Source organism: Streptococcus sp. sy018, assembly GCF_007859185.1.
GTDB lineage: Bacteria > Bacillota > Bacilli > Lactobacillales > Streptococcaceae > Streptococcus.
Genome location: NZ_VOHN01000001.1, coordinates 1 through 57,671, shown reverse-complemented (window position 1 = coordinate 57,671; position 57,671 = coordinate 1). Strand labels below are relative to the sequence as shown.

Here is a 57,671-nt window from a genome sequence, read left to right as displayed (position 1 = left end):
AAACCTGGTGTCACAGCAGGCGAAATTGATGCAGCCGCTCGCTCAGTCATTGAAAAAGCTGGTTATGGCCCGTATTTTAATCACCGTTTAGGACATGGACTTGGGATGGAAGTTCATGAGTTTCCTTCCATTATGACTGGTAATGACCTTATTATTCAAGAAGGCATGTGTTTCTCTGTAGAACCTGGGATCTATATACCTGATAAGGTAGGCGTACGTATTGAGGATTGTGGCTATGTAACAAAAAATGGTTTTGAACTCTTTACACAAACCAAAAAAGACCTACTTTATTTTTAAGCTAAACCTGTAGTGGCTAACTACAGGTTTTTTCTTTCTTTTATCAGACAAAAAGACCATGAAGATTGACGTTCATGGTCTTAATTGATTGTATCAAGTTTGATTGTTAATAAAATTTAGGTCCTATCTCTTGTTAACAGCTTTCATGACACGAGCAATTTCACGGTTTTGATCACGACGCTTAATACTCTCACGTTTATCATAATCATGTTTACCCTTGGCTAAACCAAGTAACACCTTGGCAAAACCATCTTTCAGATAAACCTTCAATGGAACAAGGGTCATACCTGTTCCTTTTAGCTCCTGAGCTAATTTTTCAATCTCACGTTTTTTCAAGAGCAACTTGCGTGTTCGCTCTGGTTCTTGGTTCCAGATATTGCCTTGCTCATAAGGAGTAATGTGAACATTGACCAGCCAAGCTTCACCATTTTTGATTTGAGCATAACCATCTTTCAATGTTATCCTAGCTGCACGGACACTTTTGATTTCTGTCCCTGTCAGCACCAAGCCCGCTTCAATAGTATCAACAATGCTATAATCGTGTCTTGCCTTCTTATTTTGTGCGACGACCTTTCCCTCGCCCTTTGCCATTTGAACCTCCTTTTTTTGTCACGCCCTTATAAAACGGCTTTTTCTCTTTCTGAGTTGATTTGGTTCTACCTTGTGATTTTGGTTTAGCTTTTTTCTTTTGCTTAGTCGCTACCTTTTCAACCACATCATAATCACTCGGTAAATACTCAAAGTCAATCGCCCCAGCTTCCTTATCAGCTTTAACTAACTTCACACGGATTTTTTGACCAGCCTTAAAGACTTTCCCAGATTTTTCACCTTGTAGGCTCATGGTTCTTTCATTGTAATGATAATACTCTGGCAAGGTCGTTACATGAATCAAACCCTCAATCGTGTTTGGCAGAGCTACAAATAAACCAAATTTCACCACGGTAGCAATGACTGCATCAAATTCCTGCCCAACATAACTTTCCATGTACTCTGCTTTTTTCATGGCTTCAACCAGACGCTCTGCATCAATGGCACGACGTTCCAAACTTGACGCTTGAGTGGCAATTTCTGGAATCACCTGATTGAAATGTTCTAGCTGTTCTGAAGTAATTTGTTGATAATCACGAATCAAACGATGAACCAATAAGTCTGGATAACGTCGAATCGGACTAGTAAAGTGAGTATAATAAGTCGCTGCCAAGCCATAATGACCATGATTATGTTCAGAATAACGAGCCTGCTGCATGGAACGTAGTAACATCATAGACAAGACATCACTACCTGGCTGATTTTCTACCTTCTTCATAAAATCTTGCAAGGCTGACTGAGTGATTTTATTGGCAGTTCCTTGAACTTGGACACCAAAGACACTCGCATAATCAATAAAGGTTTGTAATTTTTCAGCCTTGGGCTCTTCATGAATCCGATAGATAAACGGTAATTTAGCCTTGGCAAAATGCTCAGCGACGCATTCATTTGCTGCTAGCATAAAGGACTCAATCATTCGCTCAGCTAGACCTCGCTCACGCAAGACCACATCAACTGGCATGCCTTTGTCATCGACGATGATTTTAGCTTCTGCCGTATCAAAGTTAAGGGCTCCTCGACGATAACGCATTTCTTCTAAGAGATGATGTAAACTAACCATTTGATGCACACTATCAACGATTGGAGCATAACGAGTGAGTAACTCTTTATCGCCGTTAATCATTTGATTGACATCACTATAAGTCATACGAAAAGCTGACTTAATCACACTTTGGGTAATTTGATAAGAACGGACCTTACCCTGACGGTCAATCTCCATAATGGCTGACTGGGTTAGACGCTCAACATTTGGATTAAGCGAACAAATGCCATTAGACAGACGCTCAGGTAACATGGGCACTACACGGTCGGTTACATAGACAGATGTCCCACGAGCCAAAGCTTCACGATTAAGTGCTGAATTTTCTTTAACATAATAAGACACATCAGCAATGTGAACACCTAGCTCAAAATGACCATTTTCTAGTAGCTTGATATGAACCGCATCATCCAAATCCTTGGCATCTGCACCATCAATGGTAAAGGTCAGCTCTTGGCGTAAATCTACTCGACCTAATAAATCCGTCTTAGTTGGTGCATCTGGAACTGCTTTTGCCTCTGCCAGAACATCATCAGGAAAACTTGAAACAATATCCATGGATTCTAAGACTTCTAGGACATCAATCCCCACATCATCTTGATGGCCAATAATATCAACCAAACTTGCCACAAAATAGTCATGATGGCGACTTGGGTATTTCTCAATATCAACCTTGAGCACTTCTGTTCCTGTTAACAACAAGGGCGTCTTTTTGATATAGATTCGTTGGGTAATTTTTTGATTTTTACTTTGGATATAACCCACATAGTTGGGTTTATCATCAGACAGTATCAATTTACCAACTAGACTGGTTAAACTACGCTTAACAATATTGACGACACGCGCCTCGGCAGCCGTTCCTTTTAGACGATTGGCTACCTTTTTAATGACTACTTCAACCGTATCTCCATCAATGGCATGTCCGACATCATTACGGCCAATAAAGAGATCGTCTTCTGCATCATCAACGGCTAAAAAACCAAAACCAGCCTTATTCGCTCGAAAAACACCTGTAATTCGGATGTCATCTACTTTTTTTTCTTTTTTTCTTAAGGCTAGCTGGCCTGTATCATCAAAACGTAACAGACCTTGACTTTCCATTTGAGAAATTTCTTTGATTAGGCTTGGAAATCTCTTGGCTCCTGCCATCTCTAAGGCTTCTGCCAAGTGATTGACATCGCTCTTACCATTTTCTTCTAAATAACTAATAATTTTTTCTTTCATTGATTTCTTTCTATTGGGATAACTTGTACTGATTTCTTATAGAAAAAGGGGTCAGACCAGATGTCTTGACCCTCTTTATTGACTTGATAAAATAGCAAGTGCCAAAGCAATCGCTAACCAGAAAAAGACAAGGATTCCAGTAAGACGCTGCATAAAGGCCTCAAAACCACGCGCTTTTCTTCGCTCAAAAAGTGCCTCTGACCCACTACTATCAAAAACATTACTACTTGGATTTTTTTGGGGTTGCATAAAAATCGCAATCACCAACAAGGCTGATAATACAAGTAGCAGGGTGAGTAACAAGTTATACATTCATTTTTCCTCCACTATGGTCTTGATTATTCTACCACACTTTCACTCAAGATTCAAGGTGAAGGGTTACTTTTCTCTCTTTGGGACAATACTTGAGCACTTGAATCTTGTCTGGGTGATTATTTTTATTCTTGCTAGTCAGATAGTTTTTACTACCACAAACACTACATATCAATGTGATTTTTATTCGCACGTCAGCTCTCCTGATTTACTTTTTAAGACCACCAAATAAGCCTCGAACCAATTCGCGAGTCACTGTGCGTACGGCTGTATTGATAAAGGAATCTCTTGCCTTATCCAAGGTAGATTTTTGACGGCGACCGCTTGTTGCTTGTCGCTTAACTTGTTGGCTAGCTGCTTTTTCTGATTTTTGTCGTTCTTCAATAGCTTTGTCTTCTTCTACTTTTTTAGCCAAAAGTTCATAAGCTGATTCACGATCGAGTGCTTGGCTATACTTAGCATCAAATGGTGATTGGTTAATTAAACCTTGCATATCCAAAGCTGACAAAGGTTCAAAACTAGATTTTGGTGGTAAAATATAGGCTCTTTCAACCATATTGGGTTGGGCTTGATCATTTAGAAATGACACCAATGCCTCACCTACTTGTAATTCTGTAATCACCTTCGCCACATCCAAGTCAGGATTTTGTCGGAAGGTTTCAGCGGCTGTCTTAACTGCTTTTAATTCTTTTGGTGTATAAGCCCTCAAAGCATGCTGCACACGATTACCCAACTGAGCCAAGACCGATTCTGGCAAGTCTAGGGGATTTTGTGTAATGAAAAAAATACCAACACCTTTAGAGCGAATCAAACGAACAATCTGCTCGATTTTATCGACAAATGATTTCGGAGCATCTTTGAACAGGAGATGAGCTTCGTCAAAGAAGAACACCAACTTGGGTTGCTCTAAATCTCCAACTTCTGGCAGAGTTTCATAGAGTTCAGCTAAAAGCCAAAACAAAAAGGTTGTGTATAAGCTAGGTGCATTGAAGAGCTTAGTGGCATTTAGAATGTTAATCACCCCTTGCCCTAACTGGTCAGTTTGCAGAAAATCCTGTAAGTCCAAGGCTGGCTCACCAAAGAAAAAGTCACCGCCTTCTTGTTCTAACGCTAGTAAACTACGCTGAATGGCCGCAATAGACTGTTTGGCCATGTTTCCGTACTGGCTAGAATAATGACTAGCATTGTCTGCCACTTCACGCAAAAGAGCCTGTAGATCTTTCAAATCAATCAACAGCCAACCCTTATCATCTGCAATCTTAAACACCATGCTCAAAATACCTGACTGAGTCTCATTAAGATTGAGCAAACGGGCTAGCATGATAGGTCCCATTTCAGAAATAGTCGCCCGAACAGGATGCCCTTCTTGGCCAAAAACGTCCCAAAGACGAACTGGAAAGGCTTGGGGAGTGTAGTCACTTAGGCCCAACATCTCCAATCGACTGGCTAGTTTATCCGTTAAGCTACCTTCTTTTGCTAAATTTGCCAAATCTCCTTTGATATCCGCCAAAAAGACTGGTACACCAGCTTGACTGAGAGATTCTGCAATGACTTTTAAAGTAACGGTTTTACCGGTCCCTGTCGCTCCTGCAATTAAGCCATGGCGATTAAGCATACTTAAATTGAGTGATACAGGTTGTGTTCCTTTTGCAATAACAATTTCTTTCATTCTTCTACCTTTCTAATGTTTCTAAAGCGAGATCAACTTGGGCATAGGTATTCGCTAAACTGCCATCATTGTCGATAAGAATCTGACTTTTTTCTCTTTTTTCATCTAGGGAAAGCTGAGCTGCCAATCTACTTTTTGCTTCTTCTAACGACAAAGCATTTCTTGCCATCAAGCGTTTTAACTGGGTAGGTTCTTGTACCATTACCAACCAAATCTGATGACACCAACTGTCATAACCTTTCTCAAATAACAAGGGAATGTCTAGAAAGATTATCTGCTGCCTTTGTGATAACTTGTTTAGTCGAGTGGATAATTCTTGACGAATCACTTGATCTTGTAAGCTGTTAGATACAGCCAGCATCTCAGGATTAGAAAAGATCAACTGACCTAATTTCGCTCGGTTCAGCGACTGGTCTGGCAATACTATCTCCTGACCAAAGTAATCCACCAGGATTTGATACAGACGGCCTCCTCTAGCCTGTAACTCGTGAACCACCTGATCGGCATCTAAAACGGCATATCCCTTTTCTTTCAGATAAGTACTGACCGTTGATTTCCCCGAAGCAATGCCTCCTGTCAATCCAATTATCTTAACCATTACGACTCCTTTTGACATTGTGGACAAAAATGAGTTCCACGCCCACGAACTTTGATTTTTTCAATCAGATGACCACACCGTGAACAAGGCTGTTCTTGTTTACCATAGACTTGTAAATAGTTCTGCATGCGACCAGCCATTCCCAGAGCATTTTTATAGGTTCTGATACTAGAACCACCCTGTTCAATGCCTAGTTGCAAAATACGGATAATCTCTTTGTGTAAAACCTTGATTTCTGAATCGGTCAAACTAGCACTGGCACGCTCTGGATGTAATCTTGCTGCCCACAACACTTCATCAACATAGATATTGCCCAATCCCACAACCAAGGTCTGATCCAACAAATGTGGCTTGATAATTTTTTTTGACTTCTGTAAACCTTGACTAAAGTCTGCCAACTTAAAATCTTCTGGAGTTGGCTCAGGGCCTAAACCTTTCTTGTGAAAATAAGCTGCCTCGTCTGATTTGTCCAAATACTCCATCGTGCCAAACTTACGCACGTCATGATAAACCAAAATAGAACCGTCAGAAAGATAGAAGTAAACATGGCAGTGTTTTTGATCTTGGGCGACCTGTTCAAAACGCAGATACTTACCTTCCATTCGTAAATGGGAAATCAACAGCCCCTGACTAAACTCAATAATCAGATACTTTCCCCTACGACGAACAGCCTCAACTTTTTGATGAACTAACATGGTTTCGAGATTTTTCGCCCCTGTCAAGACCATTTTAGGAAAAGAGACACACAAACGCTCAACGGTCTTACCTACAAGCATAGGCTCTAGGCTTTGTCTGACACTTTCCACTTCTGGTAATTCTGGCATAAGATACCCCTTTCTGATGGAGTTATTATCCTTATTTTACCACATTTTTAGCATAATAAGATAGAACAAGCTAGTCTTTGTTAAAAGATATAACAGAAAATCAAGCAATAGAAAAAGCCCCAATATGAGCTTTTTTATTTATTAACTTGTCTATTTATCAAAACCAAACCAAAAGCCACCAGTGAAAAACCAGTAAATACCAACCAAGTTAACCATAATTGATATAGGGCCAAGGCTGAAAAGACAAAGATTCCTAGGGGTAATGATAGGGTGAACATCAAGCCAAGAAAATTACTAGCTTGTGCCAAAGTCTCTGAAGGAATATTAGCCATAAGCAAGGCATCCAATTTTGGATTAGCTTTCCCTAAGAGATAAGACGCAAAGGCCAACAATAATAGAGCTAGGATTGGGGGTAAATTCAACAGATTTGATAACCCCATTAAGATAAACAAACCACTGTTAAGGACTAATAAAAAAGATAAGGATTGTTTAGCAAAGTAGTCTTTAGGGGTCAAACTCCCCAAGATAGCACCCGCTAGAAAAATAATTTGCACTAAAATCAAAGCCTGTCCATAAGGCAAACCAAAGAGCGACACCTTGAGCAGATAGAAGTTATAAATGCTCCCAAGACCACCACCCAGGGCATTTAGAACAAGAATTGACAGTAGCAAACTAGCAAAAGATGTCTGTTCTGAATTTTGGAAAATCTGCTCCATCATCTGATATAAGTCCTTAAGGCGTTGTCTTAACGGTATTTTTTCTCTTATCGCTGATACTGGTTGATGAGTGAGATTGTGTCGGTGACTATAAAGAACTAGAGCTGATAGCAAATAAAAAACGGCATTGACCCCAGCAACTAAAGCATAAGATTGGTTTGATATCGTTAAAAGCCAAACACCTAAAAATTGACCTGCGATTTGACAAATATACGACAGAAATTGATTAAAAGAATAGGCCTCCATCAAATCATCTGTCGCTACATGCTCTTGTAAAATAGGCAAACGTAAACCAGACGCAAAATCACTCAAACAATCACTGATAACATTAAGCAGGCAAATAATTGAAAACACCAAATAAGTTCCTTGATTGATGATTAGGGCAATAATGGTGAACAGAAGTGCCTGAACAAAACCAATCACAATCATCTTTCGCCCTTTGTTATCAGTCCTATCTGCCTTAACCCCCAACCAAAAGGTGAATAAAATAGGAATCATAGGCACCATATTGGCGAGAAAAATAGCAAGATTGGGCCTTGGTAAACTAGCTGCGTAGATAACAAAAACCAAATTATAAATATAAGCTCCCAAGGTACTAAAGACACGGGACAAACTCAACGCACGATATAAGGAATGAGATAAAAATAAATTCATGATAAACTCCTTTATTGACAATCATGATGACTTGTTACTTTCTTGTAATATGAAAGTACATAAATAAATTCTTTTCTTAAACTTTCATTTTGTTCTGATAAAATTCCACTATTAATAAGTAACTCTTTGGCTTTATTCAAATATGTCACATTATGTGTCTTATCAAATAAATATAATAAAGTATAAGCAATACCTAACATACCGTTCCATAAATCAGGAAATTGTGCATATTCAATTAGCAATCCTTCTGCTAATTGAATAATTATCTCTCTATACTTATTAAAATCAACTAATCTTAGCATCTGAATTATTCCTGCTGTACCATTAGCTAGATAAGGCGACACAGCTACTTTGCTAATCTTAACTCCTTTTACTCCATCTACTTCAACTAAAGCATCTAATATATAGTCAATTCCTGCTTCTATAACTGATTTATCATAAGCAATATAATTTAAATAAACAATTATTCCTGCCACTCCATCTAAACCTAGTTTTGGTTCTTCTTTCAAAATTTTTATAAGAGAAGATGTATCTTCTAAAAGAGGGATATATTTTTCTATTAAATTCTTTTGCCAAGAAATTACTTCTACAATATTTAAATATTCCAAATCATCAATACAATCCATATCAAAATTATATTCTATAGAATTATTAACTTCTATTTCTATATTTTCAAATAATTCTATAGTTTTTGTTATCGTTACCGATTGACTAAATAAAAAATCAATTATTTCAGCTAAGTTAGTTTTAATATTTTTTTGTAATAATAGCTTTTTTAAAATATCTGGTTTATAAGTATTATTACTACGTATATGTAATCGACCTAGCAAATATAACATCAAATTACCAATTTTGTGACAATCAGCTACTTTACCATCTAAACTATTCCATTCGATAAGAGAAATTTCAGAATAAACACCAACTAAGGGACTTTTATCATAAATATAAGAATTTTCTAAATCAATAAATGTTACTTTTAAATTTTTATCTACAATAAAATTATTTGGATGAATATCATTTATAATAATATTTTGTTTATGAAAATATTCTACACATTTCAATAAGTTATAGAAACAATTGATTAACTTAATAAATTTTTGATAATTTATATCACTAGTCTCTTTTTTATATGCAAACAAAGAATATTTATTGCTAAATTCTAATAAATCTGTTCCAAAAATATATTCATATATATGATAGTTATTAATCCATTCTTTCGTTTGTTCAATACTCTTCGGAATAAACTTATCAATTTTTTTGGATAATAACCATTCATGTTCTCTAAGATTTTGCTTTGTAATTTTACCATTAGACAAAATATGTGGTCTGCTTTCTTTAATAATAACTTGATTAAAAGAAAATTTATTAGTTGCTAGATAAACATTTCCACCTGCACTTTGTTTCAAAATAGAGCTAACCTGATAATGCTCCCCTAGATAGGATGATTGGAACATCTGTTTACATTGTATATCTTCAATCCATGTTGGCAAATCGAAATAATTTTTTTGATAATCTTGCCATTTTTGATTATTTGGTCCCGTTAATGTTGGTAAACCATTTTCAAAATTTGCATTATCTAAAAGAATTGAGCCAAACCTATAAAAAATAACCTGTGAATTTTTATAAGGACGGTCACTGACTATGTATATCCCTTCCATTTTTTGAGGTATAAGATTATACAATTCTTCTAAAATTTGCTCACAATGTCTTTTATTTTTAGGATATATTGTGATATATTTTCCAGATTCAGAGTAACTTTCTCTTTCGGAAAAATTTTCCTCAATTGCTTCAAAAGTATTAAGATACTTAAAAATAATACCCTGGTTAATTAAATAGGGGGATACTAAAGAAAATAATTCATAATAATTATTTATTGTTCCAGAAAGATGAATTTTAAAACCAAAAGTTGGTAAATCATAACTAAACTCATTATGGTAATTAAAATCTTTTATCTTGACCATTTGTATCTCCATCTATCACTTTAATAAAAGGATAATTTTGTGGATTATTTATAATTTTTTTTACTTTTTTCTCGATATAAGATTCAAATTTCTTCTCAAAAGAACTTGATTTTGTCTTTTTTCCAATTTCAGATAAACAGTATTTAGTTAAAATTAATTTTTTCATACCAATTCCTCCATTAAATTTTTAGTCTGATATTACTCTAATACCAGACTAAATTTAACTATTAGTTATCCTTTTACTCTACATTTCCATGTTAGTATAATTTCCTGAGTAGGTGTAGGTAATTTACTTGCTTCTAGTGCAAACTGAGTCATAATTTTCCTCCTTTCTTTTGATACATCTAGTATAAGAGAAAATGATTAAAGACACACAAAGTTTTCATATTTTAATTGAGGATTTTTAATAAAAAAGAGACTTTCCTTTCTTAGCAAAGCTTTTGATCGTACTCCTTTTTTATTTTTAATTTGGATGATTTTCATTTATTCAAACTCAATTAGCCAATGTTGATAAATTTTTTGGTAATAATCCGCACTACCATGGCAGTCCAAGAAGCGAAAGGTTTCAATGGCACGCTTGATTTGGACAGAACCTTTTTCTTTTTGACCACGCAGGTAAAAATGGTGTCCGTCTGCAATACGATAAACAATTCTTAAATAAGTTTCATTTTCTTCAAAAAAACGAGCTTGAATCTGCTTATCAAAATAAGACGCCTTAGTCAAATCATTTTCTTCTAAAGCCTTGAATAAACCATTAAGTAAAATGGTGTGAATCATATTACGATGTGATGCTAACTCGTCGAAAAAATCAATCCTTTGCAACATCTCACGCGTATAACGAAAATAAGTCTCCAAGGATAAAAGAGGAGAAATATCCGAAAATATTTTCAACTCATACTCTCCCCAAATATCAATTCTAAAGAGATAATCATATAAAAGTTCTTGTTCGTCTTCATTGAAATCAACAGGCCTACCACTAGCTACCAGATAGTTTTTGAAGATTAAGGCTTTTAAAAAACTCTCTTCACGCTTGTTTTTTTGATAATTTTCTTTTTCTTTTTCATAACCTGTTTCCAAATAAGCAATATCTTCCTTGTCCAAGGCCTGCCAAATTTCCTTTTTTAATAAGCTAAATTCAGAAGGGTTAAAGCCTCGAACCAGATAGACAAATTCGTCCAGTTCCGTTCGAATATTCTCCAAAGCAGGAATCAATTTTGAAATCGTTATATCTGAATCCCCATTTTCAAATTTACTCAACATTGAATAAGACAGGGCTGTTCCTGCTGCTTCTTTGAGAGAAATCTTACGAGCTGTTCGTAATTCCTTGAAAATCTGCCCCATTTCTACCATATCACCACTCCTTTTTGAGAAAAAAGCCGCTAAGTAGCGACTAATTTTTCTCTAATATTCTTTAGCATTGTAGCCAAAATCTGCCAAATCTAATTTCTTATCTCGCCAGTTCTTCTTGACCTTAACCCAAGTTTCAAGGAAAACCTTATCACCCAACATGAGTTCGATATCACGACGAGCCAGTGAGCCAATCTTTTTAAGCATGGCACCACCTTTACCGATAATAATCCCCTTTTGACTATCTCGCTCAATCATAATGGTTGCTCTCACATGAACCTTATCCGTTTCCAAATCACGCTTCATCGATTCGATAACCACGGCCACTGAATGCGGCACTTCTTGTTGCGTCAAATGAAGGACTTTTTCACGAATCATCTCTGATACCAAAAAGCGTTCTGGATGATCGGTAATCTGATCAGCTGGAAAATACTGGAAACCTTCTTCGAGATTATCCACCAAAATTTCCATCAGACGATTAACATTATTGCCTTGTGTCGCTGAAATTGGAACAATTTCTTTGAAGTCCATCTGACTTCTGAAATCTTCAATCTGCTCTAAAAGTTGGTCTGGATGAACCTTATCAATCTTATTGATGACTAGGATAACTGGTACCTTGGCTGATTTAAGGCGTTCAATAATCATATCATCGCCCTTGCCACGCTTTTCATCTGCTGGCACCATAAAGAGAACGGTTTCCACCTCACGCAAAGTGCTATAGGCAGATTCTACCATAAAATCACCCAATGCTGTTTTAGGCTTATGAATCCCTGGGGTATCAATAAAAACAATCTGCTCTTGTTCGGTCGTGTAAATCCCCATAATCTTATTACGAGTAGTCTGTGCTTTATCACTCATAATGGCAATCTTTTGCCCCATCACATAGTTCAAAAAAGTTGATTTTCCAACGTTGGGACGTCCTAAAATTGCAACAAATCCTGACTTAAAACTCATGTTCTCTCCTTAATTTCCAAAAAACAAGTGCCAAATTCTCGGCAAAAAAATCATACAACCTGTGATAAGGGCATAAGCTGAAATAACTAAGACTGCTCCTGCTGCCATATCCTTAGCATTTTTTGCCAACATTGAAAAATGATAATCACTGGCTAAATCAACGACATTTTCAATCGCCGAATTTAAAATTTCAAAGGCAATGACCAAAAAAATACTTAGCAGTAGAAAAAGCCACTCCACTCGAGAAATACCAAAAACAGCTCCTGCCACAACTGCTAAAATAGCTGACAGGGCATGCTTTTTCATATTACGCTCTTCAACAAAAGCTGTTCCAATACCGGTAAGGGCAAATTCCAAACTAGCGATTAAATCGCGATTCTTCCATTTTTTAGGGGATTTATTCTCGTGTAAGACCATAAGCTGTTAATATTTCTTCCTGTAAACCAAACATTTCTGCTTCTTCTTCTGGACTATAGTGGTCATAACCATTGATATGTAAAAAACCATGAACAGCTAGAAAGCCCATTTCACGTTCAAAAGAGTGACCATACTCCTCTGCCTGCTCCTTTGCCTTATCAATAGAAATAAACAACTCACCCAAATAAACATCAAACTCAGCCATCATTTCTGTCAATTCAGGATTATCTGCCAAATCGTCTTCATCAAAAATAATCTCATCAGTCGGTTTATACTCCAAACTAATGACATCGGTCGGTCGATCCGTGTCACGATAAAGTAGATTTAATTCATGGCTACGCTCATTGGTCACAAAAGTGACTGCCATCTCCTTATCTGACTTACCCAACTTGTCTGCTGCAAAATCTAATAATTCTTGAGTTTGTTGTTTTATTTTATCCGAAATCTGACCCGTTTCGTCAATCATTTCAATATACATCTTCTTACTTCTTTCGTCATCTTTCCCTTATTATACCATATTTCAAGATTTCTTGAAAAAAAGAAAGCGTTTGATAGTTAGAAGTGCTCTTATTTCTTAAAGAAATTGAAAACTTTCCTTTACAAATCATTTTAAGCTCTAAATTTTTAGATAAAATATCTTTTAATTCTATTTGTTCTTCAAAACCTAATAATTTTAATAATGTTTTCTCATCCATTTATCACACACCTCATACTTATTTTTATAAAGGAAATAAAACAGGCTTTCCGACAAGTCGGAAAGCCTGTTATTAAACTATTTCTAGCTTTATTTAGCGATTGGGTAAACTGATACTTGTTTTTTATCGCGACCTTTACGCTCGAAACGAACAACACCTTCAACTTTAGCGAAAAGTGTATCATCTCCACCACGACCAACGTTTACACCTGGATAGATGTGTGTACCACGTTGACGGTAAAGGATTGATCCACCTGTTACTGTTTGACCATCAGCAGCTTTAGCACCTAGGCGTTTAGCTTGTGAGTCACGTCCGTTTGATGTTGAACCTCCACCTTTTTTGTGGGCGAAAAGTTGCAAGTTAGCAAGATTCATTTTTAACATAATGATAGTCCTCTCTTTAAGTTAATCTTGAGTTATAATCTTTGTTTGGACAAATTCTGGAGAATCAATCCCTAACTGATTAACTCCTAATTGAAATGATTCGTATAAGATACGAGCCGTTTCTTGTTGAGGGGCTTTCTCAAAATCTGAAAAATCAATTTGGAGATAGCCGCCTTCTTTTTGATTTAAGTGATAGCTTGGTTGATAATCAGCCAACACCTCTAAACCGTTCAATAAATTCAAACTAAGGGTGCTAACTGAAGCACACATGACATCATAACCGTATTCACCAGAACCAGCATGACCAGTCAAAACCACTTTTAAGGGTTGACCAGAAGCTTTTTTGATGATTTCTATCTTAATCATGTGTACACCAATGATTAAGCGTTAATCGCTTTGATAACCACTTTAGTGTATGGTTGACGGTGACCTTGTTTACGGTGGCTACCTTTTTTAGGTTTGTATTTGAAAGTAACAACTTTCTTTTGTTTACCTTGTTTTTCAACCGTTCCGACAACAGTTGCACCTGCAACTAATGGTGTTCCAACAACAGTTTTGTCACCACCAACAAGGACAACCTCGTCAAATGTTACCTCTGCGCCTGCTTCAACGTCAAGTTTTTCAACATAAATCGCTTGATCAACTTCAACTTTAACTTGTTTACCACCAGTTTTGATGATTGCGTATGTGCTCATGATGCACCTCCTATAAAATTTTTGATGAGGTTTCCCTCTGTGAAGACTCGCCTTGCATCGTGAGTGCAAAACTACTTGAAACGATGGTCGTGCGGTTGCACAGGACGTGCATTTAGTCAACATTTTCATTATAACATAACTTCATTTTTTTACAAGTATTTTATCTGGATTTTTGATACAATAAACACATGGAAACAATTGAACACATTAAACAAATGGAAAAAACACTCAATCAAGGGGAGAAAAGCCTTTCTCAAACATTGGACAATTTAGAAGAAATCCAACAAAACCTTGACCATTATCAAACACTCTTTGCTTATTATCAAAGTCCGGAATGGTTTGAGCACTTCGCATTAGATGAACAAGGGAAATTACCTGTTGATTTGCCTCGTGGAGTGCTTTCAGAAGATGGTATTTACAACTTCTTAGCCACTTATGTTTCCTTGGCAGATAAACTCAAGGAAGTCAGTGACAAGATGAGCCAAAAATTAGACGAACTACGACCAAAAGATTGAAGTAGCAACTTCAATCTTTTTTATTAGGCAACAATGGCCTTGGCGACTTCTTCTACCGTCATTCCTGCAAAGTATTCGGCTAAATCTAGTGTTTTCAAGCATGCTAACACATCTTCATACTCATAACGGACACCAACTAGAGCTTCTTCAACGTCAACAACATCCTTGATTCCAAAGAAATCCCCATAAAGTTTGACTGATTGAATGATGGACTTATCCACATTGGCATAGGTCGAAATCTTACCGGCAGGGTAGCGAACATCTCGTGAGATGGTATATTCTGGCGCTTGACCGTAGGTCCAATCCCATGTGGCAAATTTATCTTCTGCCAACTGTTTGATTTTGGCTAACTCATCATCTGATAGGACATATTCCGTCATCTCAGGATGCGTGTCTTTCATTTTTTGTAACAACAGGTCTGAAAATTCATTAACTGTAATTTTTTTTGGTAATTGCTCAAGAATATTGGTCACTCGAGAACGGACTGATTTAACCCCTTTAGACTCAATCTTATCCTTACTCACCTTGAGGGCTTGGCTCAAAACACTCATATCCACATCAAAAAGTAGGCAACCGTGGTGCATCATTCGTCCCTTATAGTAAGCTTGGGCATTGCCACAGAATTTTTTACCATCAATCTCTAAATCATTACGACCTGTAAACTCAGCCTTAACACCAAGGTCAGCCAAGGTTTCAATCACAGGAGCTGAAAAGGTCTTAAAATCAAAAGCACCTTCTTTGCTCTTGTTTGAAATGATAGTATAGTTCAGATTGTTCAAATCATGGTAAACTGCTCCGCCACCTGACAAACGACGAACCACACGAATGTCATTGGCATCTGTAAATTCTTTATTGATTTCTTCAATAGTGTTTTGATGGCGACCGATAATAATCGATGGTCGGTTAATCCAAAGAATAAAGAGTTCTTCCTCTTCCATCAATTCACGAAAAGCATAGGCTTCAAGGGCAATATTGTAAGCTGTTTCATTACTAGTGTTTACGATATATTTCATAGTTCAACTCCTTTAAATAGATAATCTAAATTAACTTATAGTTAATTTTTCTTAATGATAACAAATTTTAAACCGATCCAACCAGCCATTACAACATATTATTTGGCTTGTTGATTAGTGACAGTGTTAGCTTCTAAACCATAAACTTCCCCATAAGCTATCATCAACTCCAAAATCGGAAAAAGATCTCGCCCCTTTTGACTTAATTGATAATCCACTCTTGGCGGCACTTGAGGATAGACTGTTTTGATCACCAAACCATCTGCTTCCATTTCTCGTAATTGCTTGGTTAAAGAGCCTTGGGACAAATTACCCAGATATTTTTGAATTTGGCTAAAGCGCTTTGGACCATCTATTAAAAAATCAACAATCAGCCATTTCCAACGACCACTCATCAAATCTTGTGTGTATAACAGATAAAATAAGGGGCTGGGCTGACTTAAATCGATATTTTGAAATCCTTTTGGACATATTTTAGCCATATTTAACCTCTTTTTCTTCTTAGCCTAGCAACAAAAAAATGTACTAAGGTCAATTTTTTTGCCGTCTTCTCAGCAATCATAAAGTTTGTTATACTACATTTTATCATAACATAAGAGGAAGTAGAAATGATAAACAAACCGAAAAAACAAATGAAAATTGTACTACAAATGGTGGCTGGCTATGGGGGAGAGTTTAAGACTTGGCGATTACCTGAAGCCAAAGCTGACGCTTATACTGACATGGATCTTTATGTCGAATTGGCTCAGCTTGCTGAAAAAGGGAAAATTCATGCCTTATTTATGGCAGACACACCTGCTCTTGTTAATGACATTGAAGGAAATACACCCATGCACTCGATGGATCCTCTAATTGCCATGACATCTGTTGCTCGTGCTACCGAAAAAATCGGCTTGGTGGGCACTTTTTCAACGACCTTTAACGAACCCTATAACCTAGCTCGTCATCTGAAAGCCTTGGATGTGGTGAGTCATGGACGAGTTGGTTGGAATGCTGTCACAACCTCTACTCAGGGGACAGGGGCTAATTTTGGGCAAGCAATTCCAACCTATCAAGAGCGTTATGGACGAGCTCATGAATTTATCGAAGCAGTTCAAGGTTTATGGGGGTCTTGGGGACAAACAGCCTATCGTCACGATAAATCAACTGGTCAATTTGCCGATACCACACAAATAAAACCGATTCACTATCAAGGCGAATACATCAAGACTATGGGCCCTCTACCCATTCCACCGTCAGAACAAGGGCAACCTCCTATTTTTCAAGCTGGTCCTAGCCCAGAAGGGATTCGATTGGCTGGACGATTCGCCTCTGGTGTCTATGCTAATCCTTTTACCATAGAAGAAGCTAAAGCTTACCGTCAAATGTTACAAGCTGAAGCTGAAAAAAATGGACGTGCTGCAACAGAGATCAATAGCTTTACTGGGTTTATGTTTACTATTGCGGATAGTAAGGAAGAAGCCCTGGCACGCAGACGACAAATCCTAGCATTTGATCAAGAAGAATTAACACAACGACTGGCTTATCTAAGCGCCATGGTTGGTTTAAACCTTCAAGCACTTGACCCTTATCAACCCTTACCTAAAAACTGGCTCAATTTGGCTCAAGCTAACCCTGGTGATCCTCGTTCGCCAAAAGCTTTGGAAATACTCAAACAAGGCTATTCTCCTATCGACACACTGGCTCATGGTGTGATTAACTATCATCCAGTCGTAGTTGGTACGGCAAAAGATGTCGCTGATTTCTTACAAGAATGGTTTGAAGCTGGTGCTTGTGATGGCTTTTCAATTGTACCAGATTTGGCACATGATGGTATCAAATCTTTTGTAGAAAAAGTAGTTCCAATTTTACAAGAACGTGGCATTTTCCACGAAGATTATGAAGGCAGTACCTTAAGGGAACATTTAGGTGTGCCTTACCAATACGGCAAATGATATTAAAAATCCTTTAGACTTATCTAAAGGATTTTTATGTTTATTTACGTTTTGGTGGGTTATGAATCGCTTCGCCAAGCACATCTAGGAATGCTTCATACATCACTTCTGAGAAGGTTGGATGCCCATGAATTGATTGAGCCACATCATCAACTGTTAATTCTGCTTCCATGATAGTTGCTGCTTCGTTAATCAATTCAGCTGCAACTGGCCCTACAATGTGAACACCAAGGATTTCATGGTATTTAGCCTCAGCAATGACCTTAACAAAACCATGTGCCTCGTTAGACGCAATAGCACGTCCATTACCAGTAAAGCTACATTTACCAATAAGGATGTCATTACCGTATTGCTCACGAGCTTGTTCTTCTGTCAAGCCACACATCGCCACTTCTGGATGCGTGTAAACGGCTGCTGGTGTAAAATCAAGGTGTGCTTTACGGACATTACCACGCATTGCATTTTCAGCAGCAACCTCACCCATACGGTAGGCTGCGTGAGCTAGCATTTTAGTTCCGTTCACATCTCCTGGGGCATAAATACCTGGAATTGATGTTTCTTGATACTCGTTAACTTTGATACGACCACGATCCATGTCAAGATCAAGATTTTCTAAACCAGCTAATTGTGGCACACGACCAATTGATAAGAGAGCACGATCTGCCACTACTTCTGAACCGTCATTCAATTTCAGAGTAAGTTGATTGTTATTTTCAACGATTTCAGCAACACCAACAGATGTCTTGATGTTCATGCCTTTTTTAGACAAGATTTTTTGTAATTCCAAAGAAATTTCCTTGTCCATTGCCGGAATGATACGGTCTGCCATTTCAATAACGGTCACTTCTGTACCATAGGCTGCATATACCAAACCTAACTCGATACCAACGACACCACCACCCATAACAGCTAATGATTTCGGAATTTCACGCAAGTCAAGGATATCATCTGACGTCATGACTAATGATGACTCAATTCCTGGAATATTGATGCGTGAAACTTTTGAACCAGTCGCAAGAATGATATTACGTCCCTTAATCGTTTCACTGCCAATCGTAACTGTCTTATCTGGATTAACTTGACCAAGACCATTAAAAATGGTCACTTTATTGGCTTTCAACAAGCCTTGAACACCACTTGTCAAGGTTTTAACTACTGAATTTTTGAAGTCAACGGTCTTATCCATATCAATCGTGTAGTTGGTTGACGCTAAATTGATACCTCGACCTGCTGCAATCTTCAATCCATCAAGAATTTCAGCATTTTTCAAGTAGGTTTTAGTTGGGATACACCCCTTATTCAAGCAAGTACCACCAAATTCTGATTTCTCAACAATGGCAATCTTACCACCTAATTGAGCACCACGAATGGCTGCATAGTACCCTGCTGGACCACCACCAACAACGACAATATCATATTCATCATCTGCAAGTGATGCCTTGTCAGCAACAACTACGGTTTCTTGTACAGGAGCTTTTGGCACTTCCAGACCAGCAGCTTCTAGCTCTGCTGGTGATGCACTTTTAGCTCCAGCATCAACCACTTCTCCAGCCGCACCAATGTAACCAATAATTTCTGTAACTGGAACGGTTTCACCTGCACCACGGACGATTTTCAAGAGAACACCTGAATCTTCTGCTTCAAGTTCCATATTGGTCTTGTCTGACATAATCTCAAGAAGAATGTCGCCTTCTTTGACTTCATCACCTTCTTGTTTTTTCCACTCGATGATTTCGCCTTCTTGCATGTCAACACCGAGTTTTGGCATGATAATTTCTACAGCCATTATTTTCTCACTTTCTATTTTTCAACTAACATTTTACCTTGGTTTCCCATCTTTAGATGAGCAATTCCATTGGATTTTCCAAAAGATTTTTCAAATCAACCATAAATTTAGCTCCATTCATACCGTCAATGATACGATGGTCAATCGTCAAGCACATAGCCATAATTGGACGAATCACAACTTCTCCATCTAGGGCAACTGGTGTCGGTACTGTCGCTGCTACACCAAGGATTGCTGAGTTTGGTTGATTAATAATTGGGTTGAAGCTCTTTGTACCAAACATACCCAGGTTGGTAATCGAGAAGGTTGATCCTGACATTTCAGCTGCTTTTAATTTACCCGTTTGAGCTTTTTTAATCACATCTTTTGACGCAACCACAAATTCAGACAAGCTCATCTTATCTGCACCATGAACAACTGGAACGACCAAACCATCATCAAGACCAACGGCAATACCAAGATTGACATACTTATGAATTTCAATTTCATTGGCATCGTTAATCAAAGACGCATTCATGTAACGATGTTCTGGTTTCATCAAGGTTTTAACAACTGCAAGACCGATTAAATCAGTAAAGGTTACCTTATTGCCAGTCTTTGCCATAATTGGTTCAAGGACTTGCTTGCGTAGAGCCATTAAGTTAGTCATGTCGATGTCGTAGTTAAGCGTAAAGGTTGGAGCAGTCAAGTATGAATTAACCATTCCTTTTGAAATTGCCTTACGCATTGGACTCATCTTGATAATTTCAATATCAGATGGCACCTCTTCTTTAACCGTTTCAACAACTGGGCTTACTTGGCTTTCAGCAGCGACTTCTTGACTTGGTGCAATGGCAGCTAAAATATCTTGTTTCATGATCTTACCACGTACACCGCTACCAACTAAGCTACTAATATCAACACCCTTGTCTTCGGCAATCTTGCGTGCCAATGGTGAAATACGGCCAATCGCTTGTTTAACTTTTTCAACATCTTCTTTGTGAATACGGCCACGAAGTCCAGTTCCTACAACAAGATGAAGGTTAATGCCCAAATCTTTCGCTAATTTACGAGCTGCTGGTGTCGCACGAACTTTCTCACCTTCTGCCACAGGAGCTACTTCTTTACTTGTTTCAAGAACCTGAGCAGGCGACTCAACCTTTTCTACAGGATTGTCAGCCACCTTCGCTGGTTTTTCTGACTGATTAGCTTCGACCACTTCTCCAGCTGCACCGATGTAACCAATGATTTCTGTAACAGGAACAGTTTCACCTGCACCACGGACGATTTTCAAGAGAACACCTGAATCTTCTGCTTCCAATTCCATATTGGTCTTGTCTGACATGATTTCAAGGAGAATTTCGCCTTCTTTGACCTCATCGCCTTCTTGTTTTTTCCACTCGATGATTTCGCCTTCTTGCATATCAACACCGAGCTTAGGCATAATAATTTCTATTGCCATTCTCTTTTCCCTTCTTTGTTATCTCACTTGTCTTTAACAAGCCTACTGCTTGTTAGCAATCTTATAGATAGCATCTTTAATCTTGGCAACATCTGGTAGGACTGCTTGTTCCAGAACACGAGCATAAGGTACTGGCACGTCTTCACTAGCTAGACGAACAATTGGATGATCAAGATAATCAAAAGCTTCACTTTCTGTCACCATAGCTGCAATTTCACCAATGAAACCACCTGTCTTATAGGCATCGTTAACTAGCATCAATTTACCCGTTTTCTTCACTGACTCAATAATCAATTCCTTATCCAAAGGCACAAGTGTGCGTGGGTCAACAACTTCAACATTGATGCCATCAACAGCCACTTCTTCAGCAGCCTGCAAGACACGCTCTAACATGCGACCGTAAGACACAATGGTCAAATCTGTTCCTTCACGCTTGATTTCACCCTTACCAAGTGGAATGTAGAAGTCAGGATCTTGGGTCACTTCTTCTTTTTTACCATAAAGTGCCTTTGGCTCCATGAACAAAACAATATTGTTATCACGAATAGCCGATTTCAACAAGCCCTTGGCGTCATTGGCATTTCCTGGAGCAACAACCTTAATTCCTGGGATATGAGCCAACCATGCTTCCAAAGACTGAGAATGTTGAGCTGCTGAACCGATACCTGAACCAGACGCCACACGGAAGGTTACAGGTGTTTTCAAACCACCACCAAACATGTAGTTGTTTTTCGCCCCATTATTCACAATCGCATCAAGAGCAATCGTGATGAAGTCCATGAAGGTCAAATCAATAATTGGACGCAAGCCTGTAATTGCCGCACCAACTGCTGCACCAGCGATAGCTGCTTCAGAAATTGGTGTGTCACGAACACGCTTTTTCCCAAATTCAGCTAGCATTCCAACTGAAGTACCAAAATCACCACCATAAATGCCGACATCTTCTCCCATCAAGAAAATATCTTCATCTTTACGCATTTCCTCACTCATGGCAAGGTTAATTGCTTCACGCAAAGCCATCAATTTAGTTTCTGACATGTTATTTCTCCTAATTTTTTACTGTTAGTTTACTTACCTTAGTGTGTGTCTTAATCAACCCAAACGTCTTCAAACGCAACTGACAATTCTGGATCTGGACTATTCACGGCAAATTCATAAGCATCGTCAACTTCTTTGACCACTTGTGCATCAATCGCATCTAATTCTTGATCAGTGGCAAATTTATTTTCAGTCAAATAAGCACGGTATTTGAGCATTGGGTCTTTTTTCTTCCACTCATCGACTTCTTCTTTGGTACGATAAACTCCAGCATCAGCTGTTGAGTGACCAAACCAACGATAAGAAACCACTTCAACAATAGCAGGTCCATTGCCACCACGCACATGTTCGACGGCTTTTTCCATTGTTTCATAAACTGCCAAGACGTCATTACCGTCTTCACAATAGAATCCTGGAATACCATAGGCTTCTGCACGCGTATAAAGGTGAGGGGTATTGGTCGCATTTTTAATATCCATTGAGATACCGTAACCATTATTGATGATGAAGAAAATCACTGGTAATTTCCAAGTTGCTGCCATGTTGATAGACTCATGGAATGAGCCTTCATTGGTTGCACCATCTCCTGAGAAAGCGACCGCAATATTATTTGTTCCCTTGTATTGTTGCGTCAGGGCAGCACCAACTGCTAGAGCGTAGCCACCACCAACAATACCATTGGTTCCATAGTTACCTTTTTCAAAATCAGCCAAGTGCATAGAGCCACCACGTCCCTTAGACACACCTGTCACTTTACCAGCTAATTCTGCCATCATTGCATTCAGATCCATATCCTGAGCAATACAGTGACCGTGTCCACGGTGGTTTGAGAAGAAGACATCATCATAGGTCAAATGAGCCATCGCACCAACGTTGGCTGCTTCTTCACCAACTGAGAAGTGAGTCATCCCTTGAACGAAACCTCGACGAACAAGTTTGTTAATTCGCATATCAAATTCTCTGATACGTTGCATTTTCAAATACATTTCCAAATGCTTCTCTTTAGAAATCGTTACCATATTGGCCTCCATAAATTATTTTTACACTCTTATCATACCTTAAAAATTCACAAGACGCAATTATTTTTAATAGCTAAATCATCATCATGTAAAGGTTTACCAAGAAAACAAAAATAAGTTTTTCACAAACTTTTTTGATGACTTAGATTTTCGTAAATGATTCCCCAATAAAAAAGATTCAAGTGGTTAAAAAATCACTTGAATCTGCTTTTTGATAGTTTCTGAAACCGTTACAAAATCATTTCATCATCAGTCAGTTGTTGGCCACTGTTTTTATGAAAGAGAGCCATTAAATCTTGAACCGTTAAATGCTGCTTTTCTTCACCTTGGACATCCACCACAATTTGACCACGATGGAGCATGACCAGACGATTACCGTATTGGATAGCATTTTCCATATTATGCGTAATCATCAGTGCTGTTAACTGATGACTTGTCACAATTTTTTGGGTTAAATCCATCACCATGTCACTGGTTTTTGGATCTAGGGCAGCCGTATGTTCATCCAAGAGTAACAGTTTTGGTTTCACCAAGGAAGCCATCATCAAGGTCAAGGCCTGTCTTTGCCCACCAGATAAAAATTGGGTGTCAACCTTCATCCGATTTTCAAGCCCTAAACCGAGTTCCATTAAGGCTTCTTTGAAAATCTTGCGATCACTGTCTTTAACACCCCAAAAAAGGCCACGAGAAAGACCACGTCGATAAGCAATCGCCATATTTTCCTCAATAGTCAAGCGTGAGGCTGTTCCCATTTTTGGATCTTGAAAAACACGACTGATATCTTTTGAACGTTTCGAAGCTGGCAGGTGTTTAATAGACCTGCCTTCTAGCAAAATATCGCCCGAATCAGGAAAAAGTGCCCCTGCCAAAAGATTCATAAAGGTTGATTTACCAGCACCATTACCACCAATAATGGAAATGAAATCTCCCTCTTTAACCTCAAGATTTAAGCCACGCAAGACATGGTTTTCATTGACTGTTCCTGCTTCAAAGGTCTTGTGAAGATTTTGAATCGATAAAAGTGTCGTCATAAGGTCCTCCTAAGCTTGTCCATTTATTTTTGGACGACGAATATTAAGTTTTTTCTGCAACTCTGGCACATAAAGCACAGTCGCTAGCAAAATAGCAGAGCAGAGCTTCACTAAATCAGCGTCCATACCAGGAATTTCCAAGATAGCTAAGATAATCAAACGATAAATCACCGCTCCTAGAACCACAGACAGCAAACGCCAACCAAGGCTGAGATTACGCAAAATCACTTCAGCAATAATCACAGATGCCAAGCCAATAACAATTGTTCCTGTTCCTGAATTGAGATCAGCATAGCCATTGTTTTGAGTCAATAAAGCACCACAAAGAGCAATCAAACCATTTGATATCATATAACCATAGATTTTCATGGTATTGACTTGAATGCCATTGGATTCGCTCATTGGAATATTGTCCCCTGTTGAACGGATAGCCAAACCAATTTGAGTATTCATAAAAAGGGTTAAAATAGCAACAACCAATAAAATCGCGACCACACCAATCACTAAAACGGCATTGGTTTTAGTCAGACCTAACCCTTGAAGTTGAGTGACTAAGGTTTCTTGTCTAAGCAGGGCGACATTGGCCTTGCCTAAGATTTTCAAATTGATTGAATAAAGACCTGTCAAGGTCACAATCCCCGTCAAAAGCGGCGGAATTTTTAGTTTGGTATGTAGCAAGCCAGACAGCAAGCCAGCTCCCATTCCTGCTAAGATAGACAAGAAAGTTGCTAACAAAGGATTAACACCATTGACAATAGTTGTCGCACAAACCGCAGCTCCCAAGGGATAAGCACCCTCAGCCGTCATGTCTGCAATTTCTAAAATACGAAAGGTTAGATAAACACCGATCGCCATGACCGACCAAAGTAAGCCTTGCGAGATGCTTGATAAAATAATATCCACACTTTTCTCCTTTTAATGTTGACAGTTAAGTAGGCACTGGTACCTACTTTGCTGTCTTATTCTTTTAATAGATGACTTATTTTGAAATAGATAGATTAGAAGTATCAATCCCTAACTGCTTAGCAATGTCTTGATTGCTATTTTAACTATTTGACGACCCAATGCCTCATAGTTAGTACTATAAGTCAATAGACCACCTTGATTCACCATGTCGGTCGATCCACCAATGACTAGCACCTTATTTGCAACTGATAAGTCACCAATCATGGTCCTGGTTGACGCAATGGTATTATCTGTTGATACAAAAATGGCACCTACATCCTTCATCAAGCTAGATGTTATGTCTTGAACATCATTTGAAGAAGTAATTCCTTTAAGCATGACTTGATAACTTGCCTTTTCTAGCAGTTTTTTAGCTTGCTTGACTTGCACTTCAACATTACGTTCACTTGTTGTATAGAGAATACCAACCGTTTTAGTAGTTGGTAAGGCTTGCCCCAATAATTCGATTTGTTTATCAATAGGGGCTTGATCACCTTGGGCATTTTGATAATTCAAAGTGATTTTTTCGCCCTCTTTGTAGCCATTGGCTGCCAATTCATCCACAAAACCCTTACGTGCTACGGTCAAGGAATCATGTTCCATGTATTGCAAAATCCCAATTTTAACAGAATCTGTAGAATTTGACTGCTTACCTGTTGCAGAACAAGCTCCTAAGCCAAGTAGAGCCAAGCCTGCTAATGACATAACTGCCAATTTTTTTACTGTTTGATACCCTATAGCTATCTTCTTTTATTGTTCTAAAGCTTCAATACTTGCTGGATCAATGCCAATCGCCTTAGTCATCTCATCATTGATGGTAATGGCTGCCGTATTTGGTTTTTGAACGGCTAAGTCAGCTGGTTTTTCCCCTTCAAGAATCTTCACAGCCAACTCACCAGCTTGTACCCCGATTGCCTTGTAATCAACACCGTAAGTAAAGAGTGCCGCATCAATCACTGCCGCATCACTAGCCATAGCTGGTACTTTTTTCTCTTTCAAAATCTCACCAATCGTTGAGGCTGTTGAAGCAACGACATTGTCGGTTGGTAAGTAAATAGCATCAACCTTGTCAGCCAATGAGGTCATCACTTGTTGCACATCATTACTAGAGGTCACTGTAGCTGTTTCAACGCTAAGCCCTTTAGCTTCAAGAGCTTTTTTAGCCTGTTCAGCCTGAACTTCAGAATTGACCTCACTTGAATTGTAGAAAATGCCCACCGTCTTGGCAGTTGGTACGACCTTGACCAACATGTCAATTTGTTTTGACACATCTGTCGCATCAATAGAACCTGTCATGCTGCTCTCAGGTTTTTCTAAAGATTTCACCAGTCCTGCTTCCACTGGATCAGTCACTGCTGTAAATACAGATGGTGTTTCTGAATCAGCATTCAGTAGGGCTTGGGCTGCAGGTGTTGCGATAGCAAAGTTCAAATCATTTTCGCCAGCTAATTTGGCAACCATGGTTTGAAGATTGGCTTGATCACCTTGGGCATTTTGTACATCAAGAGTTAAATTGTCCCCCTCCTTGTAACCTGCCTTCTCCAAGGCTTCAACGAAACCTTGTCGTGCAGCTGTTAAGGCCTCATGCTCAGCGTACTGAATAACGCCTACCTTAACAGCGTCAGACGAAGACGATTGGCTATTGCCACAAGCGGCTAAAGCAAGTACTGATAAAAATGTAACAGAACCAAAAATAAGTTTTTTAAAGATCATGATTATTCTCCTATAAAATAAATAAATGAATGAGTGATGGAACAAAAAGGGACCGCCTAGCATGCTATCTAGACGGTCCCTACACTTTTCTTGTATAGTAAAACAGATAAAATACTCTTTCTGTGCCATCTAGATTTAACATCTATGAGGCACACGTCAAAACAACCACAGCCACATAGATACAAACTTACGTTCCCGTGTTTGTATCCATGTTGTTATACATGCCTACAAACACTATCTAATAATAGCTGTAGAAATAAGTATTGACTGCTTGATTTTGACTAGTCAGTAACATATCTGTTCTCCTTTCCCTTGTTTAAGATATAGCTATCATACCTATTTTTTTCTCGCTTGTCAATAGAAAAATCTTGTTTTTTTCATTTTTTACTGATTTTAGAGCAAAAAACAACACTTATTTGAGATATTATTCGTTTTTTAGCTTAATTCCTCCACCAAAAACTCCCATTGCATCATCAATTCTTCTTGCTCAACGGTCAACTGATTGACTTGTTCTTGTAGGTCAATCAAGAGTTGAGCGTCGTTGGTTGCCAACATGTCTTGATTGAGCAGGTCCAAATCAGACTCTAATTGTTCTAGACGGTCTTCTACTTGGGCTAATTGACGTTCTTTTTTACGCTTTTCTTTTTGCTCTAATTTTTGTTGCTGATAGTCCTGACTGGCTGCTACAACCTTGACTTGGTTGCTTTCTTCTTGAACTTCCTGCTCTGCCTTTTTTTCTAAATAATAATCATAATCGCCTAAATAAAGTGTTGTTCCTGTCGAAGAGAGCTCGACGACCTTCGTTGCTACACGATTGATAAAATAGCGATCATGACTGACAAAAAGTAGAGTGCCTTGGTAGTTAATCAAGGCGTCCTCCAAGACTTCCTTGCTATCAATGTCTAGATGGTTGGTTGGTTCATCAAGAATGAGAAAATTATTATTTTCCATGGAAAGTTTAGCCAATAAAACACGCGCTTTTTCACCACCTGAAAGCATGCCTACTGTTTTTTTCACCTCATCTCCAGAAAAGAGAAAAGCACCCAGACGATTGCGAATGTCTAGTTCTGGTGTTGTAGGAAATGCTGACCAAAGTTCTTCTAAAACTGTATTAGAAGGCGTTAGTGCTGTTTGATTTTGATCATAGTAGCCCACCTCAAGATTGGCACCAAAATGAGCCTGCCCCTTCAAGAAATCAATCTGACCTAATAAAGACTTAAGCAGCGTTGATTTTCCAACCCCATTTGGACCAACTAGAGCAATGGCATCGTGTTTACGCACATCTAGACTAATCTCTTGCGCCAAAATCTCTTGATCATAACCGATGACAACTTGATCTAGATTCAAGACTTGATTTCCCGACACCTTGTCAATCTGAAAGGTCATACTGGCTGATTCTTGATGATTTTCTGGCTTATCCAAGCGTTCCATTTTCTCCAGTTGCTTGCGACGAGATTGGGCGCGCTTGGTTGTTGAGGCTCTTGCAATATTGCGTTTGACAAAATCTTCTAATTTGGCAATTTCCTTATTCTGCTTATCAAAATTCTTTTGCTCAGTGGCTAGTTTTTCAGCTTTCAAATCCATGAATTTTGAATAATTACCAACATACATATCCAAGCCATTTGGTCTTAAATCTGCCGTCTTAGTGGCCACCTTGTCAAGAAAATAACGGTCATGACTGACAATCAAAAGTGCCCCTTGGTAGTTGGTAAGATAATTTTCTAACCAAGCCACTGTTTCAATATCCAAGTGATTGGTTGGCTCATCTAGCACCAGAAGTTCTGGTTTTTCAAGCAACATTCTCGCCAGAGCCAGTCGTGTTTTTTGCCCACCAGAAAGATCTGATACTGGCATATCCCACATGCTTTGATCAAACTTGAAACCATTGAGCATAGCTTTCAAATCACTTTCATAGGTAAAGCCACCCTTGACCCTAAAGTCTTCTGCCAAACTATCATAGGACGTCATCAAGTCTTGTAAGGCTTGACCAGTCAACTCACTCATTTGCTCTTCCATGTGACGTAGGCTTTTTTCCTGTTGACGCAGGTCAGCAAAAACAGCCAACATTTCTTCAAAGATGGTACCTTTGGCATTAAATTGGCTATTTTGAGCTAGATAAGACAGTGACAAATCTCGTTTACAACTAATCTCTCCTGAGGTAGCACTTTCTTGTCCGACTAAAATTTTTAATAAGGTTGATTTACCTGCACCATTGCGACCAACTAGGGCAATGCGATCACGTTCATCAATTTGCAGATTGATATTTTGAAAAAGAACCTCCCCTGCAAAAGAGCGTTCCACCTTGTTTGCTTGTAAAATAATCATAGCTTTATTATAACAAAAAAGCCTAGAAAAGATGGGAAATTTATCATCCTTCTAGACTGAATTGATTAAGATTGGTATAACTCAACCAAGCTATTAACATCCGTTGCTTGAATACTGTAATTGGAACTCGATGACTGCATGACAGAAACTTCAGCATCGTTATGAGATAAACCAATCGCATGACCCAATTCATGCTCAGCAGTATTGACCACACGTTCAAAGGTATAACCATAAGTATCATTCAACAGATAATAAGCATTCAGTCGAATATCTGCATAAACAATACGCTTGGTTAAGGCATTGAGTTTCGTTTCTGCTACTCCTGCTGCTTGAGTATTGGCATTCATCTCATCTCTAGCGATAATATCTGCTGTTTGCTCATCGTTGGTTAGCGTAAAGGTAAAGGCTCCTGTACTGTTCCAATTAGCAATAGCTGTCTGATAGGCTGATACTAGCGTTGGATCCGTTGATTGAATATAAATGGTGGCTTGAGGTTTTGACCACCTCACTCCTTCTTGACTTTGATAAAAATCTGTCGAGAGATTTTGTAAATTTTCACGTAAATTAGTAGTATCTGTGGGGAAAATCTGTGAAATACCACTAACAACATTAGACAACTGATTAGCAAAGTCAGAGGTGCTATTATTGATATACCACCAGAAGCCCCATAAAATCAAAGCCAGTAAGACCGCCGTCTGAATCAATCGCCAGATTAAATTCCAAACCAAACGTATGATAAACCTAGGCAACCACAGTAAAGATTTTAGCAAATAAACCATTAGTTAACTCTTTTCCAGTGAAATTTCCTAAAACATGAGATTGATTATAGCAAGATTGACCAGCAATTTCAACGAAAAAAATAACCTTTACAAATTTGTCATCATTATGACAAACGTTCTTCTTTAACGTAATCAATTGGTAACATTTCTAAAAAGATCTCCAATTGTTTTTCCCAGTAGTACCAATCATGCGTGCCATGACCGACCTGATAATCTAGGTCTATTCCTGCTGCTTGCAAAGCCTTAGCTCCTATCTGATTGGCGTCAAAAAGAAAATCTTCTTGCCCACACCAAGCATAGAATTTGGTTTGGATATCATGGTTTTTGACCATATTGACCAAGAAATGTTCTGATGTGTCATCTTGATTTTCCCCAAAAATCCCTTGCCAGTAAGCTAAATCTGATCTGGTTTGATCCTGCAGACTGTCTAAATCAAAAGACAAGGCTCCTGAAAATGAACCCGCATAAGCAAAACGATTGCTTAAAAGAGCTAATTTAAAAGCACCGTAACCTCCCATAGACAGACCTGCGATAAAGGTTTTAGCACGAGATTGACTCATATTAGGGAAAAAGCGGTGCAGAACTTGAGGCAACTCCTTGGCTAGCGCATCATAATAAGCTAGACCATACTGAGTATTGGTGTACCAAGCCAAATCTGTTGACGGCATGACCACGATTAAATTAGTCTTGCGTACCAAACGTTCAATCGCTGTTCGTTTGAGCCAAGAATTTTCATTTCCTGCCATACCATGTAAGAGATACAGCACAGGAATGTCTTGACTTGTTGCTTCTTCTTGGCTAAGGTCACTAGCATCAGGATAGATGACATTGACCTGTCGCATCATGCCTAAAACATCGGAGTGGTATTCAATTTTTAATAAAGCCATAAATCATGTCCTTTCTTGATATAAAAAGCTAGGAGCTGATTTCCTAGCTTATTCTTTTAGCGTACTTCCATAATGACTGGCAAAATAGCTGGTCGGCGTTTGGTCTGCTCAAATAAAAACTTACTGATACTATCACGAACTGAACCTTTCAATTCATTCCAATCAAAGTTAGGTTGGGCAAGGTAATCTTCAACAACCGTGTTGACCAAATCAGCACTTTCTCTTAAAATGTCACGACTCTTTTTAACATAGACAAAGCCACGCGTATGCACCTTGGCTCTTGAAATAATCTTACGTTCTCGTTTATTGACCGTCATGGCTACGATAAAGATACCATCTTCTGACAAAATCTTACGATCTCGCAAGACAATATTGCCCACATCACCAATGGCATTGCCATCAATCATGACATCTCCAGCAGGAATACCCCCTTCATGCATGAAGCCTTCTTGATCATAGACCATGATATCGCCACGTTTCATGATGTAAATGTTCTCTGGTAAAACGCCAACTTCCTGTGCCAACTCAGCATGGGCCTGCAAATCACGATACTCACCCTGAATCGGAAATAGGTATTTAGGTTGAAGGAGGTTAATCATCAGCTGCAAATCACGGCCGTTAGCATGACCTGACACACGCAGATTTTGTGTGATGAGTTTAACTGAACCACCTGCCTTGTAAATCAGATTTTCAACTCGTGCCACCATGGCTTCTTTAGCAATGCTTGGTGTGGTCACAACATAAACCAAATCCCCTTCTTTAATTTGAACATAGCGGTGACGCCCAATCGCCATCTTACGCAAGCCATTGATTGGCTCACCCATCTTACCTGTTTCTAGGATAATCAATTCATGGTCTTCAAAACGATTGATGTCTTTAGGTTTGATGATTAGGCGTTCGTTAGCCAAAGACAATTTTTTTAGACGCATGGCAGTACGAACGATATTTTCCGCATCAAAACCTGTCAAGACCACACGACGACCATTAGCTGCTGCTGCATCAAAAACTTGTTGAATTCTCACTAGATTACTAGCAACTGCTGCCACAATAATGCGACCATCCGCATCGGCGATGACTTGGTTCATCTCAAGACCAACTTCAGCCTCACTGGCAACTTGAACGGTACTAGAAGCATTGGCAGAGTCTGATAAAAGGGCTAAGACACCTTCCCGACCAATTTCTGCCAAACGACCCAAATCTGTCTGATAAAGTGAACTAGCAGCTTGATCAAATTTGAAATCCCCTGTATAAACAATCTTACCTTCTGCTGTACCAACCACAACCCCTAAACTGTCTGGTATCGAGTGGGTCGTTTTGAAAAAGGAAATGGTGGCATCATCAAATTCAATTTCCGTTTCACTGTCAACAACATGAAATTGATTAAATTTCTTACTACCTTCATTATTTTTTACCACCAACTTGGCAAGTTCAATGGTGAGTTGCGAGCCAAAAACGGGTACCTTAACCTGTTGCAAGAGGTAAGGAAGGGCACCAATCGCATCGGCATGACCGTGAGTTAGGAAAATCCCTTGTACACGTTGTTTGTTTTCAATAAGGTAGTCAAAATTAGGAATGACCACATCAACCCCAAGTTGTTCATTTTCAGGATATTTCAATCCTGTATCCAAAATAAAAATCGATTCATTGACTTCAACTAGGTAGAAATTTTTTCCATTTTCTCGGACACCACCTAGAGCTATAATTTTAATTTGACTCATATCTTCTCCTTGTCTGTAATCTTATTATGCTTAAAATGACCAGTAGATTGGCTACTGATATTATGACAAACGGTCCTTGGCTAAGCAAGTCGATTTACTGTTATAATCTCTCCCATTATATCATATTTCACATGAAAATAAAAACTAACCTTTCTTACCAAAGGTTAGTCTCTCTCTTAATCAAAAATGCGATAATAATCAGCAATACTCAGTTGAGCTTTTTCGTCTTTGTTCAAGTCTTTGACAATCTTACCATCTTTCATGACCAATAGGCGATTGCCATATTTCAAGGCGTCTTCCATCTGATGAGTAATCATCAAGGCCGTTAATTGGTCTGTCTGGACAAAATCATCGGTCAACTGCATTAACGACTGACTGGTCTTAGGATCTAAAGCTGCCGTATGTTCATCTAAAAGCAACAACTCTGGGCGTTTGACGGTTGCCATCAAGAGACTAAGGGCTTGACGTTGACCACCTGACAATAGCCCTGCTGGCGTGTCCAAATGCTTGTCTAACCCATTGCCAATCTTGCCAAGTAGTTCTTGAAATTCATCCTTATATTCCTGCAATTGACGGGACACAAGGCCTCTTTTTTGCCCTCGAAACTTGGCAATGAGCAGATTTTCAGCCACGGTCATACGTGGAGCAGTCCCCATTTTAGGATCTTGAAAGACACGTGATAGGTGGGCTGCTCGTTTTTGTGCAGATAGCTGCGTCACGTCTTCACCCATAATAGCAATGCTACCGCTAGTCAACATAAGTGTCCCTGCAATGACATTAAATAGAGTCGATTTTCCAGCTCCATTACCACCTAAAATGGTCAAAAAGTCCTGTTCATAAATGGTCAAACTAACATCGTCCAAAATGGTCTTAACTTCATCAAAACCATTATTAACCACGACACTCGCATTTTTAAGTTCAATAATTTTTTTCATCGGGATAGGCTAACCCCTTTCAAGAATTTTTTCTTCAGCTCTGGAATCATCAAACAGATTGCCAAGACTAAGGCACTGAATAGTTTGAGATAGTTGGTATTGAAACCAAGAGCCACAACTAACCAAATCAGAGCCTGATAGCCAATTGACCCCACGACAAGAGAAATCAAACGTTCCAAAAGAGTTAAATTGGCTGATAAAACTACCTCACCGATAATGATACTTGCCAAACCAATGACAATCACCCCAACGCCCTTAGACACATCAGCGTAGCCATCTTGCTGACTAATCAAAGCTCCTGCCAAGGCAACAATGCCATTAGAAACAACCAGTCCCATGACTTCCATTTTATCGGTATCAATGCCAAAACTACGAGCCATATCACGATTATCTCCAGTAGCGATATAGGCTTGACCCAGACGCGTATAGAAAAAATAAATCAGACCAAAAATCACCAAAAAGTTAAAAATCAAACCCAGAACCAAAAGGTTGAAACTATTGTCTAAAGGTAATAAGTCCGGCAAGGTAATGGCATCTAAAAGCCCCAAATTGGCCCTGCCCATGACCATTAAAATAATGGAATGACAAGATGTCATCACCAAGATTCCCGCTAAAAGCGTCGGAATTTTCCCCTTGGTATAAAGAAGGCCTGTGACCAAACCTGCCAAACAACCTGAAAGAATAGCCATTAAGGTCGCTAAAAGAGGATGGACACCCTGTGTCATCAAGGTAACAGCTACTGCACCGCCCAAGGGAAAGGAGCCTTCTATTGTCATATCAGGAAAGTTCAAGATCCGAAAGGTCATATAGATCCCAAGACCCAAGACGGCCCAAAGTAAGCCTTGCGAAATGGTGGAAATAATCATACTAACTCCTTTATTCTTTAGTAGGACTATTGTAGCATATTCTCATCAGACCGTCTATCTCATCTCCTTGTCTATCTAGGCTCAGACATTTATGATATAATGATTAAACTAGACAAAAAAGGAGAATTGCATGTCTTTTGATGGCTTTTTTTTGCATCACCTTACCCAAGAACTTCAAACTCAACTGGTCGGTGGACGGATTCAAAAGGTCAACCAACCATTTGAGAGAGAGTTAGTCCTCACTATTCGTCACCATCGACAAAATTACAAACTGCTACTTTCTGCACATTCTGTCTTTGGTCGTATCCAATTAACGCAAACTGAGTTTCAAAATCCCAAACAACCCAGCACCTTTACCATGATTATGCGAAAGTACCTTCAAGGTGCTGTCATTGAGCAACTGAAACAAATTGACAATGATCGTATCTTAGAAATCAGTGTTTCCAACAAAAATGAAATTGGCGATCACATTGAGGTCACCTTAGTGGTTGAAATCATGGGCAAACATAGCAACATTATCCTGTTAGACAAGGGACAAGGAAAGATTATCGAATCGATTAAACACCTTGGTTTTGCCCAAAATAGCTACCGTACCATTTTACCTGGTGCAACCTATCTAGCTCCACCACCAAAAAACAGTCACAATCCATTTACCATAGCTGATGAAAAACTCTTTGAGATTCTTCAAACGCAAGACTTGACTGCTAACAATCTTCAGCAACTTTTCCAAGGCTTAGGACGAGATACAGCTAACCAACTAACACTTGCCTTGGATTGTGACCGTAAACTCAAGGCCTTCCGAGCTTTCTTTAACCAAGAAACTAAACCTACTCTGACCAAGAATAGTTTTTCAGCCGTCACTTTTTCAGACAGCCAAAAATCATTTGCTGATTTTGCCCAACTCCTAGATTATTTTTATCAAGAAAAAGCTGAAAAAGACCGCATCAGCCAGCAGGCCAGCGACTTAATTCAACGGGTTCAAAATGATTTGGAAAAAAATCGTAAGAAATTGAACAAGCAAAGTCAAGAGCTAGCCGACACTGACTTGGCAGAAGATTTCCGTCAAAAAGGCGAACTACTGACAACCTATCTCAGTCAGGTTCCCAATAATAAAGATGAAATCATCTTAGACAACTACTATACTGGCCAGCCAATTACGATTGCCCTTGATCTTGCCCTCACGCCGAATCAAAATGCCCAGCGTTATTTCAAAAAATATCAAAAATTAAAAGAAGCTGTCAAACATCTAAAAGGACTGATTGAGGAAACCAAGGAAACGATTTCTTATCTTGAAAGTGTTGAAGTTGCCCTTGCTCAAGCTTCCTTAGAAGATATTGAAGACATTCGAGAAGAATTGATTCAGACTGGCTTTATCAAGCAAAAAAATCGCCAAAAACTCCACAAGCGTAAAAAACCTGAGCAATATCTGGCAACCGATGGTAAAACCATCATTTTGGTTGGACGCAATAACCTTCAAAATGAAGAATTGACTTTCAAACTAGCCAAGAAAGGCGAGCTTTGGTTTCATGCTAAGGATATTGCCGGAAGCCATGTCATCATCAAAGACAATCTCAACCCTAGCGATGAGGTCAAAACAGACGCAGCGGAACTAGCTGCCTATTATTCTAAGGCTCGTCTATCCAATCTTGTGCAAGTGGATATGATTGAAGCCAAAAAACTCCACAAACCTACAGGAGCAAAGCCTGGATTTGTCACTTATACTGGACAAAAAACCTTGCGAGTAACCCCCCTAGCAGAAAAAATTCAAAACATGAAACTAAACAAAAGAGATTGATAAAATATCAATCTCTTTTAATTGTCATCTAATAAGTCATACATTTCTGTATCATCAGGAACAAATGTCAAATACTGTTGAACCACCAAAGCCAAGTCTTTTTGATAGCCAAACTCCCTTAACAGATAGGCATAATCTTTGAGAAAGTCAGGATTATTTCCTAAATCCTCTGTCAACGCCTTATAAATAGCTAGAGCCTTGTCTTCCTCGTCACTAGCCTGATAGGCCTTGGCCAAGGTCCACTTGGTTAATGCCCAATCATTTTTCTCATCAACCAAGGCAATAATCTCTGAATAACGTTCTTGCTCCAAGTAAAGATTAGCTAGGGCTAGGACTACTTCTTCACGATCTTCCACCACGGCCTCTGCCTTTATGAGATAGTTTTCAGCTCCAACTTGGTCATGATTTTCATAAGACAACTGAGCAGCTAAGAGCAGTAATTGCCCGTCAAATTCATTTTTAGCTAGACCACCTTGAACGAGAATCAAGGCCTCTTCTAACTGGTGATTCGCATGGAGAGAACGAGCATAAGCTAACTCATAGCCTTCAAAATCAGGACTCATGGTTTCTAATTGTTTAAAATACACATTAGCTCGTTGATAATCCTCTTGCTCACTCAAAAGACTGGCCAATTCAAAAACCGTCTGGTCATCATACTCAATCTCAACAGCCTTGGCTAAGAACTCAATCGCTGCTTCAATCTTACCCAAATGGGCATAAGAACGACCAATACGTTGATAGGTGGAAATCCCTGTCTCAGCTAGGATTGCTCGATTATCCAGTTGGGCATAAGTATCAATGGCTGCTTGAAAATTTTCCAAACGATACTCGATTTCAGCCAAGCCTAGTTTAACCAGTGGATCAGTACTCAACTGACTGGCTAAAAGTAATTTTTCCCTAGCTACATCCGTCAAACCTTCACTGTCATACAAGTCAGCCATAATCAGCAGACTAACCACATAATCCGGACTTGTCGAATCAACTTGATCTAGATAAAAGAAAGCCTCTTCTATCTGACCATCCTCAGCTGCAATTTCAGCCAAGCTCAAATAAACTTCTGGAAAATCATTTTGAATTTGCTGATAAATGGCTTTGGCTTCTTCATAAAAGCCAATTGATTGCAAATAAGTCCCCAAGTCCAACAAGGTTTCTTGGTCATCTGAATGTAAGGCTCGCTGAAAATATTTCTTTGCTCGTGTCAAATCACCCATTTCCAAGGCTGCCAACATTTTTTCACTATTACTCATCTTGACTGTTTGCCTCCTCGTAAAGCCCACTAGCTTGTTTGTACCATTCAAACATTTCTTTGACCACTACCTTGACGGAAGCATAAAATGGAATTCCCAAAAAGACGCCCCAAACACCAAATATTGATCCTGAAATCAAGAGAATAAACATAATGGTAATAGGATGAATGCTGAGCTTACTACCTAGAACTAACGGGGTTACAAAACGACCTTCGACCGTTTGTTCAATGGTAAAGACCAACAAGACCTTGGCTAGCATTACAGGCCCATCAACCAAGGCTAAAATCACAACAGGAATCATCGCCAAGAAACTTCCCAAGTAAGGAATCATGTTCAAAATACCTGCCAAAACCCCAAGTGTGAGAGCATAAGGGAGATTGATTAGGCTAAACATGATTGAAAACATGATACCAACCACAATGGCAACCGTCACCTGTCCTTGAACATAACCTGATAGCTGTTCATTGATCCCACTTAAAATCCGAGTGGCTGACGGACGCATTTTAGTTGGGATAATAGAAACCAAGCCCGTTTTCATCTGCTGGCTATCTCTTAGGAAATAAAAGAGAATAAACGGTGCAATGATAATAGCAACTGCAACCTTGGCAATGGTCGCCGCTAGACTTCCCAGCCACGACACCGCATCTCGTGAAAAGGTCTCTGCATAATCAACAGCTTTTTGACTTAAATTATCCACGACATCTTCAAGTTGTGGACGGAAATTAGCCAAACGTGGATCTTGTAACAGTTGTACTGCCTGCTTTTCCACCTGTCGAGTGTAGGTTGGTAAATTACGAATAAAACTCATCACTTGCTCTTGAGCCATCGGCACAAAATTGGCAAGTACCAGTAGCACACCTAATAACACCAAAATAAAAACAAAGGCAATCGCTGCTACACGCTGCATACCTCTTTTTTCAATCCAAGTCACCATCGGCTCTAACAGATAGTAGAGAATGGTTGACATCACTAAAGGGAGCATGACGGCTGCCCCCAAGTAAAGGACTGACATAAAGACCGAACTAATTTTTGTAAATACAAAAATATTCAAAAACAGAAGTAACGTAATCAACAGCACAAATACTGCTTGATTATGTAACAACCATTTTGAAAACCAACTTTTATCAAACTGCTTCTCGTTTTGGCTCATAATTCCTCCATTTGATAACTAACAAGACACCTTGCTTTTTCTCTAAAAATCACTACTTATCATAAAAATAAACCTGCTGATCAAGTAACTGCCCCTCTTGATAAGAAAATTTTGCAGAAAAGAAGGGGCTATCTTCTAAAATCCAAGAAAACAGTTGATAATCGCCCTCCCATGTGGGCTTGGTCAAAACTTGATCATAAGGTACCCAAGCTAAGTTGCCTTCTGGACAATCAGACAACAAGTCACCTGAAAATGCCGTCACTCGAAAAACGTAGGTGTACCAATCCTGATTTGGTGTAAAATTTGGAAATGTCACAATCCCTTTAAGGCTCATCTCTTCCACATTTAGCCCCGTTTCTTCTGCTACTTCACGCCTAGCACAATCCTCTGGACTCTCACCAGCTTCTAGCTTGCCACCAACAGAAATCCACTTGCCATAGTGAACATCATCTTGGCGTTTATTACGATGAAGAAGGAGAAATTCCTTGCCATTATCAATGTAACAAATGGTCGCTAACTTTACCATGAAACTCCTCCTTCTTTTTTTCCATTATATCAAAATGTCAACAATAAAACCAATTACAAAAAGACTTAACCCATGAGTTAAATCTTTTTGTTAATTATGGTAAAAACTTACCTGCTGCTAGATACAGGCGATACCATTCTTTACGATCCAGTTCAATCTCACTAGCCTTAGCAATATTTCGCAGGCGATCTGGATTCATAGAACCTAGAATGACTTGCATTTTAGCAGGATGACGAAGAATAAAGGCTGTCGCAATCGCTTCAACGGAGACACCTTTGGCTGTTGCTAATTCTCTCAACACTTGATTAAGCTCTGGATAATCAGGGTGGTCAAAAAAAGTACCTTTCGCCAAATCAATCATAAACGGGGACCAAGCCTGAATGGTCACACCATGTAGGCGGCAATAGTCCAAAATACCACCATCACGATTTGTCGCTCCATCACTCAACATATTAACCTGTAACCCACTATCAATCATAGGTGTATGAACCAAGCTAAACTGTAACTGATTGACCAAGAGTGGCTGATCCATATGAGCCTGTAAATGCTCAAACTGGTAACGATTGACATTACTTAAACCAAAATGACGAACCTTACCCTGCTCTTGCAAATAGACCATAGTCTCTGCCACTTCTTCAGGTTCCCAGAGAGTATCTGGACGGTGTAAGACCAAAAGATCCAAATACTCCGTCTGCAAACGTTCCAAGATACCATCAACAGATTGCAAGATATGCTCTTTTGAAAAATCAAAAAATCCCTGACGAATCCCACACTTGGACTGAATTATCAATCGCTCACGGTCAATCCCCATATCCTTAATAGCTTGACCAAACAATCGCTCTGACTGCCCCTTACCATAAATATCAGCATGGTCAAAAAAGTTAATCCCCAAATCTAAACTGGTTTGAATAACTTGTTTAGTTTCTTCCAAATCAAGACTTGCCATTCGCATGCAACCCAAGGCAAGACGTGAAACTTCTAATGCTGACTGACCTAATTGTAATGTTTTCATCAAAAACTACTTTCTTTATCAATATTAGCTTGGGATAAAGATCATTCCAAGCACTAGCTTTATTGTACCGTTTTTATTCTAACATATTTTTCAATAAAAGAGAGTCTTGAGACTTAATCACATCGATTAGACTCTGCGGCAGTCGCCTTGGCCCACGAATAGTTGTCAAACCATGTCGGCGTAAAACATCTTGATTAAAACAATCATCAGCATAGGTTTTTAATCGCTCCAACCGCATCAAATAGTTAATCGACGGATTGTCACGTTGACCTTGATTCCTAATATCTGCCTCTAAAACCCTACACAAATAACGCAAGGCACGAGTAGGTGCCGTCATGTAAATCAAGACAACATCACCTGCCTTAAGCTTGGCTTTCTGAGTCCACTCAATGCTATCATGCTCCGCAAATTCACGATCAATGTCATAGTACTTAGGATTAGCAGGAATCACCCAAAAATCTGGCCCTGTTTCTTGTGCCAAAGATTTTGGCATAATCAACTGGCGACTCTGATTCACCAACTCAAACAAGTCTTTATCCGACAGACTATCATCTAAAACCACTGAAATCCAGCTTTTCTTAGACATGTGGTAGGCAGGATAAATTCCCTCTTTATCCAAGTAAGCTGATAATTTTTGAGTTGGAACCTTGAGATTGATGACTTCAACATTTTGATTGGCCAAATCACCAGACACACCCAACTTAGCCAAATTCAAAGGAAAAATCAAAGCATACCACTTGCCCGCCACTCGATAAGAAAGATAATTTGGATGCTTAACAAAAGGATAATCATAATCATCGCCATAAGTCATTTTCAAATAATTGCCTAAGCGATTAGCTTGTTCTTGCTCAAACAACTGATCCTCACAACACGCTAAAGCAATCTCCTGTAAAACTGCTATATAGGCTTCCTTAACCTGAGTCACAAAAGCCCCCAACTGATATTCACGACGAATGGCTTCATAAGGCTCATCCATCTCACAGTCCCAAACCTGACCAGAAACTTGACCAGACGCTAACACCCAAACCCTAGCCTCAAAATCACCTGCCATCAAGGTTCGACGATAGTAAAAATCTTGCCCATCTATCACAAAACCAAAAGACAACAAACGCTCCACAAGCACTCGTTTTTTAGAAAAAATTGAAGATTCTAGGGACATAGAGGTTCCTTTCTTATGTACTATCTTAAATATTTGTAAATGAAGAAACAATCAAACTTAATCTATATTAAAGTCTTAGATAGTATCCTCTTTATTTCCGAACGTATCTCTCTATAAACTGTATCTTCTTTGTTTTGAAAACCTCTTCTACTCTCAGAAATCTCTACACAGTTTTCCAAATAAACTTCTAAATTTCTAAATAAATACTCATTAAATTTATCTACATCCATATTATTCTGACAATAGTTCACTAAGTCCCCTATATACTCTGATATTTTATGACTTCCTACAGGTGCTTCAAAAATTGATCTCCACTTTTTTGCAAATATTGCATCTGTTAAATTACCTTTCAAATATTGAGGATTATGATATTTTTTACATGTAGTATACCAAGAATCTCCAAGATATTTTTTTATCGTTTCTAATAATTCTACACTAATTTCACTTGAAAAGTCTTTAGGATACGTTCTTAAATAGTTAATAGATTTTGAAAAAATTTCCCCTATCTTCTCTTTTTCAATAATATCAATTATTATTAAATTTTTATTATAATAATCCCCTATTAAAATTTTTGATCGATAGCTAAAGAACCTCCTCTTAGCAAGTTTTCCTTCGTAAGAATCATATATATTTTCTTTATAAATTTCAGTCTGTTCATCTAATTCATACTGTTCTCCTAGCTCAATTAAGTTGTCTGATAGATACTTTCTACCTAAACTTCTACTATACTCCCTATCTTCCTCAGACTTTACTATACGATAATGCACTCTGATATCTCCAACATTATATTGAAAATAAATCTCCTCATCAAAATAGGTCACACATCTCACAAGAATCATTTCTAACTTAGTTAAAGAAAAGTCATAAATATAGTCTCCTGACTTTTTTGTATCTATATTTTTAAATGCAATATTATCTTCCGGATCGTCCAAATTCCATTCATAAACTAAAATATTCTCTAATGGTACGTCCTTTTCTATAAAAATTTTAATCTTTGCTTGGTTTGAAAATTTATCTTTTTCAACTATAAAATATGGACGAGCTGAAGCTAAACGTTCTTCCTTCTTTTCTAAATATCTCTTTTTCTGAGCTAATTTCTCCTTCTCAATATTTTCCCTACTTTGTTCTTTTTCTTTTTGATTTTGAATATGAAAAATTAAAAAACTAGCATAAATACTTGTCGCTGAAAGAACCACTTCATAATAATTTTTATGAATGCTAGACACAAAGTTGTACACATATTCTATCACTAAAAATTCTTTAAATATAGGCAAGAATAGTAGTAATAGTGGTAAAAATACTACTTTTTTACGAATAATATGGTCAATATCTCTTTTAAAACTCACAAACTTTCTCTCTTTCATTAGTTAATTTAAGTATACCAAAAAACGCTAGCATCTGCTAACGTTTTCAAAGTTATTAAAACCTTATCCCCCCAACTTCTCCATCTCTTTAATCCGCTCTACGGTAGCGTCATATTTGGTTTGGTAGTCGGTTTGTTTGGCTTTTTCTTTTTCGACGACTTCTGGTTTGGCGTTGGAGACGAAGCGTTCGTTGCTGAGTTTTTTGCCGACCATGTCGAGTTCTTTTTGCCATTTAGCGAGTTCTTTGTTGAGGCGTTCTAGCTCTTCTTCCACGTTGAGCAGGTCTGCGAGTGGGAGGAAGATTTCAGCGCCTGTGATAACGGCTGACATGGCAAGTTCTGGGCTAGTCAAACCTGATGAAATCTCAAGGGTTTCCGGATTAGTGAAACGTTTGATGTAGTTGACATTGTTATTGAAGAACGCCTCCAAATTACTATCACTTGTCTTAACCAAAATCGTAATTGGTTTACTTGGGGCAACATTCACTTCTGCTCTGCTATTTCGCACCGCACGAATCAAATCTTTCAGACTTTCCACACCTTTGTGGGCAGCTTGATTTTCAAACATCGTATCAACAGTTGGGTAATCTGCTGTCACGATAGAACCCTCTTCATACTGACCAAAGATTTCTTCTGTCACAAACGGCATGATTGGGTGAAGCAAACGCAAAATCTTATCCAAAGTGTAAAGAAGGACGGAACGTGTAATCACTTTTTCATCTTCATTATCACTGTACAAGACTTCTTTAGTCAACTCAACATACCAGTTGGCAAATTCTTCCCAAATAAAGTTGTACAGACTATGACCTGCCACACCAAACTCGAACTTATCAAAGTTTTCCGTAACCTTGCCGATTGTTTCGTTCAAATTGTGGAGAATCCATTTATCCGTCACATTTCCAGCTTGATTTGCCACGACTTTTTCCACATTTGCCGTTGCCGCAGCCAAGGTCAAGCCTTCATTATTCATCAAGATATAGCGAGAGATGTTCCAGATTTTGTTAATGAAGTTCCAAGACGCGTCCATCTTTTCGTAAGAGAAACGAACATCTTGTCCTGGAGCAGAGCCGTTAGACAAGAACCAACGTAACGCGTCTGCACCATATTTCTCAATAACATCCATTGGATCAATACCATTACCAAGTGATTTCGACATCTTGCGTCCTTGCTCGTCACGAATCAATCCATGAATGAGAACATTTTCAAATGGACGACGCTCTGTAAATTCAAGTGATTGGAAAATCATACGAGAAACCCAGAAGAAGATGATGTCATAACCCGTTACCAAGGTTGACGTTGGGAAATAGCGTTTGAAATCTTCAGCGTCTTCATTTGGCCAACCCATTGTTGAGAACGGCCATAGGGCAGAGCTAAACCAGGTATCAAGCACATCTTCGTCTTGTACCCAGCCATCACCTTCTGGTGCTTCCATGCCGACATAAATCTCACCTGCTTCATTGTACCAAGCTGGAATTTGATGACCCCACCATAATTGACGTGAAATCACCCAGTCATGGATATTTTCCATCCACTGCATAAAGGTATCGTTAAAACGTGGTGGGTAGAACTTAACCTGATCATCAGTAGCTTGATTGGCAATAGCATTTTTAGCCAACTGTTCCATTTTAACAAACCATTGAGTTGATAGGCGTGGTTCAACAACAGCTCCAGAACGCTCAGAATGTCCTACTGAATGAACTCGTTGTTCAATCTCGACCAAGGCACCGATTTCTTCTAGTTTTTTGACGACTGCCTGACGTGCCTCAAAACGATCCATACCGGCAAATTCACCAGCTAGCTCGTTCATGCTACCGTCATCGTTCATGACATTGACCTGTGGTAGGTTATGACGTTGACCGACTTCAAAGTCATTTGGGTCATGGGCTGGGGTAATTTTCACCACACCTGTTCCAAATTCTGGATCAGCATGGTCATCAGCCACGATTGGGATTGGTTTATTCAGAATTGGTAGGATAACATTTTTACCAATCAAGTCCTTGTAACGCTCATCGTTTGGATTGACCGCGACAGCCACATCACCGAACATGGTTTCAGGTCGTGTGGTTGCGACCTGAAGCCCGCGTGAGCCATCTTCCAGCATATAAGTCATGTGATAAAAGGCACCCTCAACATCCTTGTGGATAACCTCAATATCAGATAGGGCAGTTCTCGCAACTGGATCCCAGTTGATGATGAACTCGCCACGGTAGATCCAACCTTTTTTGTAAAGCTCAACAAAGACCTTACGAACGGCTTGAGATAGCCCCTCGTCCAGAGTGAAACGCTCACGCGAGTAGTCCAGTGATAGCCCCATCTTGCCCCACTGGTCCTTAATGGTTGCAGCATACTCGTCTTTCCACTCCCAGACTTTTTCTAGGAATTTTTCACGTCCTAGGTCATAACGAGAAATGCCTTGCTCACGCAAACGTTCTTCAACCTTAGCCTGTGTGGCAATGCCGGCATGGTCCATCCCCGGCAACCAAAGGGTATCAAAGCCCTGCATGCGTTTTTGACGGATAATAATATCTTGAAGTGTCGTATCCCAAGCATGTCCCAAGTGCAATTTACCAGTCACATTTGGTGGTGGAATTACGATAGAATAAGGCTTAGCCTCAACATCTCCTGACGGCTTAAACACACCAGCCTCAAGCCAGTTCTGATAACGACCAGCCTCAACCTCAGCTGGATTGTATTTTGGTGATAATTCTTTCATTTTAGTTCTCCTTTTTTAATTTTTTTCTATATTTGCGATGATAATTTTTCTTTATCTTTACTAAACCATTTCCCCCTTTGAAACCATCTATTATGAAAACTGCTAAAAAAAATCCAATAAGGACTGATAGCAGCAATATAATAGATGTCGCAAAAATATTATCTAACATCTCATTAAATTTTAAATTGACACTATTATTACTAATAAAATTTTTAATAAACCATCCTTTGAACTTAAAAGATAAAAGAATATTAAGTATCAATAACGTTATAAAACTTATGATTCTACCTATGTATAGTCCCTGTTCTAATCTGTGTGTCGGTACATACTTATGACTTCCTAAAAATTTATGGTAACCTCCAAAAATATTATCGAATAGTACTGGCATAAACCATGTCATTATTGTTATAAACTCTGAGTCATTAAAAGTTAATAAGAATATAGCGATAATCTCTATAAACAATAGAATTAATAAAACATTTTTTTCTCTTTTCGTAATTCTTATATGACGTATGAAGTAATCTATCGCTCCCCAAACTATTGTAGTTATAATTATCATAATACTCAAACAAGATAAAATTAAATATAGATTGGCTTTTTGAAATTCTGAAGCAATAAGTATATATATCATGTTTTGAATTATAGAACTGAATAAAAAAATAAAAGGTGCCCAAAATAAACGCTCGTCTTTAAGTAGCTGAATATCATTTTGTTTTTTATAAAAATGTATAGCCCCTAAACGAAGGAAACTAAGTAAAACAATTATAATAAAAAAGATACATATGTCCGAAATACTTAATTCTTTTTTACTTGACCACTCCATTATATCTGTGAACTTAAAATATAATAAAACTATTAGTAATCCATCTAATATATTCAAATAAGAAAATGTCCAAATATTCCTCTGAAAATATTGTCTTATTTTAATTAAATTCTTTATATTGAATAAAATATGAATAATCAACAGACTTATTGACACAATAACTGATACTAGAGAAATATAGTTAATCGATGCTCGTTGTGATAAGAAAATATTAACTCCTAATAAAATAAGACATGTTACAAATGAAAAGCAATATAATGGCTTATACTTTTCTTCTACTTTAACTAATTTTTTTATGACTATGCCATAAATGACTAAGATAATAGATAATAGTAATAATACAATAGATATTTTATTCAACGAAAAATTAGAAAACAACGGTATTTCAGCTATCAATATTAACGCAGATAAAAATAATGCAGAACAAATCAAAAGTATTGGAATAATAGCTATTAATTGAATTAATCCTTGAATCCATTTATGTAGGATTAGCTGTACTAGTCTATTTTTTATCTTTTTAATGCTATTTTTTATTATTAACATCCTCCAATCTTATATTCATCTATTTAAGAAATCAAAAACCCCGCCCAGCATACGCTAGACAGGGACGAAATTCATGTTATGATTTCCGCGGTACCACCACTGTTTCGGGACTGGCCCGCAACTTTATTATTACAACTTAAAACATCAGCAACCAGTTTTGACATTTGTGCGGGGTTCTCAGCTAGGACCGCTTTCTGTAACAAATGGGGTTCAAAACACCTCTGAATACTTTTATTTTAGCAGATTACATAACAAAAATCAATAATTTCTCGTGCCAAAAAGCCCATCTGGCAAATCATGAAATACCTTGCCATTTTTGTAATTGTCGAGCTTACCTTGTAAAAATTGGTAGGCATCTAAACGGCTTTCGTAGCGAATAATCGCATCCTTTGCTCGCTCATCTGCCTTAGCTTCAAATTCTTTTTGGCTCTCTTCCATAGCCACTTGATTAACCATGACCTGCATGGTCAACCACTCATCTAAATCTTTCAAAAATTCCTGTTCGACTGTCATAAAACAACTCCATTTCCTTTTAATTTATTATACCATAATTTGAACATAGGACTTGCCTTGATACCAAAAATGTGATATTATAAAAAAGTAGCCGCTATAGTTAAATGGTATAATAGAGCAATGGTAATGCTCCGTTCCGAGTTCAATTCTCGGTGGTGGCATCAATAACCTCCTAAAAAAGCCTGATTTCATGGGCTTTTTTATTTTTTTGGTCAAAATTTGGTCAAATAACTAAAAGCCAAGTTTATAATAAACTTGGCTTTTGTCTAAATAATTTGATTTTCTGTTTGACCTGTTGTGAAAGCCTCATGGAAATTTTGAAAACTAATGGAAATCATATCTTCCAAAGCTGGTTCCGTATAGGCTCCCATGTGGGGGGTAATCAACACACGTGGATAACGTTTAAGTAGTTCTTGATTGATCGGATCTGGAATCTCTGATATGTCTGGAAATACTTGACCCATGGTATTTGGCTCATCAATAACAACATCTGTTCCGTAAGATTCTAACTGTCCACTGTCTAGGGCAGCTAATAGGGCTTCATGGTCAATCAATTCGCCACGCGCCGTATTGATTAAAATTGCTGACTTTTTCATCTTGCCTAGGAAATTAGCATCAACCATCTGATCATTTTCCCCCGGAAAATAAGGAACATGAAGTGACACAATATCTGATTGAGCTAAGAGTTCATCTAATTCCACAAAATCAGCAAATTGCTTGGCCATATCTGACGGATAAGGGTCATAGCCCAAAACCTTAGCACCTAAGCCCTTGTAAAGAGAGGCTTCTGTCGCCCCAATCTTACCCATACCAACAATACCAACCGTTGAACGATGTAATTCCTTACTAAATAGGCTTGGGTAAACCTTAAAATCTCCTTGAGCTACCTGAGTGGTTGCCAGATTAGTATGGCGAAAAAGTTGTAAAGCCAAGGTCAAGGCCAGTTCTGCCACTGCATAAGGAGAATAGTTTGGAACACGAGCCACCATCAACTTCAATGCCTTAGCCAAGTCCATGTCAATATGATTGTAACCTACTGAGCGTGTAAATAAATACTTAATCCCATAGTCAGCAATGGGTTTTAACGTTGCGGCATCACACTGGCACATGCCACGAACTAAGACAGCATCACAACCCTTAGCTTCCGTGACATTGGCAGGCGATAAGAAATCACTAACCAGTTTCAATTCGAAATTATAACGATTTAACTGATGAAAATACGGTTCCTCAATCGGTCGAACACCATAACAAACAATTTTCACAAGTCACTCCTTCTATGTCTAAAACAAACCTGCTGAATTAAGAATACCCAAAATAGCAATCCATACAGGAATAGCAATAACTGCTGCCAAAGTTGACAAGAGTGACGCATTAGACGTTAACACTGCCTCACGGTCATAACGAATGGCATAGGCTGCTGCAACAGTTGCCACTGGCGTTGCCATCATAATCACAACGGTAGCAATCGCTGCATAGTTCAAACTCAAAATACCTGTCGCATTCAGTAATAACAGACAAACTAGGTTAAGTAAAGGCACCATAACAACCTTATTAAATGAATAATACCAACTCAACTTACTTGCAGCTGCTTCTTTAAAAGAAATCGAACCTAAAGTACAACCAATTGACAACCAAGCTAGTGGTGATGCCAACTGACTCAAGTATTGCAAAGGCTTAGCCAACCAAAGTGCTGTTTGATCAATACGATAGAAAGCAACCGTCGTCATCTCACCTGTCGCAACACCATTTTTCAATTCAGGGACAGTCACTTGTGGCATTGACCCTTGAATCAACCAAAGGAAAAGACCGACAAATGTTGCAATCACAATAGGATTGATAAACATTTTCTTGATATTGCTAGATTCCATCTTCAAGCCTGACATCTTGATATAGGCATAAGAATAAAGGAAAATACGGTAACCAATATTAAAAATAGAGCTATAAATTACGCCTTCTGGGCCATAAATAGCCCCAACGATTGGAATACCAAAGAAAGTGGTTGAACCAAAAGTTGTCAAAATCGCCATAACTTCTTGACGAGATTTTTCTTCTTTTTTATAAAGAAGAGGTGTCACCAAAATCAAAATAATATAGATGACAATTCCCCAAATCAAAAGTCCCAAACCTTGCTTGAATGTGTCTGGTTTAATAGGTTGCATGAAAGAGTTAAAAGCTAGGGCTGGAATGGCAACAGAAAGTACTACACTGGTCAAGATTTTGCCAAAATTTTCTCCAAAAACGCCACGCTTACGCAGAAAATAACCTAAAAAAATAATAAAAATAGTTGATGAAATCGCACTCAGAATGCTCTGATTGGTTAATGTTTCAACAATTGCCTGTCCTAAATTCATTAGAACCTCCTCTTTGTCAATAAATAATCTGTCCTTTTGAACATTGTTAATTCTATCACAAAAAGAAAGCGCCGTCAATAGAGATAGAGAGTTTTTTCACAAAAAAAGACCACGACCTGTGATCTTATCTTTTTTCTAAAATTAACTTAAAACGTATGCCATCTGGGTCTTGAACGATTACTTCTTGTGGAGATAACTCAAGTTGTAAATTCATACGCTTTGCTTGTTGCAAGCTATGATAGAAATGAACCATATCCTGATAAATAATGGTATAGTAAGCTAGACCTGGCAACAAGGTTTTCCTAGCTTTTAGCTCTTTCCCACCCCATTCATTAACGGCTAAATGGTGATGGTAATGACCAGAAGCTAGCCAAGAGGCAGACGGTAGGCTAAACTTATTATCCACACCTAATAACTGTTGATAAAACTGACGAGAGGCACGACTGTCCTTAACTGAAAGATGGACATGTCCCATCCTTGTTCCATGTGGCAAACGATAAGGCACTTGAGACTTACCTAGATGATAAATTTCTTCTTCCGCGAAGGGACGCGTATCGCCAACGATTTGCCCATTTTCTCGAATATCCCAATTAGACATGGGACGATCACGATAAACTTCAATGCCATTGCCTTCCAAATCTTCCAAATAAATGGCTTCGCTATAATCATGATCACTTGCTCCCACCAAGACAATCTTATTATCCACAAAATGCTTGAAAAGATTCGCTAAGTCCTGCCTTTCTGGAACTAATAAAGCCAGATGATACAAACCATAACTTGCTGAGGCTTGCTCTTGATGTTGCGTCTTAATCAATCGAATCAACAACTCTTGGCCAACCCCTAAATCTAGTCTGTCCTCACGTTCGACTAAAAGTTCCAAACCTAAAACCTGTTGGTAAAAACGACCTTGTAATTGTAAATCTTTAACATAGAGGGCTACATGTCCCAACTTAAATAACGATTGATAAGTCATTTCATCTCCTTTCATCTAAAAATGTTAATAAGTCTTTAGAGAACTGCTCAGCATATTGGAAAATCGACCCATGTCCTGCTTCTGGGTAAATAATCAATTGACTATTGGTTAACTTCTTTGCCATTTCATAAGAGTTAGACGTTGGCACCTGCATGTCGTTATCTCCATTAACGACTAGAGTAGGCTGGGTAATATGGGCTAAATCATCAACTAGTTCTTTCCCCCAACTTTTGATCGCTTTTAACTGCTGCAAGAAACTAGGAACTGCCATTTTCCCATCCATAAAGTCAGCCTCTCTGGCAGCCATGCGTGTCAAAACTTGCTTAGCTTCTTCCGCACCCTTAGCATCATGATTATAAAAGATATAACGCTTAGGATCTACACGCTCTACTCCTGCTTTTAGCATATATTTGAAGGTCTTTTCTGTGACTTTATCTAATTCTAAACCACCACGATGACCAGTTCCTGCTAAAATCAATTTTTCAACCAAATTTTGATCCAAACGAATGATTTCTTGTGCAATCATGCCTCCCATTGAAAGACCTAACAAATTGATTTTCTGATAACCTAAAGCTTTAATAATAGCAATTGCTTGCTCAGCCATAGCTGGAATGGTCTTACCAACCTTCCCTTGACTACCACCAACACCTGGTAAATCCAATAAGATGATTTCTTGTTTTTCAGCTAGTAAATCAATCAATTTAGGATCCCAATTATCCAAAGTTGCAGCCAAATGAATCAACATAACCAAAGGAAGTTTCGATTTACCCTGTCCCACACGACGATAAGCCATTTTTTGTCCCGAAACCATCACATACTGATTTTTAGTTCTCAAATACCCCATTATTTTCTCCTATTCAAATCTTAAAACGGTTTTACCACGCGAACGACCATTAGCCACTTTATCCAAGGCAAGATTGACATCATCAAATGCGAAAACGGTATCAATAGATGGTTTAATCTTTAACTGACTAAACAAGTCAGCGACTTCTTGTAACTGTTGACCATTACTTTCAACAAAGATAAAATGATAACTTACCCCATATTGTTTCGCCTTTTTATCAAAAGAACGACCTGCCAAGGCAAAAAGTCCTTGTTTCCATAGTGGCAAGTTCATTCGCTTAGCAAAGGCACCATTAGGCATACCACGCAAGGACACAAGCTGACCACCTTTTTTCATAATGCTCATTTGCTTTTCTGTCTCTTGGCCCCCCAAGGTATCCAAAACATAATCAATTCCTGTTAATAACGTCGTATAATCCTCTGTTTTGTAATCAATAAATTGATCTGCCCCTAAGGCTAAAACTCGCTCTGCATTAGCACCATCACCATTAGTAATCACTTTTAAGCCTTTGGCTTTAGCAATAGGAATGGCCATCGCACCAACACCACCTGTCCCACCAGAGATAAAAATGGTTTTACCAGCTTGAGCCTTCATCAAATCCAAAGATTGCATAATTGTCAAGGCTGTCAAGGGAACGGCTGCCGCTTCCACATCCGTCAAATACTCAGGAACTTTGGCTAGGGCTTGACTATCCACTGCCACATACTCTGCAAAAGCACCGATACTCGTCAAGGGCAAGCGAGCAAAAACACGATCACCAAGGGCAAATTGACTAACTTGACTACCTAGACTTTCTACCCGACCAACCACTTCATTACCTGCAATCTGTGGCAACTTGTAAGGCACAATCATCTTGACCTCTCCACGAGAAATCATATTATCTAAGGGATTAACACCTGCTGCTAAAACCTTTATTACAACTTGTTGGGGCTTAGGAACTGGCTTTTTAACTTCTGATAGACTTAGTTCTAAAGAATTTTTATCATAATTTGTTACTAGAGCTGCTTTCATTTTTATCTTTCCTTTCTTTTGTCTGATAAAGCCTATCAATGACATCTTGTAAACTTTGATGAGACAGCGACTTGGCCAAACTCATTTCGATATCTTGAAAAAGTGGAGATAGACTAGCTTCAATATAACGCCCCACAGGACAATCTTGATTCCCATTTTGATGAATATCAAAAAGATGAATATGATCCAACTCCTGTGTCGCTAGATAAATCTCTAAGAGAGACATGTCTGATGCCAAACGGGTTAAGCTATAACCCGATTTGCCTTGCTGACTACTAATTAACGATGCTTGTTTCAATAAGCCAATCACCTTGCGAACATAGCTCGGATTCGTTCCAACACTAGTTGCTAAAAAACTTGATGTTAATGGCTTTTGGCTTTCAGCAATCATGCTCAATACATGCAAACCAACTGAAAATTTAGTATCCATTTTTTCTACTTTCTATTTAAACGATCATTGTTTATTGACGTTTACCATCTGCCACAAAGGTTAAGGTCTTGTCAATCTGATAAGTATGTAGGGCCGACACATAACTGGTCAACTCTGTCGTCAACTGAGGAGCTATCTTCTCATAAAAATCTTGTCGAGCTTCTTGATTTGCAAATCCTAAGATAACAGACGCATGCAGATGTTCTGATTTAGGATTGTCATGTGCGACATTTGGCGTATCCCACGTTTTTTCATTCCAAGGCATATAAACTTGCGAACGAACCTCTGTCACGCTATCTACTTCTGCCAACTGATCAATCAATTTTTCATTAACATACTGTCTAAAAGCATGACTGCTCACTCCTTCTTGACGACGCAAATATAACACATCACGCAGTTGACTGTCTTCTTTGTCTGTTGCTGTTAACCAACGTGACGAATAAGGAAAGCCCATGTGCATTAACGTGCGACGAAAAACATTCACTTCATCTTGGAATGCCAAGACTGTCTGTTTACGACCAGCTAGTGGCGATAACATATTTTCAAAAGTCACTTCAGCAATCCCATCAATCCGACGATCTTCTGAAACTCGAGTTTCTAAACCATCAACTTGTGGCCAAAAACTATGCTCTGTTGGACTCAAATGTTGCTGACGATACTCCAATAAACCTTTCGATGCTGCAATAATCTGAGAATGAGGACCACTCCAATAATCCATCCCCTCCTGTCTTGGCTTATCATCTCGCATCCATAATAAAATTGATACTGAAAATTGTTTGCTAAATTGATTTTTCATTCTAAATTCATCCTTTTGAAAGTTTTTGTTGTATTTGTTTGTGATACAAGTATATACTGGGTCGTTAACTTTGTCAACTGTTTTAACTCAAAAATCTCCAATGACAACATTGGAGATTTTTATATCATTGATTAAATAAACTAAAAGCTACTTGAAGTAAGCCTCTTGCCTTACCTCGCTCTTGATGAACTAATTTCTGCAAGGTCTGAGCAAAATCAATCACTGACTTAGGGGCTTCATATCGATGAGTTAACAAATACAAGGAAACTTTTGACGTCAAAGACAGCATAATAGCGTCATCTTTTTTCTTTTGATACTCGCTATAACTCGTCAAAAAAAGTTGATACAGTTCTTCTTTTTCTTGTACAGCTGGATCTTGCAAGACTTTTAAAAACAAATCATCATAATAATCTGCCATAAGATCACCCCTCCATCTCTTTTATGTTTTTTTAATCAATTTAACAACAGCCTCAGTGCGTGCCGTGTGTGGAAACATATCGACAGATTGAATATAAACCACCTCATAAACTTGACTTAAACTCACCAAATCTCTAGCCAAGGTTGAGGTGTTACAAGACACATAAACCATTTTTTCTGGAGCATAGGTCAAGATGGTCTTGAGCAATTTATCATCTAAACCTGTTCTAGGAGGATCGACAATTAAGGCATCTGCTCGATAGCCTTGACTATACCACTTAGGAATAATATCTTCTGCCTTGCCCGTCTCATAATAAGTATTAGTGAAGCCCATATTAGCTGCATTATTTTTAGCATCCTCAATAGCTTCTGGAATAATATCCATGCCACGTACCGACTTAACCTTCTTAGCAAAAGCAAAACCAATGGTTCCAACACCACAGTAAGCATCAATAATATGATCGGTTTCTTTGACATCTAGAGCCTCGATCACCTGAGCATAAAGTTTTTCCGTTTGTTCTGGATTAAGTTGATAAAAAGCTCTTGGAGATAAAGAGAAATAATAATCTAAAACAGACTCTTCTATAGCTTTTTGACCCCAAAGAATCTCCGTTTTTTGTCCATAAATCTCACTAGTTCTCGCACGATTAAGATTAAGGGCAACTGTTTTAACTTGAGGAAATTTAGCAATCAAATCTTGAATAAGCGGAGATAATCGAACCTCTCTACTCGCTACAAAGATTAGTTGAAGCTCTCCCGTTTTCTTAGCACGACGTACCATAACCGTCCGAACACCTTCTGCTCGTCTTTCTTGATAAATCGGTACCCTATGTTTTTCTAATAAGTGGACCACATGGTTAATAACAAATTGTGTTTCTTCATCTTGCACCAAACAATCTTTAATATCAATTAAGCGATGTGAATTTTCTGCATAAAGACCTGCTATCACTTTCTTACCAACTTGACGAATTTGAAATTGTAGCTTAGCTCGATAATGAATCGGATTAGTCATCCCCAAGGTAGAGCGAATTTCATAAGTTTCATAACCCGTTGGTTTAAATTTTTTCAAAGCCTGACGAATAATGTCGTCTTTAAAAACAAGCTGCTTGTCATAACGCAAATGCATAATCTGACAACCACCACAGGCTTCATAAATCGGACAAGCAGGGGTGACACGAAATTTAGACGGTTTATTGATTTTTAGGATACTAGCTTCTACAAAATTTCGCTGAACCTTAGTAATTTGGCAAAAAACTTCTTCTCCTTTCAAAGCACCCGGCACAAAAACCAAGGTTTTCTTGTAAAAACCAATCCCCTCACCATTGATTCCCATTTTTTTAATCTTGAGAGGAATTCTTTGTTTAACTGCTAAATTCATCACACACCCCACCTTTTCTCACTTCTATTTTATCATTTTTTGTTACAATAAAGATATGAAAATTACCAAACTAGAAAAGAAAAAACGACTCTATCTCTTAGAATTAGATGAAACAGAAAAACTTTATATCACCGAAGATAGTCTTGTACGCTTTATGTTAAGTAAAGGCAAAGAGCTTAATCAGGAGGACGTTCATAAACTCAAAGACTACAATCAATTTTCACTAGGGCGAGGCTTGGCACTTTATTACCTATCATTTAGCCAACGAACTACAACTCAAGTCAAAGCTTACCTCCATAAATATGATATTGACGAAGTAGCTAGTCAAAAAATCATAAACTATCTGACACAAGAAAATTTTCTCAACGATAGAACCTATACTAAACACTATATTGAGCAACAAAGTCAACATGGTGATAAAGGACCTTATGTCATCACACAAAAATTATTACAAAAAGGCATTGATAAAGAGATCATAGAAGATGAATTAGAAGCTATCGATTTTTCAGCAAGTCTAGAAAAATTAGCCAATAAACTAGCCAAAAAATATAGCCATCGGCTACCTACTAAGGCACTCGAACAAAAAATCATTCAGTTGATTATCAATAGAGGATTCGATTATGCTCAAGCCCAAGAAGCCTTATTGACTTTAGATCTAACCAGCAATACAGAAGATGAATTGGAACTTCTTTATACAGAATTTGACAAACAATATCGTAAACTAGAAAAACGTTATGACGGTTATCAGCTTCATCAAAAACTCTATCAAAATCTGCTCAGAAAAGGTTATCAATTCCAAGACATTCAAACCGTACTCAAAGACTACAAATAAATCAAGTTTCAAGAGTGCTTTTTTATTGATATTATGCTAGAATAAAAAAGAATAGAGTCTTTTAGAAAGTTGGTAAATCATGAAATTACCTAAAGAAGGCGACTTTATTACCATTCAAAGTTATAAGCATAATGGGCATCTTCACCGTGCTTGGCGAGATACCATGGTACTAAAAACAACAGAACATGCTCTAATTGGTGTCAATGATCATACACTAGTCACTGAAAATGACGGACGACGTTGGGTTACTCGTGAACCTGCTATTGTTTATTTTCATAACAAATACTGGTTTAATATTATTGCCATGATTCGAGAAGAAGGTATTTCATATTATTGTAATCTAGCCAGTCCCCATATTATAGACGAAGAGGCACTCAAATATATCGATTACGATTTAGATGTCAAAGTCTTTCCTGATGGCTACAAACGATTACTGGATATAGAAGAATACGAAATCCATCGAAGAACCATGAATTATTCAGCAGAGTTAGATTACATTTTGAAAGAAAATGTTAAAATCTTAGTTGACTGGATCAATCACCAAAAAGGCCCCTTCTCTCCATCCTATGTCAAAATTTGGTACCAACGTTATCTAAAACTCAAGAATCGTTGATCGTCGAAATATAAAATAGAGCAATGAAACCATTTCATTGCTCTATTTTATATTAACATGCTTAGAAAAAATAAACTAATTCATTTTACAAAATAAAAAAGCCCTTAAGGCTTTTAACAAACAGTCCGTACGGGATTCGAACCCGTGTTACCGCCGTGAAAAGGCGGTGTCTTAACCCCTTGACCAACGGACCATCATATATGGGCACGAGTGGACTCGAACCACCGACCTCACGCTTATCAGGCGTGCGCTCTAACCACCTGAGCTACGCGCCCAAATATTAAATTTAGTACTAATGTACTATGCCGGCTACATGACTTGAACACGCGACCCTCTGATTACAAATCAGATGCTCTACCAACTGAGCTAAGCCGGCCTATTATTATACTATATGCGGGTTAAGGGACTTGAACCCCCACGCCTCGCGGCGCCAGATCCTAAATCTGGTGCGTCTGCCAATTCCGCCAAACCCGCTTATATGACCCGTGCTGGGCTCGAACCAGCGACCCATTGATTAAAAGTCAATTGCTCTACCAACTGAGCTAACGAGTCTAACCTTTCCAAGTAACCTAATACTCGAAAAACGGTCCCGACGGGAATCGAACCCGCGATCTTCGCCGTGACAGGGCGACGTGATAACCGCTACACTACGGGACCTATATGGGAGTTAACGGGATCGAACCGCTGACCCTCTGCTTGTAAGGCAGATGCTCTCCCAGCTGAGCTAAACTCCCCTCGCTAAGCGACTACCTTATCTCACAGGGGGCAACCCCCAACTACTTCAGGCGTGCTAGGGCTTAACTGCTGTGTTCGGCATGGGTACAGGTGTATCTCCTAGGCTATCATCACTTAACTACTCTGATT

General features: G+C 38.5%; 58 protein-coding genes, 8 tRNA genes, 1 rRNA gene and 1 other annotated feature (1 of these 68 running past the window's edge). Of the genes, 7 read left to right on the top strand and 60 right to left on the bottom strand.

The genetic code is table 11. From position 1 onward, the window contains the following. Positions 1-297, top strand: partial view of a Xaa-Pro peptidase family protein gene (locus tag FRX52_RS00340; RefSeq protein WP_146538079.1) — the final stretch only. The gene continues 783 nt to the left of window position 1, outside the view; the window shows 297 of its 1,080 coding nt (coding positions 784-1,080); its start codon lies off the left edge, out of view; the stop codon is at positions 295-297. A 123-nt stretch (positions 298-420) separates the two neighbouring features. Here the strand turns inward: FRX52_RS00340 and smpB are convergent, their stop codons facing one another. The 18 genes from smpB to rplU form a co-directional block, all read right to left on the bottom strand. Beyond that, positions 421-888: an SsrA-binding protein SmpB gene (smpB, locus tag FRX52_RS00335; RefSeq protein WP_146459818.1), complete on the bottom strand. Its 468-nt coding sequence runs from the start codon at positions 886-888 to the stop codon at positions 421-423. Beyond that, a complete protein-coding gene (gene rnr / locus FRX52_RS00330) occupies positions 851-3,148 on the bottom strand; it encodes a ribonuclease R (protein ID WP_146538078.1) in 2,298 nt (765 codons plus the stop codon). The genes smpB and rnr overlap by 38 nt, the downstream gene beginning before the upstream one ends. 75 nt (positions 3,149-3,223) lie before the next feature. Further along, complete coding sequence (gene secG, locus FRX52_RS00325) at positions 3,224-3,460, bottom strand: preprotein translocase subunit SecG (protein ID WP_146459814.1); 237 nt, start codon at positions 3,458-3,460, stop codon at positions 3,224-3,226. A 46-nt stretch (positions 3,461-3,506) separates the two neighbouring features. Next, complete coding sequence (gene rpmG, locus FRX52_RS00320; protein WP_146538077.1) at positions 3,507-3,653, bottom strand: 50S ribosomal protein L33; 147 nt, start codon at positions 3,651-3,653, stop codon at positions 3,507-3,509. Between the two features lie 15 nt (positions 3,654-3,668). Further along, entirely contained in the window at positions 3,669-5,129 is a 1,461-nt protein-coding gene (locus FRX52_RS00315) for a helicase HerA-like domain-containing protein (RefSeq protein ID WP_146538076.1), read from the bottom strand. 4 nt (positions 5,130-5,133) lie between these two features. Further along, a complete protein-coding gene (coaE, locus tag FRX52_RS00310; protein WP_146538075.1) occupies positions 5,134-5,727 on the bottom strand; it encodes a dephospho-CoA kinase in 594 nt (197 codons plus the stop codon). After that, positions 5,727-6,551, bottom strand: coding sequence for a DNA-formamidopyrimidine glycosylase (mutM, locus tag FRX52_RS00305; protein ID WP_146538074.1), 825 nt, complete (start codon positions 6,549-6,551; stop codon positions 5,727-5,729). Before mutM ends, coaE begins: the two co-directional genes overlap by 1 nt. Before the next feature lie 134 nt (positions 6,552-6,685). Then, a complete protein-coding gene (locus tag FRX52_RS00300; RefSeq protein WP_146538073.1) occupies positions 6,686-7,921 on the bottom strand; it encodes an MFS transporter in 1,236 nt (411 codons plus the stop codon). An 11-nt stretch (positions 7,922-7,932) separates the two neighbouring features. Continuing rightward, on the bottom strand, positions 7,933-9,882 hold the full coding sequence (locus FRX52_RS00295) for a kinase (RefSeq protein ID WP_146538072.1): 1,950 nt from the start codon (positions 9,880-9,882) through the stop codon (positions 7,933-7,935). Next, entirely contained in the window at positions 9,860-10,048 is a 189-nt protein-coding gene (locus FRX52_RS00290; RefSeq protein WP_146538071.1) for a hypothetical protein, read from the bottom strand. The genes FRX52_RS00295 and FRX52_RS00290 overlap by 23 nt, the downstream gene beginning before the upstream one ends. 317 nt (positions 10,049-10,365) lie before the next feature. After that, on the bottom strand, positions 10,366-11,232 hold the full coding sequence (locus FRX52_RS00285; RefSeq protein WP_146538070.1) for an Rgg/GadR/MutR family transcriptional regulator: 867 nt from the start codon (positions 11,230-11,232) through the stop codon (positions 10,366-10,368). Positions 11,233-11,283: 51 nt separating this feature from the next. Then, positions 11,284-12,183, bottom strand: coding sequence for a GTPase Era (gene era / locus FRX52_RS00280; protein ID WP_146538069.1), 900 nt, complete (start codon positions 12,181-12,183; stop codon positions 11,284-11,286). A gap of 9 nt (positions 12,184-12,192) precedes the next feature. Beyond that, on the bottom strand, positions 12,193-12,600 hold the full coding sequence (locus tag FRX52_RS00275; protein WP_146494817.1) for a diacylglycerol kinase family protein: 408 nt from the start codon (positions 12,598-12,600) through the stop codon (positions 12,193-12,195). Continuing rightward, on the bottom strand, positions 12,581-13,078 hold the full coding sequence (ybeY, locus tag FRX52_RS00270) for an rRNA maturation RNase YbeY (protein WP_146538068.1): 498 nt from the start codon (positions 13,076-13,078) through the stop codon (positions 12,581-12,583). The genes FRX52_RS00275 and ybeY overlap by 20 nt, the downstream gene beginning before the upstream one ends. A gap of 16 nt (positions 13,079-13,094) precedes the next feature. Further along, positions 13,095-13,295, bottom strand: a complete 201-nt coding sequence (locus FRX52_RS00265) for a hypothetical protein (protein WP_146538067.1) — start codon at positions 13,293-13,295, stop codon at positions 13,095-13,097. Between the two features lie 89 nt (positions 13,296-13,384). Next, on the bottom strand, positions 13,385-13,678 hold the full coding sequence (rpmA, locus tag FRX52_RS00260; protein ID WP_003032879.1) for a 50S ribosomal protein L27: 294 nt from the start codon (positions 13,676-13,678) through the stop codon (positions 13,385-13,387). Positions 13,679-13,699: 21 nt separating this feature from the next. Next, on the bottom strand, positions 13,700-14,044 hold the full coding sequence (locus FRX52_RS00255; RefSeq protein ID WP_146494812.1) for a ribosomal-processing cysteine protease Prp: 345 nt from the start codon (positions 14,042-14,044) through the stop codon (positions 13,700-13,702). A gap of 14 nt (positions 14,045-14,058) precedes the next feature. Further along, positions 14,059-14,373: a 50S ribosomal protein L21 gene (rplU, locus tag FRX52_RS00250; RefSeq protein ID WP_146459794.1), complete on the bottom strand. Its 315-nt coding sequence runs from the start codon at positions 14,371-14,373 to the stop codon at positions 14,059-14,061. Positions 14,374-14,406: 33 nt separating this feature from the next. Continuing rightward, positions 14,407-14,480 (bottom strand) — a sequence feature (ribosomal protein L21 leader region). Positions 14,481-14,561: 81 nt separating this feature from the next. Between rplU and FRX52_RS00245 the strand changes: the two genes are divergently transcribed. Next, entirely contained in the window at positions 14,562-14,888 is a 327-nt protein-coding gene (locus FRX52_RS00245) for a DUF4298 domain-containing protein (protein ID WP_146494810.1), read from the top strand. 23 nt (positions 14,889-14,911) lie between these two features. Here FRX52_RS00245 and FRX52_RS00240 read toward each other — a convergent pair whose 3' ends face one another. Continuing rightward, entirely contained in the window at positions 14,912-15,901 is a 990-nt protein-coding gene (locus FRX52_RS00240) for a lipoate--protein ligase (RefSeq protein WP_146538066.1), read from the bottom strand. Between the two features lie 98 nt (positions 15,902-15,999). After that, entirely contained in the window at positions 16,000-16,383 is a 384-nt protein-coding gene (locus FRX52_RS00235; protein ID WP_146538065.1) for a helix-turn-helix domain-containing protein, read from the bottom strand. A 126-nt stretch (positions 16,384-16,509) separates the two neighbouring features. On the opposite strand from FRX52_RS00235, the gene FRX52_RS00230 reads away from it, so the two are divergent. After that, the gene (locus tag FRX52_RS00230) at positions 16,510-17,835 is read left to right on the top strand and encodes an NtaA/DmoA family FMN-dependent monooxygenase (protein WP_146538064.1); all 1,326 of its coding nucleotides are present in this window, start codon (positions 16,510-16,512) and stop codon (positions 17,833-17,835) included. A 40-nt stretch (positions 17,836-17,875) separates the two neighbouring features. On the opposite strand, the gene lpdA is transcribed toward FRX52_RS00230, so the two are convergent. From lpdA to FRX52_RS00160, 14 genes are all read right to left on the bottom strand, one after another. Next, the gene (gene lpdA / locus FRX52_RS00225; RefSeq protein WP_398586886.1) at positions 17,876-19,582 is read right to left on the bottom strand and encodes a dihydrolipoyl dehydrogenase; all 1,707 of its coding nucleotides are present in this window, start codon (positions 19,580-19,582) and stop codon (positions 17,876-17,878) included. A gap of 91 nt (positions 19,583-19,673) precedes the next feature. Then, positions 19,674-21,062, bottom strand: a complete 1,389-nt coding sequence (locus FRX52_RS00220) for a dihydrolipoamide acetyltransferase (protein ID WP_146538062.1) — start codon at positions 21,060-21,062, stop codon at positions 19,674-19,676. 42 nt (positions 21,063-21,104) lie between these two features. Next, a complete protein-coding gene (locus tag FRX52_RS00215) occupies positions 21,105-22,100 on the bottom strand; it encodes an alpha-ketoacid dehydrogenase subunit beta (protein ID WP_146538061.1) in 996 nt (331 codons plus the stop codon). 50 nt (positions 22,101-22,150) lie between these two features. Then, on the bottom strand, positions 22,151-23,119 hold the full coding sequence (locus tag FRX52_RS00210) for a thiamine pyrophosphate-dependent dehydrogenase E1 component subunit alpha (RefSeq protein ID WP_146538060.1): 969 nt from the start codon (positions 23,117-23,119) through the stop codon (positions 22,151-22,153). Between the two features lie 230 nt (positions 23,120-23,349). Beyond that, positions 23,350-24,150, bottom strand: coding sequence for an ABC transporter ATP-binding protein (locus FRX52_RS00205; protein WP_146538059.1), 801 nt, complete (start codon positions 24,148-24,150; stop codon positions 23,350-23,352). A gap of 9 nt (positions 24,151-24,159) precedes the next feature. Further along, complete coding sequence (locus FRX52_RS00200; RefSeq protein ID WP_146494794.1) at positions 24,160-25,053, bottom strand: ABC transporter permease; 894 nt, start codon at positions 25,051-25,053, stop codon at positions 24,160-24,162. A 111-nt stretch (positions 25,054-25,164) separates the two neighbouring features. Further along, positions 25,165-25,800 carry an ABC transporter substrate-binding protein gene (locus FRX52_RS00195; protein ID WP_146494792.1) on the bottom strand — a complete coding sequence of 212 codons (636 nt, stop codon included), beginning with the start codon at positions 25,798-25,800 and terminating at the stop codon, positions 25,165-25,167. Between the two features lie 45 nt (positions 25,801-25,845). After that, entirely contained in the window at positions 25,846-26,808 is a 963-nt protein-coding gene (locus tag FRX52_RS00190) for an ABC transporter substrate-binding protein (RefSeq protein ID WP_146538058.1), read from the bottom strand. A 435-nt stretch (positions 26,809-27,243) separates the two neighbouring features. Beyond that, a complete protein-coding gene (locus FRX52_RS00185) occupies positions 27,244-29,133 on the bottom strand; it encodes an ABC-F family ATP-binding cassette domain-containing protein (protein WP_146538057.1) in 1,890 nt (629 codons plus the stop codon). 65 nt (positions 29,134-29,198) lie between these two features. Beyond that, entirely contained in the window at positions 29,199-29,912 is a 714-nt protein-coding gene (locus tag FRX52_RS00180; RefSeq protein WP_146538056.1) for a M57 family metalloprotease, read from the bottom strand. A 104-nt stretch (positions 29,913-30,016) separates the two neighbouring features. Further along, the gene (locus FRX52_RS00175) at positions 30,017-30,799 is read right to left on the bottom strand and encodes an alpha/beta hydrolase family protein (protein ID WP_146538055.1); all 783 of its coding nucleotides are present in this window, start codon (positions 30,797-30,799) and stop codon (positions 30,017-30,019) included. Positions 30,800-30,855: 56 nt separating this feature from the next. Continuing rightward, positions 30,856-32,517: a ribonuclease J gene (locus FRX52_RS00170; protein WP_146538054.1), complete on the bottom strand. Its 1,662-nt coding sequence runs from the start codon at positions 32,515-32,517 to the stop codon at positions 30,856-30,858. A gap of 176 nt (positions 32,518-32,693) precedes the next feature. Further along, positions 32,694-33,452 (bottom strand): ABC transporter ATP-binding protein, encoded by a 759-nt coding sequence (locus FRX52_RS00165; protein WP_146538053.1) that lies wholly within the window; start codon positions 33,450-33,452, stop codon positions 32,694-32,696. Further along, entirely contained in the window at positions 33,449-34,318 is an 870-nt protein-coding gene (locus tag FRX52_RS00160) for an ABC transporter permease (RefSeq protein WP_146538052.1), read from the bottom strand. The genes FRX52_RS00165 and FRX52_RS00160 overlap by 4 nt, the downstream gene beginning before the upstream one ends. 130 nt (positions 34,319-34,448) lie before the next feature. Here FRX52_RS00160 and FRX52_RS00155 point away from each other — a divergent pair, with 130 nt between their 5' ends. Further along, positions 34,449-36,113 (top strand): NFACT family protein, encoded by a 1,665-nt coding sequence (locus FRX52_RS00155; protein ID WP_146538051.1) that lies wholly within the window; start codon positions 34,449-34,451, stop codon positions 36,111-36,113. Between the two features lie 17 nt (positions 36,114-36,130). Here FRX52_RS00155 and FRX52_RS00150 read toward each other — a convergent pair whose 3' ends face one another. From FRX52_RS00150 to FRX52_RS00105, 9 genes are all read right to left on the bottom strand, one after another. Next, positions 36,131-37,360 carry a tetratricopeptide repeat protein gene (locus FRX52_RS00150; protein ID WP_146538050.1) on the bottom strand — a complete coding sequence of 410 codons (1,230 nt, stop codon included), beginning with the start codon at positions 37,358-37,360 and terminating at the stop codon, positions 36,131-36,133. After that, complete coding sequence (locus tag FRX52_RS00145) at positions 37,353-38,510, bottom strand: AI-2E family transporter (RefSeq protein WP_146538049.1); 1,158 nt, start codon at positions 38,508-38,510, stop codon at positions 37,353-37,355. The genes FRX52_RS00150 and FRX52_RS00145 overlap by 8 nt, the downstream gene beginning before the upstream one ends. Positions 38,511-38,562: 52 nt before the next feature. Then, on the bottom strand, positions 38,563-39,036 hold the full coding sequence (locus tag FRX52_RS00140) for an 8-oxo-dGTP diphosphatase (protein WP_146538048.1): 474 nt from the start codon (positions 39,034-39,036) through the stop codon (positions 38,563-38,565). Positions 39,037-39,130: 94 nt separating this feature from the next. Beyond that, a complete protein-coding gene (locus tag FRX52_RS00135) occupies positions 39,131-40,048 on the bottom strand; it encodes an aldo/keto reductase family oxidoreductase (protein ID WP_146538047.1) in 918 nt (305 codons plus the stop codon). A gap of 73 nt (positions 40,049-40,121) precedes the next feature. Continuing rightward, positions 40,122-41,207, bottom strand: a complete 1,086-nt coding sequence (locus FRX52_RS00130) for an MmcQ/YjbR family DNA-binding protein (protein ID WP_146538046.1) — start codon at positions 41,205-41,207, stop codon at positions 40,122-40,124. 62 nt (positions 41,208-41,269) lie between these two features. Then, positions 41,270-42,553 carry a hypothetical protein gene (locus FRX52_RS00125; protein ID WP_261378928.1) on the bottom strand — a complete coding sequence of 428 codons (1,284 nt, stop codon included), beginning with the start codon at positions 42,551-42,553 and terminating at the stop codon, positions 41,270-41,272. A gap of 81 nt (positions 42,554-42,634) precedes the next feature. Continuing rightward, the gene (locus FRX52_RS00120) at positions 42,635-45,283 is read right to left on the bottom strand and encodes a valine--tRNA ligase (RefSeq protein ID WP_146538045.1); all 2,649 of its coding nucleotides are present in this window, start codon (positions 45,281-45,283) and stop codon (positions 42,635-42,637) included. A gap of 1 nt (position 45,284) precedes the next feature. Further along, the gene (locus FRX52_RS00115; protein ID WP_146538044.1) at positions 45,285-46,649 is read right to left on the bottom strand and encodes a hypothetical protein; all 1,365 of its coding nucleotides are present in this window, start codon (positions 46,647-46,649) and stop codon (positions 45,285-45,287) included. 258 nt (positions 46,650-46,907) lie between these two features. After that, positions 46,908-47,162 (bottom strand): DUF1912 family protein, encoded by a 255-nt coding sequence (locus FRX52_RS00105; RefSeq protein ID WP_146538043.1) that lies wholly within the window; start codon positions 47,160-47,162, stop codon positions 46,908-46,910. A 90-nt stretch (positions 47,163-47,252) separates the two neighbouring features. Between FRX52_RS00105 and FRX52_RS00100 the strand changes: the two genes are divergently transcribed. Beyond that, positions 47,253-47,323, top strand: a tRNA-Thr gene (locus tag FRX52_RS00100). 105 nt (positions 47,324-47,428) lie between these two features. Here FRX52_RS00100 and FRX52_RS00095 read toward each other — a convergent pair. The 9 genes from FRX52_RS00095 to rlmD all read right to left on the bottom strand — a co-directional run bounded on the left by FRX52_RS00095 (position 47,429) and on the right by rlmD (position 55,362). Beyond that, entirely contained in the window at positions 47,429-48,424 is a 996-nt protein-coding gene (locus FRX52_RS00095) for an NAD(P)-dependent oxidoreductase (RefSeq protein WP_146538042.1), read from the bottom strand. A gap of 18 nt (positions 48,425-48,442) precedes the next feature. Next, positions 48,443-49,513, bottom strand: a complete 1,071-nt coding sequence (locus FRX52_RS00090) for an AEC family transporter (protein ID WP_146494755.1) — start codon at positions 49,511-49,513, stop codon at positions 48,443-48,445. A gap of 124 nt (positions 49,514-49,637) precedes the next feature. Further along, positions 49,638-50,486, bottom strand: coding sequence for a VOC family protein (locus FRX52_RS00085; protein WP_146538041.1), 849 nt, complete (start codon positions 50,484-50,486; stop codon positions 49,638-49,640). Between the two features lies 1 nt (position 50,487). Continuing rightward, positions 50,488-51,330, bottom strand: coding sequence for an alpha/beta fold hydrolase (locus FRX52_RS00080; protein WP_146538040.1), 843 nt, complete (start codon positions 51,328-51,330; stop codon positions 50,488-50,490). Between the two features lie 9 nt (positions 51,331-51,339). Then, positions 51,340-52,341: an NADP-dependent oxidoreductase gene (locus tag FRX52_RS00075; protein WP_146538039.1), complete on the bottom strand. Its 1,002-nt coding sequence runs from the start codon at positions 52,339-52,341 to the stop codon at positions 51,340-51,342. Continuing rightward, positions 52,313-52,771, bottom strand: a complete 459-nt coding sequence (locus FRX52_RS00070) for an Rrf2 family transcriptional regulator (RefSeq protein WP_146494749.1) — start codon at positions 52,769-52,771, stop codon at positions 52,313-52,315. The genes FRX52_RS00075 and FRX52_RS00070 overlap by 29 nt, the downstream gene beginning before the upstream one ends. A 31-nt stretch (positions 52,772-52,802) precedes the next feature. Further along, positions 52,803-53,567 carry a hypothetical protein gene (locus tag FRX52_RS00065; protein WP_186603299.1) on the bottom strand — a complete coding sequence of 255 codons (765 nt, stop codon included), beginning with the start codon at positions 53,565-53,567 and terminating at the stop codon, positions 52,803-52,805. Between the two features lie 124 nt (positions 53,568-53,691). Then, positions 53,692-53,985 (bottom strand): bacteriocin immunity protein, encoded by a 294-nt coding sequence (locus FRX52_RS00060; RefSeq protein WP_146538038.1) that lies wholly within the window; start codon positions 53,983-53,985, stop codon positions 53,692-53,694. A 21-nt stretch (positions 53,986-54,006) separates the two neighbouring features. After that, complete coding sequence (rlmD, locus tag FRX52_RS00055) at positions 54,007-55,362, bottom strand: 23S rRNA (uracil(1939)-C(5))-methyltransferase RlmD (RefSeq protein ID WP_146538037.1); 1,356 nt, start codon at positions 55,360-55,362, stop codon at positions 54,007-54,009. 55 nt (positions 55,363-55,417) lie between these two features. Here rlmD and recX point away from each other — a divergent pair, with 55 nt between their 5' ends. Beyond that, entirely contained in the window at positions 55,418-56,194 is a 777-nt protein-coding gene (gene recX / locus FRX52_RS00050) for a recombination regulator RecX (protein ID WP_146538036.1), read from the top strand. 79 nt (positions 56,195-56,273) lie between these two features. Beyond that, entirely contained in the window at positions 56,274-56,807 is a 534-nt protein-coding gene (locus tag FRX52_RS00045; RefSeq protein WP_146459711.1) for a DUF402 domain-containing protein, read from the top strand. A 121-nt stretch (positions 56,808-56,928) separates the two neighbouring features. Here the strand turns inward: FRX52_RS00045 and FRX52_RS00040 are convergent. From FRX52_RS00040 to rrf, 8 genes are all read right to left on the bottom strand, one after another. Continuing rightward, positions 56,929-57,000: transfer RNA gene (locus tag FRX52_RS00040), tRNA-Glu, on the bottom strand. Between the two features lie 8 nt (positions 57,001-57,008). After that, positions 57,009-57,082, bottom strand: a tRNA-Ile gene (locus FRX52_RS00035). A 28-nt stretch (positions 57,083-57,110) separates the two neighbouring features. Then, positions 57,111-57,183: transfer RNA gene (locus FRX52_RS00030), tRNA-Thr, on the bottom strand. A 16-nt stretch (positions 57,184-57,199) separates the two neighbouring features. Next, positions 57,200-57,281 (bottom strand) — tRNA-Leu (locus tag FRX52_RS00025). 5 nt (positions 57,282-57,286) lie between these two features. Further along, positions 57,287-57,359: transfer RNA gene (locus FRX52_RS00020), tRNA-Lys, on the bottom strand. 32 nt (positions 57,360-57,391) lie between these two features. Next, positions 57,392-57,464: transfer RNA gene (locus FRX52_RS00015), tRNA-Asp, on the bottom strand. Between the two features lie 4 nt (positions 57,465-57,468). Further along, a tRNA-Val gene (locus FRX52_RS00010) sits at positions 57,469-57,541 on the bottom strand. A gap of 3 nt (positions 57,542-57,544) precedes the next feature. After that, a 5S ribosomal RNA gene (gene rrf, locus FRX52_RS00005) occupies positions 57,545-57,660 on the bottom strand. Between the last annotated feature and the right edge of the window lie 11 nt (positions 57,661-57,671).

Excerpts from the sequence above, each read along its gene's own strand:
- FRX52_RS00170 (WP_146538054.1), bottom strand. The coding sequence starts at position 32,517 with ATGAGTCAAATTAAAATTATAGCTCTAGGTGGTGTCCGAGAAAATGGA.
- FRX52_RS00150 (WP_146538050.1), bottom strand. The coding sequence starts at position 37,360 with ATGAGTAATAGTGAAAAAATGTTGGCAGCCTTGGAAATGGGTGATTTG.
- FRX52_RS00075 (WP_146538039.1), bottom strand. The coding sequence starts at position 52,341 with ATGAAAGCAGCTCTAGTAACAAATTATGATAAAAATTCTTTAGAACTA.
- coaE (WP_146538075.1), bottom strand. The coding sequence starts at position 5,727 with ATGGTTAAGATAATTGGATTGACAGGAGGCATTGCTTCGGGGAAATCA.
- FRX52_RS00275 (WP_146494817.1), bottom strand. The coding sequence starts at position 12,600 with ATGGTCTTACACGAGAATAAATCCCCTAAAAAATGGAAGAATCGCGAT.
- rlmD (WP_146538037.1), bottom strand. The coding sequence starts at position 55,362 with ATGAATTTAGCAGTTAAACAAAGAATTCCTCTCAAGATTAAAAAAATG.
- era (WP_146538069.1), bottom strand. The coding sequence starts at position 12,183 with ATGAGTTTTAAGTCAGGATTTGTTGCAATTTTAGGACGTCCCAACGTT.
- FRX52_RS00185 (WP_146538057.1), bottom strand. The coding sequence starts at position 29,133 with ATGATTATTTTACAAGCAAACAAGGTGGAACGCTCTTTTGCAGGGGAG.
- FRX52_RS00120 (WP_146538045.1), bottom strand. The coding sequence starts at position 45,283 with ATGAAAGAATTATCACCAAAATACAATCCAGCTGAGGTTGAGGCTGGT.
- FRX52_RS00135 (WP_146538047.1), bottom strand. The coding sequence starts at position 40,048 with ATGAAAACATTACAATTAGGTCAGTCAGCATTAGAAGTTTCACGTCTT.
- FRX52_RS00240 (WP_146538066.1), bottom strand. The coding sequence starts at position 15,901 with ATGAAATATATCGTAAACACTAGTAATGAAACAGCTTACAATATTGCC.
- FRX52_RS00300 (WP_146538073.1), bottom strand. The coding sequence starts at position 7,921 with ATGAATTTATTTTTATCTCATTCCTTATATCGTGCGTTGAGTTTGTCC.
- FRX52_RS00060 (WP_146538038.1), bottom strand. The coding sequence starts at position 53,985 with ATGGCAGATTATTATGATGATTTGTTTTTAAAAGTCTTGCAAGATCCA.
- FRX52_RS00315 (WP_146538076.1), bottom strand. The coding sequence starts at position 5,129 with ATGAAAGAAATTGTTATTGCAAAAGGAACACAACCTGTATCACTCAAT.
- FRX52_RS00265 (WP_146538067.1), bottom strand. The coding sequence starts at position 13,295 with ATGGATGAGAAAACATTATTAAAATTATTAGGTTTTGAAGAACAAATA.
- FRX52_RS00140 (WP_146538048.1), bottom strand. The coding sequence starts at position 39,036 with ATGGTAAAGTTAGCGACCATTTGTTACATTGATAATGGCAAGGAATTT.
- FRX52_RS00080 (WP_146538040.1), bottom strand. The coding sequence starts at position 51,330 with ATGGGGTATTTGAGAACTAAAAATCAGTATGTGATGGTTTCGGGACAA.
- secG (WP_146459814.1), bottom strand. The coding sequence starts at position 3,460 with ATGTATAACTTGTTACTCACCCTGCTACTTGTATTATCAGCCTTGTTG.
- FRX52_RS00205 (WP_146538059.1), bottom strand. The coding sequence starts at position 24,150 with ATGACGACACTTTTATCGATTCAAAATCTTCACAAGACCTTTGAAGCA.
- FRX52_RS00235 (WP_146538065.1), bottom strand. The coding sequence starts at position 16,383 with ATGGCTAAAATATGTCCAAAAGGATTTCAAAATATCGATTTAAGTCAG.
- FRX52_RS00295 (WP_146538072.1), bottom strand. The coding sequence starts at position 9,882 with ATGGTCAAGATAAAAGATTTTAATTACCATAATGAGTTTAGTTATGAT.
- FRX52_RS00290 (WP_146538071.1), bottom strand. The coding sequence starts at position 10,048 with ATGAAAAAATTAATTTTAACTAAATACTGTTTATCTGAAATTGGAAAA.
- FRX52_RS00230 (WP_146538064.1), top strand. The coding sequence starts at position 16,510 with ATGATAAACAAACCGAAAAAACAAATGAAAATTGTACTACAAATGGTG.
- FRX52_RS00130 (WP_146538046.1), bottom strand. The coding sequence starts at position 41,207 with ATGTCCCTAGAATCTTCAATTTTTTCTAAAAAACGAGTGCTTGTGGAG.
- FRX52_RS00145 (WP_146538049.1), bottom strand. The coding sequence starts at position 38,510 with ATGAGCCAAAACGAGAAGCAGTTTGATAAAAGTTGGTTTTCAAAATGG.
- FRX52_RS00155 (WP_146538051.1), top strand. The coding sequence starts at position 34,449 with ATGTCTTTTGATGGCTTTTTTTTGCATCACCTTACCCAAGAACTTCAA.
- FRX52_RS00210 (WP_146538060.1), bottom strand. The coding sequence starts at position 23,119 with ATGGTAACGATTTCTAAAGAGAAGCATTTGGAAATGTATTTGAAAATG.
- FRX52_RS00245 (WP_146494810.1), top strand. The coding sequence starts at position 14,562 with ATGGAAACAATTGAACACATTAAACAAATGGAAAAAACACTCAATCAA.
- rpmA (WP_003032879.1), bottom strand. The coding sequence starts at position 13,678 with ATGTTAAAAATGAATCTTGCTAACTTGCAACTTTTCGCCCACAAAAAA.
- FRX52_RS00195 (WP_146494792.1), bottom strand. The coding sequence starts at position 25,800 with ATGTCATTAGCAGGCTTGGCTCTACTTGGCTTAGGAGCTTGTTCTGCA.
- FRX52_RS00215 (WP_146538061.1), bottom strand. The coding sequence starts at position 22,100 with ATGTCAGAAACTAAATTGATGGCTTTGCGTGAAGCAATTAACCTTGCC.
- FRX52_RS00220 (WP_146538062.1), bottom strand. The coding sequence starts at position 21,062 with ATGGCAATAGAAATTATTATGCCTAAGCTCGGTGTTGATATGCAAGAA.
- FRX52_RS00255 (WP_146494812.1), bottom strand. The coding sequence starts at position 14,044 with ATGATTAAGATAGAAATCATCAAAAAAGCTTCTGGTCAACCCTTAAAA.
- FRX52_RS00105 (WP_146538043.1), bottom strand. The coding sequence starts at position 47,162 with ATGACAGTCGAACAGGAATTTTTGAAAGATTTAGATGAGTGGTTGACC.
- FRX52_RS00065 (WP_186603299.1), bottom strand. The coding sequence starts at position 53,567 with ATGAAAAATCAATTTAGCAAACAATTTTCAGTATCAATTTTATTATGG.
- FRX52_RS00165 (WP_146538053.1), bottom strand. The coding sequence starts at position 33,452 with ATGAAAAAAATTATTGAACTTAAAAATGCGAGTGTCGTGGTTAATAAT.
- FRX52_RS00085 (WP_146538041.1), bottom strand. The coding sequence starts at position 50,486 with ATGACTTATCAATCGTTATTTAAGTTGGGACATGTAGCCCTCTATGTT.
- FRX52_RS00045 (WP_146459711.1), top strand. The coding sequence starts at position 56,274 with ATGAAATTACCTAAAGAAGGCGACTTTATTACCATTCAAAGTTATAAG.
- FRX52_RS00180 (WP_146538056.1), bottom strand. The coding sequence starts at position 29,912 with ATGGTTTATTTGCTAAAATCTTTACTGTGGTTGCCTAGGTTTATCATA.
- FRX52_RS00190 (WP_146538058.1), bottom strand. The coding sequence starts at position 26,808 with ATGATCTTTAAAAAACTTATTTTTGGTTCTGTTACATTTTTATCAGTA.
- lpdA (WP_398586886.1), bottom strand. The coding sequence starts at position 19,582 with ATGCAAGAAGGCGAAATCATCGAGTGGAAAAAACAAGAAGGTGATGAA.
- ybeY (WP_146538068.1), bottom strand. The coding sequence starts at position 13,078 with ATGTATATTGAAATGATTGACGAAACGGGTCAGATTTCGGATAAAATA.
- FRX52_RS00285 (WP_146538070.1), bottom strand. The coding sequence starts at position 11,232 with ATGGTAGAAATGGGGCAGATTTTCAAGGAATTACGAACAGCTCGTAAG.
- FRX52_RS00160 (WP_146538052.1), bottom strand. The coding sequence starts at position 34,318 with ATGATTATTTCCACCATTTCGCAAGGCTTACTTTGGGCCGTCTTGGGT.
- FRX52_RS00175 (WP_146538055.1), bottom strand. The coding sequence starts at position 30,799 with ATGGCTTTATTAAAAATTGAATACCACTCCGATGTTTTAGGCATGATG.
- rplU (WP_146459794.1), bottom strand. The coding sequence starts at position 14,373 with ATGAGCACATACGCAATCATCAAAACTGGTGGTAAACAAGTTAAAGTT.
- FRX52_RS00090 (WP_146494755.1), bottom strand. The coding sequence starts at position 49,513 with ATGAATTTAGGACAGGCAATTGTTGAAACATTAACCAATCAGAGCATT.
- mutM (WP_146538074.1), bottom strand. The coding sequence starts at position 6,551 with ATGCCAGAATTACCAGAAGTGGAAAGTGTCAGACAAAGCCTAGAGCCT.
- FRX52_RS00070 (WP_146494749.1), bottom strand. The coding sequence starts at position 52,771 with ATGGATACTAAATTTTCAGTTGGTTTGCATGTATTGAGCATGATTGCT.
- FRX52_RS00115 (WP_146538044.1), bottom strand. The coding sequence starts at position 46,649 with ATGTTAATAATAAAAAATAGCATTAAAAAGATAAAAAATAGACTAGTA.
- rnr (WP_146538078.1), bottom strand. The coding sequence starts at position 3,148 with ATGAAAGAAAAAATTATTAGTTATTTAGAAGAAAATGGTAAGAGCGAT.
- recX (WP_146538036.1), top strand. The coding sequence starts at position 55,418 with ATGAAAATTACCAAACTAGAAAAGAAAAAACGACTCTATCTCTTAGAA.
- smpB (WP_146459818.1), bottom strand. The coding sequence starts at position 888 with ATGGCAAAGGGCGAGGGAAAGGTCGTCGCACAAAATAAGAAGGCAAGA.